Raw genomic sequence first — 56,231 nt, 5'->3', positions numbered from 1 at the left:
GGGCGAGGTTGACCCACCCGACCGTGTACGCCGCCAGCCGGGGGATGGTGCTCACCACGCCGGTGCTCGAGTTCGACACGATCCCCGATGCCGCCGAGTGGTTGCGCCGGCATGAGTTCGACGTCCACCTCGCCGATCCCAGCGCGACCGGGAGCTACCGCGCGACGGCGTACCGGGGGAGACCGACCGCGTTCGTGGTCGGCTCGGAAGGCGGCGGGCTGTCGAGGACCTGGCATCAGCAGGGGTTTCAGGCGGTGTCGATCCCGATGCTCGGGCAGGCCGACTCGCTCAACGTCGCGCTGTCCGCCGGGATCCTCCTCTTCGAGGCCCGCGCCCACAAGGAAGGTTGGTGATCAGGTCCGCCTCCAGGGCGGCAGCGCGGCGGCCGGCTTCAGTCCGGCAGAATGGGCGCGGTTGGCGTGGGTTCGAGTGAGGAGTGCAGGGTGGCGTTCGTGGCGGGCGAGGTTGTCGCACCGGGGGATCCGCGGATCGTGCTGGAGGGGCAGTGGGGTCACCAGCCGGGGCTCGCGATCACGGTGAACTCGGGCTCTCGGATCTCCTTCACGTTCAACGGCTCCGCCGTACAGGTGCTGTTCGACATCGACGGGCTGACCGTGCCGCCGCACCTGTGGATCACGCTCGACGAGGGTGATCCCGAACTGCACCTCATCGACCGGCCGGTGGTCGAACTGACCGCCGAACCCGGGCAGCACAAGGTCGAGATCGTGGTCAAGGACGTCAACGAGCACTCGAACCGGTGGAACCAGCCGTTCGAGTGCGCGGTCGTGTTCGCCGGACTCGTGCTCGACTCCTCTACGCGGCTGCGGTTGGCGGGACGGCCGGGCGGACCGCGGCTGGAGTTCTACGGCGACTCGATCACCCAGGGAGTCCGCGCTCTCAGTTCCGACCCGGAATCAGGCGGCGCCGACGGCACGAAGTCCTACGCCTATCTGACCGCCCGGGCCCTCGGCGCCTCGTCGTACCAGGTGGGCTTCGGCCGGCAGGGGATCACCCGCACCGGCAACGGCGACGTACCGCCCGGCCTGGACTCCTTCGGCTGGAACTTCGCCGGCTCCCGCGCCGAACGCGTCGAGGACCCCGACCTGGTGGTGATCAACCTCGGCGTCAACGACGAGACCCTGACGCCGGCCGAGTACGGCGACTACCTGGCGCGCGTGCGCTCGGCGTACCAGCGCTCCACCATCGTTGCCCTCAGCCCCTTCAGCGGGAAGTGGGCCGTCGAGATCGAGGCCGCGGTCAAGGCGGCCGATGACCCGGCGATCTACTACGTCAGCACGGACGGCTGGATCACCGAGGCAGACTGCACCGACAACGTCCACCCCTCCGTCGCCGGCCACACCAAGATCGCCACCCGCCTGACCACCGCCCTCCTCCCACACCTCGCCGGCTAGCTCCCACCCCACGCCGGCCAAGTCCGACGCCAAGCCGCCAGGTCCCGACGCGACGCCGCCAGGTCCCGTGCCTCGGCGGCCGGGGCAATTGCCGGACGCCGGTCTCGCCGTGACGATGGTGGGATGGCGACCACGAACTTCATCTCCGTCGACGAGTACATCGCGTCTTTCCCCGACGACGTCCAGGCGATCCTGCAGAAGGTCCGCCAGACCATCCGCGCCGCCGTCCCGGACCCCGGCGAGAAGATCAGCTACCAAATCCCGACGATCACGCTCGACGGCAAGTCCCTGCTGTACTTCAGCGGCTGGAAGGCGCACATCTCCGTCTACCCCATCCCACCGCTCGACGACGCCCTCGCGCAGGAGATCTCCCCCTACCGCTCCGGCAAAGGCACCCTGAAGTTCCCGCTGAACCGCCCGATCCCGTACGACCTGATCACCCGCCTGACCCAAGCCTTCGTAACCGCCCGAGCCACCAGCACGTGACCAGTCACCCTGGCCGGAGCAGTTGCGAGGGGGTCGGACACCATCTCGGGTCCTCGAACTCCACCTGAGTTGTCCGAAGTCACCGCAAGGTGTCCGAGGTCCCCATTGCCATCCCACGCCGCTCCTTCCCGGAGCCCGACGCCATCCCGCGCGACGTCGAGTCGGCTCCGCATCGTCGCCGGTACGCCGGTACGCCGGTGCGCCGGGCGACTGGCGTGGGGTCGGCCTGGGTGGGTCCCGGGAGAAGGCGGCGTCGCCAAACGGGCGGAGGACGGAGGGGCGTGGCCAGGCGGGCGGAGGTGGGCCTGCAGGTCCTCGCCTCGAACCAACTTGCGGCCCGGGAGGGGCAGGCGGTGGGCTGTTGGGTGCGGTGCAGCGGGGCGGTCAGGGGGTGATGAGGTCGGTGGGGTCGGGGGAGGGTGGTTTGGTGAGGACCCAGTCGTTGAAGTGGTTGGTGAAGAGGTACCAGAGGCCGTCGGCGCCTAGGCGTAGTTGTTGGCGGTCGCCGGTGATTCGGTTGCCTTCGATGTCGCCGTCGAGGGCTTCGAGTCCTTCGGTCAGTGCGGCGGGATCCACATCGACAGGCTCTGAGGACGCGACGGCGAACCCACCCGCGCCGCCTTCGCGCCAGGCGACGGCCCAGTTCGTCAACAGCCGGGCCGATACTCCGGCGCGGTGGGCGAGGTCCGCGAGCCCCGACGTACCGAGCAGGCCAGCCGCCCGCCGGGCCAGATCCTCGTCTCGGGTCAGACCGAGCCCTCCATCGCCGTCACCCGACGCCAACTCCCAAGCCCGCTGGGCCGCGTCCGTCGCCAGCGCCACCAAGTCGCGCCCCTCAACACCCGACTGCCGAGGTGGTTCCAACACCAACACGGCAGTCGGCGCGCCAGCCTGCCCCAACGGCCTCGGCAGCGACGGCACCGCGGCAGGCGCTCTCGCAAAGGCAGCCTTCGTGAGTACTCCGACCGGCTTGGCCTTGAGCGCGGGCGCCTCGGCGCCACTCGAGCGCCGGGCGCGGAGGGCGGCCAGCAACTCGTCCTTCTGCCGCCCGCGCAACAACAGCAACTCGAACGGGTCATCGTCCAACGCATCCGCGATCAAGTAGCAGACGGCGGCCGAGTGCTTGCAAGGCACGGCGAAGTCCGGGCAGTTGCAGTCGGTCTTCACCTCACCCGCATCCGGCAACAGCTCCAGCCCCGCGGCCTGCGCGTCGTCCACGAGCTCCGGCGGCAACTCACCGTCAAGCAACGCCGCAACCCGACCGATCTGCGCCGACACCACATCAAGCACCGAGTCCCACTCGTCGTCGTTGAAAGGGCGGATCCGCACGGTCACCCCGTACGGCGTCACCCGGCTCCCTTGCACCGAAGCTCGCACGACGCCGGGATCCACCGTCAGCTCCAGAACGCTTCCACGACGGGCATACGACCGACCACGCCCGAGCCGATTCGGATCCAGCCGAGCCCGGTGCTCCAACGCATCCAGCCAAGCCTTGCCCCACCACGTCGCCCCGAACGGCCGCCTGCTCCCCGGCCCCTTGGCCGCCGGCAACCCCGCGTTGTCCCCATATCCGCGCCACCCCTGCCACGGCGTACGTTCATTCATCCAGCTCACCGCCATCGTCCACAGCAGCCGGCTGGCCAACCACACCCGCAGCAGCTGACTGACCAGCGACGCCAGTGGACTTGCCTACAGACGAAGGGTTGTAGGCGCTCGCAGCTCCAGACTTTGCCGGTGTCGTGGAGAGCTCGACGAGTTCGGTCAGGTCGGCATCGGAGAGCTCACTCAGCCACGCTTCGCCAGAACCGACAACAGCATCGGCCAGTTCTCGCTTGGCGGCGATGACCGTGGAGATCCGGTCTTCCAAGGTGTTCTCGGTGACCAGTCGGTGCACCTGGACCGGCTTGTCCTGGCCGATCCGGTATGCGCGGTCGGTCGCCTGGTCCTCGACGGCCGGGTTCCACCAGCGGTCGTAGTGCACGACGTGGGTCGCTTTCGTCAGCGTCAAGCCGACACCGCCGGCCTTCAGCGACAGCAGGAACACCTGCGCCTCGCCCGCCTGGAACTGCTCGACCAGTTGCTCCCGCTTGCGCACCCCGATCCCACCGTGCAGGAACAACGTTCGCACCTGCCGAGCCGCCAAATGAGACTCGATCAGCCGGCACATCTCGACGTACTGGCTGAAGATCAGCACCGACTCGCCCTCGGCCAGGATCACGTCCAGCAACTCGTCCAGGGCGGCGAGTTTCCCCGAGCGCCGTGGCAGCGGCCCGGGCTCGTGGAGGAACTGCGCCGGGTGGTTGCACACCTGCTTCAACTGCGTCAGCAGACTCAGCACCAGCCCGCGCCGCGCGATCCCCTCCGCCGACTCGATCTTCGCGAGCGTCTCCCGCGCGACCGCCTGGTACAGCGTGGCCTGCTCGGCGGTCAGCGGTACGACGACGTCGTGCTCCGACTTCTGCGGCAACTCCGGCGCGATCCCCGGGTCGCTCTTGCGCCGCCGCAACAGGAACGGCCGGGTCACCCGTGCGAGCCGCGCGGTCGCCTCCTCGTCGTGATACCGCTCGACCGGTACTGCGACGTCGTGGCGGAACCGATCCAACGTGCCGAGCAGTCCCGGGGCGGCCCAGTCGAGGATCGACCACAGCTCGGACAACCGGTTCTCCACCGGCGTCCCCGTCAACGCGAGCCTGGTTGCCGCAGGCAACGTCCGCAGCGCACGAGCCGTTCGGGACAAGGGATTCTTCGCATGCTGTGCCTCGTCAGCGACCGCCAGACCCCAGAAGATCTCGCCGAGCACCCGGTGGTCCTGACGCACCACCCCATAGGTCGTCAGCACCACCTCGTCCGCGGCGAGATCGCTCAGCGAACGCCCGGCGCCGTGATATCGCCGAGTCGGCACGTCCGGCGCGAACTTCTCCAGCTCGCGCTCCCAGGTCCCGAGCAGCGTCGACGGGCACACCACCAATGTCGGCCCGCGACCACGCCGAGACAGGTGGAGATGCAGCGCGATCACCTGGATCGTCTTGCCCAGCCCCATGTCGTCCGCGAGGCACCCACCGAACCCGAGCTCCGCGAGCTGCGCCATCCACGCCACCCCCCGCCGCTGGTAGTCCCGCAACGTCGCCCGCAAACCCACCGGCTGCTCCGCGAAGGGCTCAGGCTCGGAAGCGGCCCGCAATCGATCCACCATCGTCAGCAGCGAGCCGTCCGCGTCGAAGGCGACCAGTTCGCCGTCGACCTCCAGCGAACCGGTCAACGCGGCACCCAGCGCCTCCGCGCCCGTCAGCTTCCGCGATCCACCACGCCGCAACTTCCGCACCAGGTCCTGGTCGATCCGCACCCATCGACCGCGCATCCGGATCATCGGCCGCTTCGCCTCCGCCAGCGCGGAAATCTCCGCCTCCGTCAACTCCTGGCCGTCGAGTGTCGGCCGCCACTTGAAGGCCAGCAGATCCGTCAGGTTGAAGTCCGGCCCGGTCACCGCGCCAGGCGTCGGCGTCGCCTGAACCGCACCCCGCAGCGCCAACTCACCGGCGAACAACTCAGCCGGCCACAACACCTCGATCCCGGCACCTTCCAGCGCATCGCTGTCCCCGGCGAGCTCGTCCAGCGCCACATCATCCACCGGTACCTCGGCCGGCGCCGCATCCCGAAGCGCCGCACCAAGCGGCGGCCAGACCCGCGCCCCACGCCGCAAGGCGAGCAGCAGATCCGTCTCCGCCCGCTCCCCAAGTGCAGCCAGTACTGCGGCCGGCGCGTTCCACACGTCCGCGACATCCACCAGCAGGCTCGGGTCCACCCCGCTCCGCAACTGCAGGACCGCCTTGAACTCCGAGTCATCCTCAGGCGGCTCGATCCGCAGTACCAACCGCGCCCCGGCCTCCTCGCTCAAAGCAGTCTCGTCCAACCAGGCGGTGGACCCGGTGAGCTCCCGTGGCTCCACCTCGGCAAACGCCGCCGCACCACCCCGTACCGCGACGCCTGCCGCCGGTGTCCGGACCAAAGTGTCCGCGAGCGCATCCCAGAACGCACGGACGAGTTGTTCCGGACCAGCCAGCCTCAGCGGCCGCGACCCCTCGACCGGTACGGCGTGACCGTGCGCGGGCATCGCCGCCCCGAGGTTCTTCAGCCAGCCGTGATCCGTCGGGTCCAGCGGCGCCACCCGCCAGGCGCCGTACCCGCTGGGGGTTCGATCCGGCACGAGTCGCCCACGGGCGATCAACCCGACCCCGGCAAGTGCCGCGGCTGCCCAGGCCCGGTGACTCGCCGAGTCGTCCGGGGACGGCGGCCGGGTCAAGAGCGCGAGCGCCTCATCGACCGGCAACAACCGGGCCGCCACCTTCGTCCGCCGCACCTGGTCGCCGCGGGGGAGGACCAGTTCCACCTTGCCGTCCGGGACCACCCCAGCCGTCGCCAGGTCGCCGTACAGGGCCAGCCGACCCGCACGCGGCGGGTCGGCTGGCAGGAAGACGGCGTCGAACATGCACGGCAGATTACGCCGAAGCACCGACAGCTTTCCGCGCCCCCGCGCTCTCCTGTGGACAACCCCGCGGGCTTGACCTGAACGCAAGTTGAGGTTGCAGGCTCTTGTCCACAGAACAGCAACGGATGGAGTGGTCCACATGCGGGCAGCAGTAGTGACGGAGTTCGGAGGCCTGGAGGTGGTTCGCACGATGGACTGGCCGGAGCCGGTGGCCGGACCAGGGGAGGTCGTCGTGGACGTCCAGGTGACCGACCTGATCTTCGTGGAGACCGCGATCCGGCAGGGGCAGCACGGCGGCTTCTTCGACGTGACGCCGCCCTATGTCCCCGGGAACTCCCTCGGCGGGCAGGTCCGCGCAGTCGGCGACGGCGTGGATGACAGCTGGATCGGCAAGACAGTGATCGGCCGGACCGTCGGTTTCGGTGCGCACGCCGAGCAGGCCGTCGTTCCCGTCGAATCGCTGCTCATCGTGCCTGACGAGCTCAACCTGGAGACGGCGGTCGCCGCCTTCGGCGACGGCTTCACCGCGTTGTTGCTCGAGCAGTTGGCTCCGGACCTGCAAGGCAAGGAGGTGCTGATCACCGCGGCAGCCGGCGGCATGGGTGTACTGCTCGTGCAGTTGGCGCACAAGGCCGGTGCACACGTGATCGGAGCCGCCCGCGGCCGCGCCAAGCTGGATCTGGTCAAGGCTCAGGGCGCCGATGTGGTGATCGACTACTCCGAGCCCGGCTGGGAGAAATCGGTGCTCGAGGCAATCAACGGTGACGGTGCCGACGTCGTCTTCGAGGGCGCGGGCGGCGAGCTCGGCGCGGCCGCGTTCAGCACGGTGAAGGACGGCGGCTGGTTCTCCGCGCACGGTGCCCCCAGCGGCGGCTTCGCGGAGTACGACGAAGCCGAGGCTGAGCGCCGGCGCATCACGGTGAAGGGCATCAGGGACCTCCGCGCGGACACGACGAAGGTGGTCATCAGCGGAGCGGACGTGCTCGACCGGGTGCAGCGCGGCGACCTGGTGCCGGTGATCGACCGGACCTTCTCGCTCGACGAACTCGGCCAGGCACACGCGGCGATCGAGAACCGCTCGCTGCTCGGCAAGGCTCTGATCAGGGTTAGCTGACCGCGCCCCGGGGGCACCGGTGACGACTTCCGTCAGGTGCATCGCTGCGGCGTGATCAGCGCGGAGTCACGGGCGGCCCAGCAGGACTACGACGACATCAAGAACGCCGTCGTCGAGCTCCACGAACTCCTCGACGGCGACCACGCCTGACTGGCGCTCAGGCGGCGTCGGTTGTCGGGCTTTCCGAGTGCTCGGCGACGATCGGCGGGTTCGGGCGGGCGGAGACGATCTTGTTCCGTCCGGCCCGCTTAGCCGTCAGCAGGGCGTTGTCCGCGGCGAGCACCAACTGATCCATCGTTCCGGCGACCGCCGGGTAGACCGCCGCCCCAAACGAGGCCGGTACGCCGGTAATCACCGCGCTCGCGTTCGACGCGGTGTCGACCGAGACGGTCAACGTGGTGAGCCGCTCGCGGATCCGCTCGGCGATCTCGAGCACCTCGGTCTCGGAGGCGCCGGGCAGCAGCACAGCGAGCTCGTCGCCGCCGACCCGGGCGACGATGTCACCCTGCCGCACCTCGGCCCGCACGCTCTCGCCGACCGCCCGCAGCGCGCGGTCGCCGGCCGGGTGGCCGTAGGTGTCGTTGATCTCCTTGAAGCGGTCCAGGTCGAGCATCAGCAGCCCGACCGTACTGCGCAGCGTTTCGGCCCGGGCGAGCTCCACCGGCACCGCGCTGGCCCAGTACGACGGGGTCGAGAGGCCGGTCTTCACATCGGTCCCGGCGGCGCGCTGGAACTGCGGCAGCAGCAGGTCGCGGTGCAGCGTCAGCACCGTCACCATCAGGATCGGCACGATCCAGGGGTACGACGCCTGCAGACCGGCGACGGCAACGCCGAGACCGAGCCCGGCCACCACCACGAGCTGCTCGGAGAGGTTCCCGAGCGCCCCGCGGCCCGAGGCGTCCGGGGAGGAGAGCAGGATCGCGCCGATCACCAGCGCGAAGTTCAGCAGCCACCAGGTGGTCGCCGCGGCGACCACGATCAGCAGGGTCCAGGCGCTCGTCGGAACGCGTGGTTCGGTGAGCAGACCACCGCCCCGCAGGACGGCGGCCGCGCCGGCGCTGGCGAGGATGAAGGTGCTCGCGGAGAAGATCTTGCGGTGCGCGATGGTCCGCCCGTAGACGCGAATCCAGGAGTAGCTGTACGAGACGACCACCAGCGCGATCACCAGCGACAGCGGGAGCAGCAGCAGCCCGGCGAAGACCCAGAGGCTCTTCAGGTTCGTGTACGGCGAAGTGTTCGCCGCCATCTCGCGTCGCCGCTCGATTCCGCGGGCAGACTCCAGATGGAGGACAGAAGCGACCGCCAGCACGGCGAAGGCAGCCCACTCGGACGGCCTGACACCGGGGCGATCGCCGGAGATCGTCGACGCCACAGCGAGGGCGGTGATCGTGACAGCGACCGCTTCCACACCGAGCACGTAGCTCAGCGCGGGACGCGGCAACGACCAGAGCTTCCATCGGCGGGGTGGCACCCACCTGCTCCGACCGATCAGAATCATGGTGGCCTCACACAGATAGACCTGAACGGTTATTGCTGAATAGTAACTGCCTGTTCACGTGAGGTCATCCCCGAGGCGCAGGTATTCCATCAGACGGTTGGCAACGAGAGGATCCAAGACCATGACCAAGAAGAGCAACGGCAACGAGTGGTTCCGCGGCGGCAACGAGTGGTTCACCGGCGGGAACGAGTGGTTCCGAGGCGGGAACGAGTGGTTCACCGGCGGCGGCAACGAGTGGTTCCGGCTGGCCGGCGGACCCGGTAACGAGTGGTGAACCGGTGGTAACGAGTGGTGAACCGTCGCTGATTCCGAAAAATTCTTTACTCACATTTTACGGACGGCGTCCGGCGATATTTCCCTGAGTCTCCGGCCGCTCATTCCGTAACTGTTTCCGCGGTGCTGATCGAGCCCTGGCGGGCACGTGCCCAGGCTGTGCCCGCCACCAGGGCCGCGAGCACTCCCGCGGCGCCCACCACAGCCAGTGCCAGCGATGGCGAGGTCCTGTCGGCGATCAGTCCGGCCAGCAGGATCCCGAGGCCCTGGCTGCCCTTCAGAGCCGTACTGGCGACTCCGAACGCCTGACCCCGCTGGTGGTCAGGCACTGCTTGGACGAAGGCGGCGCTGGTCGGCAGATGGTAGGCCGAAGCCATCCCTGAGAGCGCCCAGAGCACGAGCGTCGGCACCAGTCCGGGTCTGAACGCACAGAACACGAGTGGGACGCAGGCGGCGACCGCGAGCGGCCCGAGCAGGCGCATCCGCCGCTCAGGAGGCCACAGCGTGATCAGCCACATGCCGACGACCGCCCCAGCCGGGCTCGCGGCCAGCAGGAGTCCCGCTGCTTTCGGACCGCCGCCGATCTCGTTCGCGTAGGGGACTGCCAGGCCTTCCACCGTGACGTAGAACCCGGCGATGGTCGCCAGGGCGATCAGCGCGCGCAGGCTCGGAGTACGGATGACTAGCGAGGCGCCTGCGGCCATGTCTGCGAAGTAGCTGCGTCGCGGCTCGTCGACCTGCTTGGCAGGAGCCGGGCGACCGTGCACGCCGAACGCGATGAGCAGTGCGGACAGGAGGAAGGTCCCGGAGTCGAGCAGTAGGCCTCCTGAAGTCCCCACAGCGACCACTGCGAGGCCGCCGGTGCCGAAGCCCAGCACCTGGCTGAACTGCACGACCATGTCGTTCGCGGCCTTGCCCAGCACGTAGTGGTCGCCTGGCAGTACCACGGGCAGGGTCGCGGCACGTGCCGCGTTGAACGGCGAGCCGAAGGCCTGCAGCGCGATCAGCAGAAGGATCACGACGATCAGCGGCAGCGCCTCGATCGCCATCGCCGCCACCAGTACTGCGCGCGCCAGGTCGGTGATGATCATCACACGGCGCCGCGGATACCGGTCGGCGATCCCTGCCAGCAAAGGGCCGAAGAGCAGATCCGGCACGTAGGTCAGCGCATAGGTGAGCGCGGTGAGCCCGGCGGATTCGGTGCGTTCGAACACCAACACGGAGAGTGCGACCCGGGCCAGCTGATCGCCTGCGACGGACAGGATGCCGGCCAGGAACAACGCCCTGAACTCGGCATGTCCGAACACGTCACGCCAGCGCGCCCGTTCCACCACCCCACCAACCATGTCGGAGACCTTAACCACAATCCGTGGCCTGACACCTGCCGCGCGTGACAATGAGGGTTTCCCTGCGGCTTGCCCCGGCAGCCGATGTGATGGAACCCACGCCACTGGTCTGGTCCAGCGTGCTCAGTGGTCCACTCATTCAAGGGTTTGTTGGCGGCAAATCAGTGCCAACTGAGGTGGCCCGATGGCGCAGGACTTGTCCGGCGGCTCTACTCTGGAGTCGTCTGGTACCGGGGTCTGGGCGGGGCGGCCCCGACCCTGGTACCGGACCTCTTCTTTGTCCGGTCCCTTCCGCGGACCCGCGGGCCGTCGCGCCGCTTCAGGACAGCCTCCAGCACAGACCTCGGGGCAGCTTCGAAACTGTCGGTGGAGCCCAGTAGCGTTCTTCTTGCCAGGGGCGGCTCATGGACGTGCTTCCTTCTCCTTCACCAGGCATGTAGCGCGTTCGCTCTCCGCCCCTGGCACCTGTGTCCCTGCTGTGGTTCCCACTGCTGTTCCTGCTGCCGATGTTCACGGGGAGGGTCGATGCCTGACGCACTAGCGGTGGTCCTACTGCGCCGCCGTCGACTGGTCGATGCCGTCCGTCTCACCCCACCCGTACGCCGGTCCGCGTGGCAGTGGCTGCGGCATCCACTCACGACGCAGGCAGGGCTGGCCGCGTTGCAGGCCGAGCTGATCCAGCGTGGCTTCCTGCTCTCGGCCAATCTCTACCGGCACTGCGCCGGGCTGAACTCTTTCGCGTTGACCGGATTCGGTCGTGAACTGCTGGACGTGCTCGACGCCGAGTCAGGCGCAGCGGCCGATCACGTGCCGCTGTTCCGGGGCTTCCCCGAGAGCGTGCCGGGCAACACAGAGACCTTCTACATCGACAGGGTCTTCGTGCGGCTGCTGCAGGAGCCCGAGCAGCCCTGTGTGCTGTGTGGTGAGGTGGAGGCGGTCCAGCCGGTATCGCCCTGCGCACACCTGGTCTGTCGCTCGTGCTGGGACGGAGCCGACTTCAGCGCGTGCCCGATCTGTCTGCGACACCTCGATCCGGACGATCCGTTCCTCGAGCCGTCCTTCGACGAGGTGACCACTCCGGGTCGTGCCGATCGTCTCCGACTGCTGACCCTGGCGCCGGCCGATGCCGTTCGGGCGACAGCCGCTGACCTTCTGACTCGCCGTACGCCGCTGTCGGCAGGCGACCGTGCCGACCTCCGGGTGCTCTTGTCCGAAGCTGACCCGTCCTGGCTGCCCGACACGATCCCGGTCCGGGAGACTCGTGCGCTGGTGCTCGCGCTGCTGATGCCGCGGTTTCCTTCGTTGGTCGACGAACTCGTCGAGACCGCGACCGATGCGTTGCGCGTTCTCTATGCGCTGATGGGCGCCGATCCCGGCCTCCGCACCCCACCCGTACGCCGCCAGTCGCTGGCGCGGGGGATTCGCCGGACCGTGCTTGCGCGGCTCGACCGACTGCCGGTGGAGCAACTCGTCGAGGACATGCTGCGGCATCACCGCGCCTGGAAGCGCGTCGGAGAGAACCTGCATCCCTTCGAGTTCGCCGATCGCTATCCGGTCGCCGCTCTCGCTTTCGCCGTGCTGCGGGGGACCACCTTGGATGCCACGAGCCCGGCTGGTCGTGCGGTACTGAGCGAGGCAGCGCGGCATCCCGTCGTCCTGCTCGAGGGTGGACGGCTGAGGATGAACACCTTCGCCAGTCGGGTCGAGGGAGCGTTCGCGGCCGGGCGGCCCGATCTCGCGTTGAACCTGTTGCGGACGCGGCCGGGGGAGATGGTCCGCCGACTGGTTCAGCTGGCTCATGCACTGCCGGTGGACTCGCACGGCTCACTGGTGGAGGCGGTCGCGACGGCTGTCTCTGACGTATCGCCTTTCGTGTTGACCGCAGCACTCGGCCAGGTCCGGACACCGCCCGGTGACCTGAGGCTGTTCTTCCCCCGCGGCGGAACGACCCGGATCTGGACCTCCGTGGATGATCGCGAACCGCTGCCCGCGGAGCTCGCCGCCACGCTGGCCGCGGTACTGGTGGGTGAGTTGTTGCGGCGGGCAACTTCTTTGCCGCGGGTGCGGCGGGCGTTCCTGGACGAGGAGCTGGCGCGGTTGGCCGCCCCTGGTTCGGGGCGGAGCACCTCGTCGACGTTGCTGCGGATGACGCGGGGGAGTGCGGTGCCGATTCCGCAGGACGAGTTGCTGCGGCTGTTCGTGCATTGGGTGGAGCCGGCCGGTCGACGGGTCGACCTGGACCTCTCGGTCGCGGTGTTCGACGAGGAGTGGGCGTTTCTCGGGCTGTGCGACTACACGCGGCTCAGGTTCGACCAGGACGCGTTGGTGCACTCGGGCAATCTCACGTCGGCGCCCGGGCCGGGATCGACGGAGTTCGTCGACCTCGACCTGGTGGCGTTGCGCCGACTGGGCGGGCGCCATGTGCTGCCTGTGGTCTTCAGCTACAACGACGTCCCGTTCAACGGGCTCGAGCGTGGCTTCATCGGGGTCATGCGGCAGCCGTCCGGGCTGTTCGACCCGGCCGCGGTGGAGGAGCGGTTCGACCTGACCGGGCCGGCCAAGATCCTGCTGCCGTTCGGCGTCGACCTGCACACCAAGGAACTCCGGTGGTACGACGTGAACCTCAGCGCCGCCGGGTACGGGCACGGCATCGCGCGGTACGCGCCGCAGGTCGCGCTGATGGCGGCGACGATCGAGGAGGTCCACGGCGCCGGCGATCGGGTGAGCCTGTGGGAGGTGTGCTGCTGGCACGCAGCGGCCCGGACGAACGAGGTGGTCGTCCGCTGCGCCGACGGCTCGGTCGTCGGGTACCTCCGCGGCGATTCCGAAGAGCTACCCGACTTCGCCCGCCGCCTCACGGCGCGCCTCGAACCCGACCGCTACTGGGACCTCGACGCCGCCAACCGCGCCGACTTCATCGCCGTCATCACCGGCGACATCGACCCGAAGGCAGGTGCCGAGGTCTACGCCCTGCACCCCCACCTCCTGGACCCCACCAACCTCACCCTCACAGCCGCCCCCGACCTCCTGACCCCGCTCACCCCAGACACCCGAGCCAACCTCCCCACCCACTAACCCGCACCGAAGCCCCCGCACCGAAGCTCCCGTCCCGACCCGTGGCCGGCTGTATCGCGGTCAGCTCCGGCAGGTCGGTCCGCCGACAGCCTCAGTGCCGTGGGTGGGGAGTTAACTTTGCTGCGACATCAGCGAAATGTGGGGACATACATGTCGTGACATAACAGGTCTGCAGTCTTTCCGCCGCAGACCTCGAGGAGCACGAGTGAGCCTCACCCCACCCACGGACGCCGAGCTGGACGTGATGATTCGCGCCCGGCTCGCAGCGATCGGCATCGATCTCGACCAACTCCCTGCCGGTACCGAGCCCGACCCCGAAACCGGCAGCCCCGGACGCGACACCGCGCTGGCCGGTCTCCGTAGTTTCGTCCGTACCACGATCGTCCCGCTGGCCGCCTACCAGTTCGCGGCCCCCGGCCCGGAGAGCGACCATGCCGCTCTGGCGCAGCAGATCTCTCCGCCCGCCCTCTTCCCGTCCATCGACATCGAGAGGCAGTCCCGGTGACCGCGCCGCTGAACCACGAGGTCGTCACCACGACCGACGAGCCGATGGACACCCGAGTCGACCGCCGATCCTTCATCCATCGCGTCGGCGCCCTGGCCGCAGCCGCGACAGTCGGAACGGTCGCCCTACCCGCCGTCGCCTACGCAGGACCGCAGGGCAACCTCCAATCGACCACCACCCCCGCCGTCCCGGTCCGCCCCGAGGCGATCGCCGACGTCACCGAACTCACGATCGCCGAGGCCGCCACGCTGATCCGCAGCGGCAAACTCCGTCCCGAGCGCCTTCTGGAGGCCCACCTCGACCGGATCGGCGCCTTCGACGCGACGTACCAGGCGTTCAATCTGGTCCTGGCCGACGAGGCCCTCGCCCGGGCTCGTTCGCTCGGCCGTACCCGAGGCGGCGCGCTGCACGGCATCCCGCTCGCGATCAAGGACAACTACTACACCCGCGGCATCCCCACCACGGCGAACTCCTACCTCTTCGAGAAGTTCGAGCCACCCTTCGACGCGACCGCGGTACAGCGCCTGACGAGTGCGGGCGGCATCGTCCTCGGCAAGACGCAGATGGGCCCCCTGGCCACGACCCGAGCGACGACGCCGGACGGCAGGATCACCACCGTCAACGCCTGGACGCCAGCAGACCCGTCCACCGACCCGGGCGGTTCCTCGTCCGGCTCGGCCACCGCGGTCGCGTCCCGGATGGCGACCTCCGCCGTCGGAACGCAGACGGGCGGCTCGATCATCGCGCCGTCCAACGCGCAGAACCTGACCGGCCTCAAGCCCACCATGGGCCGCGTATCCCTCTATGGCATCGTGCCGCTCAGCTACACGCGCGACCACCCGGGACCGCTCGCCCGCGATGCCAAGGACGCGGCGATCATGCTCACCGCGATGGCCGGCGAGGACCCGAACGACCCGCGCACGCAGGGCCTCCCTCCCGTGCCCGACCTGATCACCGCTGCCACACCCGTACTGCGGGGTCGCAAGGTGCGGGTGCGCTGGCGTACCAGGGTCGGCGTGATCCCAGGCTTCACCACGGGTACTTCGGAGACGGCCGCCGCGCGCCGGGCCGCGCTGAACAAGCTCGCTGAGGTGCAAGACCTCCAGGTGGTCGACGTGACCATGCCCGACGAGTGGGACGTTCTGACCAACGCAGCGTTCAACAACGTCCGGTTGCCCGAGCGGAGCGAACCCTTCCTGCCGATGCTGCGCTCGGATCTCCGTGGATTCGGGGTGTCGGTGACCGGTTGGCTGCAGGGCGCGTTGCTCGGCGCCGACGAGTACCTGATCGGTCAGCGAGCAAAGGTGCTTCTGTTGCAGCGCGTACTGGACGACCTGTTCGAGCAGTGCGACGTCGTGGTCCAGACCAGTCCCAACCCGTTCGACGCGATCGGTCTGCCCGAGCTCGCGCTGCCGATCGGTTTCACCGCCAAGGGTGTGCCGATCGGGACGATTCTCGGCGGGAAGCCCTTTGGTGAGGATCGCCTGCTCGCCGTCGCCGCGGCGTACCAGGCGCTGACCGACTGGCATCTCCGCCGCCCCGCGGACCCGCAGTCCGCAGTACCGCTGGCGGCGACCGGTACAGAATCGGCCGGCAAGGCTGACGCGCGGCGGGCCACTGGCCGGGTGCAGGCGCAGGCCGCCGGGGACCGCGGTCGGCTCCTCGCCCACGAGATCCCGGACCTGATGCAGTGAGCCGGAGGCAGGGAGTTTGACAATTCGATGAAGTTGCCGGGGCTTTGACGGGATTCGCCGGCCCTTTGGGGTTACAAAGGAAGGGTCGGCGAAGGGAGCCACGAATGACGTACGACGTGGTGGTACTCATCGAGCGGGAGATGAGCGAGGGCGACGCACGACGCGTGGCCGCCCTGCACGCAAGGCGGGAAGATCCGGTGGACTACCACCTACTCGTCTCCAGTCATCCGACCGAGGGAATCGGTGGACCGATGGCGCTGCTCGGGTCGAGCTTCGCGGATGTCACAGGTGTCTCAGCGGTGGCCCGCGCGGCGGCTGTGTCGACCGCGACGGCGCTTGCGGATCCGGACACCGACCTGGCCTCGGTGATCGAACACAGTTCGCGCCGGTTGCGCGGCCTGAACGACTGCCGGGTCAACGTCTCGATCACCCACGGCGAGATCCTGCTGGCCCTGAAGACCCTGGTGAACAGCACGAAGAGCCAGGAGGTCGTCGTGGTCGCCTGGCCCGAGACCGCCGCAAGCTTCGTCTGCTCCGACTGGGCCCACCGCGCCCGACGCGAACTCAAAGTCCCCCGAGTCCGAGTCCTGGAACACGACACCTGAGCCGATGACGGGTTGTTCGACCGCTGGCACCTTGTGGAGCCGCCAGCGGTCGAACAAGCAGTGATCGGTACCGCCGTCCACAGGCGGCAACACGAAGACGCGGGCCTGCTCCGAACGCGGCATGTTCTCTGGCATGAACATGAAGCTGGCTGCGACGGCAGCGAAGCGAGGCGGCTGGTTCGATCGCCGGGACGCGCTCGCGGCTGGATACACCGATGACCAAGTCCATGCGCGGGTCAGGGACGGGCGTTGGCTGCGATTGTGTCGTGGCGCCTACGCGATACCTGGACCTGATGACGACTCTCTGGCCGCCTGGGACAAGACCAGCTGGCAACACCGGATGGCAGCAAAAGCGATCTATCACCGGCTCGGAGGCCGAGCGATCGTCAGCCATCAATCGGCCCTGCTCCTTCATGGTGTGGAGGTGTCGGATCTCGACCTGAGTCGGGTCCACCTCACCAGGGCCGACGGCTTCGGCAGATCCAGCGCATCGGTTTGCCAGCATGCGGCCCGTCCGGCAGTACTGGACGCCGTCGAGGTCGATCGGGAGCGGTTGACGCCTGGAGCACGGTCGGTGGTCGAGACGATCCGCGCCACGCCGTACCCGGTAGCTGTGTCTGTGGTCGATGCGGCGCTGCGGCAGGGGGTCGCAACGGCTGAGCAGCTCGCGGATGCGCTGGATCTGTTCGCCGGCAGGACTGGCATCGGGACGGCAGAGCGGGCGGTGCGGTTCGGCGATGCTCGGTCGGAGTCGGTCGGCGAGTCACGGCTGCGCGTTCTCCTGGCGGACCTCGGGCTGCCGGAGCCGTCGTTGCAAGCCGAGATCCGGGACGTCGGCGGAAGGCTGGTGGCGAGGGTCGACTTCTTGCTCGAACGGTGGGGGGTGATCGTCGAGTTCGACGGTGCGCTCAAGTACGCCGGCGTCGGCGCCGAGGCGCTGATTGCCGAGAAGACGCGCGAGGACAGGCTCCGAGACCTCGGCTATGAGGTGGTGCGAGCTGTTTGGGCCGACCTCACACACCCGGTCGAGTTGGTCGCCCGAATCCGGCGCGCCATCGCGCGCTCGTCCCAGCGTCGAGGTCCACTGGCGGGTTATGTGGCGACTGGCGCCTTCTAAGCCGCCAGCGGCCGAACAACCGGGCAGCGGCCGTCGCGAAGCGGCCGGGCCCGCGACCGCCCGCCCGGCCGTGGCACCGGCCGGGCGGTCAGTCGTCGATCAGGGCTCGGAGGGGTTCTCGCTCAGGGGCGGGGACGTAGCTGGCGTAGTAGTCGTAGAGGTTCTGGCGGGCGATCCGGGCGGCGGCGTGACCGTCGCCGGCGCGGATCGCCTCGACCACCTCGGCGTGGTGCTGCAGTGACTCGAGCATCAGCGCGCGGCTGTTCGCGGCGTGCGTGACCTTGTCCGCGATCAACCCCAGTACGACGCCGCGCACCACCTCGTTGCAGGTCTGGATCAGCGAGTTGCGGCTGACCCGGGCGACGGCGTCGTGGAACGCCACGTCCGCCTCGCTGAACGCCTCGAAGTCCTCCTCGATCGCCTCACGCATCGCGACCAGGGTCTGCTCCATCTCGACCAGTTGCTCCGGCGTACGCAACCGCGACGCGAGCTGGATCGCCGCGCCGTCCATGATCATCCGGAACGCGATCAACTCACTCAGGGTCAGCTCGTCCACGCGCGCCAGCCGGGTCATCTGCTTGCGCAGGGGGCCGGCGGAGAACGGCAGGATCTCCGGACCGTTCGGATCGCCCGGCCGGGAACGGACGACACCGTTGCTCTCCAGCACCCGGAGCGCCTCCCGCACGGTCGACCGGCTGACCGCGAACTGGGTGACGAGTTCTCGCTCGCTGGGCAGTCGCTGGCCGGGGGCGAGATCGCCGCGGACGAGCGCTTCCTCGATCTGCTCGACGATCCGCTGGTAGGCGCGGACGGGCTGCACCGGCTGGAACCGCAGTCCCTTCGCCATCTCGGCCCCCATCGCTTGACAGTCCGTACGGTAGCGACAAACCTAGTGGCCTATTGAGACCTAGTCCACTGGTCTGACCAGCTGACTCTGGCACGGTCATCGGCGATCCGATGGCGTGGCCGCACCGGTGGACAGGCAAAATGCGGCGCATGAGGGCAACAGCCGGCGGCACCAGAGGAGTTCGTGTGAAGTCGTATCCCACCCGGGCGGTCGCGCTGCTGGCAACCGCCGGACTCCTGGTCATCACGGCCTGCTCAGCCGGCTCCAGTACGTCGTCGGGCTCGTCCCCAGGCGCCGACCAGTTGCTCTCAATCGGCCTCGTCGCCGAGCCGGCCAGCCTCGACTTCACCACCACGGACGGCGCCGCGATCCCGCAGGCGCTGCTCGGCAATGTCTACAACGGTCTCGTCAAGCAGGACGAGACCGGCAAGATCGTGCCGGACCTGGCGAAGTCGTGGACCGTGTCGCCGGACCGCAAGACCTACACCTTCACCCTGGTCGACAACGCGAAGTTCACCAACGGCGCCGCGTTCACCGCCGCCGACGCGGTCTTCAGCATCAACCAGGTGAAGACGAAGTGGACGATCTCGCTGAAGGCCGCGATGGACGTCGTCCAGAACGCGAAGGCCGACTCGCCCACCAAGCTGACGGTGACCCTGGCCAAGCCGAGCAACGACTGGCTGTTCCGGATGACCACCCGGATCGGCGCGATGTTCTCCCAGACCGGCGTCGACAAGCTCGCGACGGATCCGGTCGGCACCGGCCCGTACAAGCTCGGCTCGTGGAAGCGCGGCGACTCGATCGTGCTGCAGCGCAACGACGCCTACTGGGGAACGAAGCCGTTCTTCAACCAGGTCACGCTGAAGTACTTCAAGGACCCGACCGCGCTGAACAACGCGTTGCTGACCGGCACGATCAACGTGGTCGGCACGGTGCAGGCGCCGGAGGCCCTCAGCCAGTTCACCAGCAACGACAAGTACCAGGTGATCGAGGGCACCACGAACGGCGAGGTACTGCTCTCGTTCAACAACTCGCGCCCGGTCTTCAAGGATGTCCGGGTCCGCCAGGCGATCCGGCAGGCCATCGACCACAAGGCCTTGCTGGACACGTGTTTCGCCGGCCGCGGCAAGCTGATCGGTTCGATGGTGCCGCCGACCGACCCGTGGTACGAGGACCTGACCGGCATCGCGCCGTACGACGTCGCCAAGGCGAAGTCGTTGCTGCAGGCGGCGGGTGCCACCGGCGCCTCGCTCCGGCTCCGGCTGCCCACGTTGCCCTACGCAACCTCTTGCGGCCAGGTGGTGAAGAGCCAGCTGGAGCAGGCCGGGCTGAAGGTGACCATCGACCAGCTGGAGTTCCCGGCCGCCTGGCTGACCACCGTCTTCAAGAACGCGGACTACGACATGTCGATCATCGCGCACGTCGAACCCCGCGATCTCGGTGCCGTGTTCAACGCGAAGTACTACACCCGGTACGACGACCCCACGCTGCAGGCGCTGCTCGCCTCCGCGGACGCGGGAGACGAGGCCACCCAGGTCGCGGACATGAAGAAGGCCGCGCGGCGGTTGTCCGAGCAGGCGGCCGGCGACTGGCTCTTCCTGCTGCCGAACCTGATGGTCGCGGAGAAGGACATCACCGGGCTGCCGCAGAACGCCATCACGGAGTCCTTCGATCTGTCCCACCTCGCGCGTTCCTGACCTGCCCACCGAGAGGACCCGATGATCATCCGCCTGATCGAGCGCACCGCGGTGCTCCTGGTCAGCCTTGTGGTCAGCTCGGTGCTGGTGTTCGGGTTCATGGCGGTGCTCCCGGGTGATCCGGCGCGGGTCGCACTCGGGGTCAACGCGTCCGAGGAGGCCGTCGCCCAACTTCGCGAGCAGTTCGGGTTGGACCGGCCGCTGCCCACGCAGTACTTCGACTGGCTCGGCGGACTCCTGCGGGGCGACTTCGGGATCTCGTACGTGTCGAAGGCTGCTATCGGGCCGCAGATCTACGACCGGTTCCAGGTGACACTGTGGCTGGTGGTGGCGGGCATGATCATCGCGCTGCTGATCGCGGTTCCGGCCGGCACGGTGATGGCCGCGCGCCATCGGCACGTCTCCGGGCTGCTGTTGTCCGCCCTGTCTCAGGTCGGTGTGGCCGTGCCTGCGTTTCTGGCGGGCATCCTGCTGATCACGCTTTTCGCCGTGAAGCTGGGCTGGTTGCCCGCGAACGGGTGGACCCCACCGGCTGAGGATCCCGGGATGTTCTTGCAGCAGCTGATCCTTCCGGCGTTGGCGCTCGGCCTGGTGCAGGGCGCGGTACTGACTCGGTACGTCCGCAGTGCTGTGCTCGAGGTACTGCGGGAGGACTACTTGCGGACCGCGCGAGCGAAGGGATTGCGGCCGTTTCCTGCGCTGTGGCGACACGGCCTGCGCAACGCCGCGGTGCCGGTGGTGACCGTGCTCGGGCTGCAGCTCGCGACGCTGTTGATCGGCGCTGTTGTGGTCGAGCGGGTGTTTGTCATCCCCGGGCTCGGCAGCCTCTTGCTGGACGCTGTCTCGAACCGGGACCTGCTACTGGTGCAAGACGTCGTGATGGTGCTGGTGGTCGCGGTCCTGGTCGTCAACTTCCTCGTCGATCTCCTGTACGTCGCGCTGGATCCCCGGTTGCGGGTGAGTTCGCGATGAGGAGGCTGAACCCGAGCCTGGTGGCCGGCGGCGTGATCGTCTTGTTGATCGTGGTCACCGCCTTGGTCTCGTTCGTCTGGACCCCGTACGACGCGACGCTCGTGGATCCGGCCAGTCGGCTTCTCAAGCCGTCGTGGTCCCACTGGTTCGGGACCGACAAGTTCGGCCGGGACGTGCTGAGCCAGATCATGGTCGGCTCCCGGACGACGTTGTTCGTCGGCATCGTGGCGGTCGGGGTGGCGGCGGTGATCGGCGTACCGCTCGGGATTCTCGCGGCGATGTCGCGGAGGTGGTCCAGCGAGGTGATCATGCGGGGCAACGATCTGTTGCTGGCGTTCCCCGCGTTGCTGCTGGCAATCATGTTCGGGGCTGTCTTCGGGGCGAGCACGCTGACGGCGATGATCGCCATCGGCATCGCTTCTGTACCGAGCTTCGCGCGGGTGATTCGAAGTGGTGCGTTGCAGGTGATGCGGACGGAGTATGTGCTCGCCGCGCGGGCTGCTGGACGGCAGCCGTTTCCCATCGCGGTGCGGCATGTGCTGCCGAACGTGGCCAGCTTGATCACCGTGCAGGCTTCGGTTTCCTTTGCGATCGCAGTACTGGCGGAGGCGGCGCTGTCGTTCCTTGGGTATGGGACTCCGCCGCCGACGCCTTCGTGGGGACGGATGCTGCAGGAGAGTCAGGAGTTCCTCTTCAGCGCGCCGCGGCTGGCTGTGTTCCCGGGGCTGGCGATTGCGTTGGCCGTGCTGGGTTTCAACTTGCTGGGTGATGGATTGCGGGATCGCTTCGATCCGAAACTGGAGGATCGGCGATGAGCGTCCTGGCTGTTGAAGACCTGACGGTGACTGTGCGGGACAAGACGCTCGTGCAGGACGTGTCGCTGACGGTGGATCCGGGGGAGCGGGTCGGGTTGATCGGCGAATCCGGGTCTGGGAAGTCGCTGACTGCTCTCAGCGTGATGGGGCTGTTGCCCGAGGATGTGCACGCTTCTGGCTCCGTGCGGTTGGCCGGGGTCGAGCACGACCTGATCGGTGCTGACGAGCGGCGGTTGTCGCGTGTTCGCGGGCGGCACCTGGCGATGGTCTTCCAGGAGCCGATGACCGCTCTGAACCCGACGATGCGGGTGGGGGATCAGGTTGCCGAGGCGATGCTGATCCATGACACGGTTCCCGGTCGGCGTGCGGCCCACGCTGCGGCTGCTGAGCTGCTGGGGCGGGTGCAGTTGCCGGATGTCCTGCGTGCCTACCCGCACCAGCTTTCTGGTGGCCAGCGGCAACGAATCGTGCTGGCGCTTGCCCTGGCCAACGATCCTTCGTTGCTGATCTGCGACGAGCCCACCACGGCGCTTGACGTGACCGTGCAGGCGATGGTGCTCGACCTGATCGTGCGTGGGGTCACCGCTCGCTCGTCGGCGCTGTTGTTCATCACCCACGATCTGGCCGTGGTGGCGACCGTTTGCCAGCGCGTGCTGGTGATGTATGGCGGGCGGATCGTGGAATCGGGTCCGGTGAACGAGGTGTTCACTTCTCCGCGCCACCGGTACACGCAAGGCCTCATCGCAGCCTCCGACCTCGAATCAGCCGACCGTCGCCTGCCTACGATTCCCGGCAACGTACCGGCCGCCGGCCAGTTCCCGGACGGCTGCGTGTTCCGCACTCGTTGCGCCCACGCGACCGACATCTGCGCAACGGCCCCTCCGTGGAGTGGCACGGCTGCTCGCGGTTTCGCCTGCCACCACCCCGCCCCAGCCCTGGAGCCAGCCGATGCCTGACCCCACGGCCAACCACCGACCCAGCGACAACGCGCGACCGTCGGACAACGCGCGACCGTCGGACAACGCGCGACCGTCGGACAACCGCCAGCCGTCGGGTGCTGGGCCTTTGGCTGCCGATCCCGCGATCCGGGTGGTCGACGTCGTGCGCGACTACCCGCGACCTCGTACGTCGCTGCTGCGGTCGGCTCCCGTCGTACATGCATTGCGCGGGGTGAGCCTCGAAGTACAGGCGGGTGAACGCTTCGGCATCGTCGGAGAATCCGGCTGCGGCAAGTCCACCCTGCTCCGCATCATCGCCGCCCTGGACCGCGCGACCTCCGGCCAAGTCGTTGTCGAAGGCACCGACATCACCCACCTCCCGGAACGTCGGCTCCGCTTCCTTCGCGAGAACCTGCAACTCGTCTTCCAGGACCCGATGAGCTCGCTCGACCCGCGCATGCGAGTCCGCGACATCATCGCCGAACCCCTTGTGGTGCAAGGACATCCGGCCTCGGGAGAGCGCGTTCGCGAGTTGCTGGAAGCCGTTGGCCTGTCCTCCGATGCCGGCGACCGCTACCCGCACCAGTTCTCCGGCGGCCAACGTCAACGCATCTCCATCGCCCGCGCCCTGGCTCCGCGTCCACGCATCCTCATCGCCGACGAACCGGTGAGCGCTCTCGACGTCTCCGTCCGCGCGCAGGTCCTCAACCTGATCTCGGACCTGGTCGACGAACTCAACCTCACCCTGATCTTCGTCTCCCACGACCTCTCCGTGATCAAGCACGTCTGCGACCGAGTAGCCGTCATGAACGCCGGCGAGATCGTCGAAACCGGCCCGACCGGCGACGTCTATGCCGCGCCGGCCCACCCGTACACGCGGCGCCTCGTCTCGTCCATCCCAACCCTGCCCCGTGCCCTCGCCGGCGCCACCACCGCGGACCTGCTGTCAGGCGCCCCGTCCGACCCGCCGAAGGGAGCCCTCGCATGACGGACCAGCAACCCTCGACGACACCCGGACCCACCGATCAGTCCAAGCTCCCGTTTCCCACCGGTCTTCCGATCGGCTCCGAGTGGGTAGCGGCACCGTCAACAGCTCCCGTGCACTTCCCGTACGACGGGTCTGTAGTTGCTGAGGCACCTGTCGGGGACGTCGACCTGGCCCGGGAGGCCCTCGAGAGCGCGCTCTCTGTGCGTTCCGAGGTCGGGCGCCTGCCTTCGCATGTCCGCAGGTCAGCCCTCCAGGGAGCGCTCTCCACTCTCCGCGACCAGCGCGACGCGTTCGTCGATCTCTTGGTACTGGAGACTGGCAAGCCGCTCGTCGATTGCCGCGTCGAGGTCGAACGGACTCTTCTCACGCTGGAGACCGCAGCGGAAGAAGTCGCCCGCCTCCACGGCGAGACAGTCCCGCTGGATCTACTCCCGAGCGGCGACGGCCTGATGGGCTTCTGGGTCCGCAAACCGATCGGGGTAGCCGTCGGCATCGCCGGCTTCAACTACCCGCTCCTGCTCGCATCCCACAAGATCGCCCCGGCCCTCGCCGCCGGCTGCCCCATCATCGTCAAGCCCGCCCCGCAAACTCCACTCGCGACGCTCTGGCTCGTCCACCTGGTCCGCGAGGCACTTGCTGCCGCCGGCGGGCCAGCATCGGCCGTGCAACTGGTCACCGGGGGAGTAGGCGTCGGCTCCACCCTCACCACCGACCCACGAATCGGCGCAGTCTCCTTCACCGGATCAGCCGCCGTCGGCCACCAGATCGCCCGCGATGCCGCGCCCACGAAGGTGCTCCTGGAGCTCGGCTCAAACTCAGCACTAGTCGTCGCCGCCGACGCAGACATCCCAGCCGCCGCGGACGCCGTAGTACGAGGCGGCTACTACGCCTCCGGCCAAGCCTGCATCAGCGTCCAGCGAGTAATAGTCGTCGAATCCGTCCGCGCAGCCTTCGTCGCCGAACTAACCCCGCGCCTGGATCAGGTAGTCGTCGGCGACCCCCGCGATCCGGCAACCCGAGTCTCAGCTCTCATCGACGACCGCTCCACCCACCGCGTCCACACCTGGATAGACGAAGCCATAACCGCAGGCGCTACCCTCGCCCACCCGACCACCCCCTCACCCGACGCCACGCCTGCCGACGTCTCACCCGCTGACGCCTCGACCAGGCCAACGATCGTCGGGCCGACGGTGTTGTTGGACCTTCCCTATGGGCAGTTGGCGTGGGACGAGGAGATCTTCGGGCCGGTGATCGCGATCCGCTCCGTGCCCGACATCGCCACCGCATTCCGCACGGTGAACGCCTCCCGCTACGGCCTCCACGCCAGCGTCTTCACGTCCTCTCTCGAGACCGCCTTCGACGCGATCGACCAGCTCGATGTCGGGGGAGTGGTGATCAACGAGGTACCCGGGTTCCGCTCGGACGTGATGCCGTACGGCGGCGTGAAGGACTCGGGCACGGGTCGCGAAGGACCCCGCTTCGCCATCGAGGAACTCACCACCACCCGGATGGCGATCATCCGCCCGACACCCAAGCGCCCGTGATCATGCGCCCCTCGAACACATCGACGTCAGCCGCGCGGGCACGGGGAACGAGGAGGCACTGATGGAGCGGGATTACTCGAAGTTGTTCCGGCTCGACGGCAAGCACGCGGTCGTCGTCGGCGCCGGCAGCGGGATCGGACGCGAGTCAGCCCTGGCCTTGGCGGCACAGGGAGCCCGCGTGACCTGCGCGGACCTGGATCTCGCCGCGGCCGAGGAAACTGTCTCGCGTGGCGAACACCTTACGGCGTACAGAGTTGATGTTCTCGATGGAGACGCGATCGTACGGGCGGCCACCGAGCTGCAGGATGTCGACGTCCTGGTGTTCACGGCAGCGACCAACGTACGGAAGCGGATCCTCGACTACACCGGCGAGGAGTTCGATCGGGTTGTCGCGCTCAACCTGAGGGCGTCGTTCGACCTGATCCGCGCGTTCGGGGGACCGATGGCGGAGCGGAGGAGCGGCAGCATCATGGGCTTCAGCTCGATCCGCGCCACCACCGTCGAGCCCGGCCAATCGGTGTACGCGGCAACCAAAGCCGGCCTCGTCCAGCTCCTGCGAACTGCCGCCGCCGAGCTCGGCCCCAGCGGAGTACGGGTCAATGCCATCGCTCCCGGTGTTGTCGAGACCCCGCTCACCGCGCAGATCAAGGCGAACCAGGCCTGGTACGACGCCTACGCGCAGAAGGGGGCTCTCGGCCGTTGGGCAACGCCCGACGAACTGGCCGGCGCAGTGGTCTACCTCGCGTCGGACGCCTCCTCGTTCGTCACCGGAAGTGTCCTGCACGTCGACGGAGGCTGGACCGCCGTAGACGGCCGCTTCGACCCCCCGAACTAATCGACCGTCTGGAGCCGCGGATGACTGAGAACCTCGCCGATCTGACTGCCACGGATCTGCTGGCCCATTACCGGGACGGCTCGCTCTCGCCGGTCGAGGTGACCGAGGCCGTGCTCGCCCGAGTGGAGTCGCTCGAGCCTAAACTCTGTGCGCTCTACGCCCTCGATCCCATGGCAGCTCGCGAGGCCGCTCGCGAATCCGAGCGCCGCTGGCTCCGCAACGACCCGGCCGGCCCGCTGGACGGCGTACCGATCACTATCAAGGAAAACATCGCGACCCGCGGCACCCCAGTACCGCAAGGCACCGCCGCGACCGAGCTCATCCCAGCAGCCGAAGACGCTCCCGCAGCAGCCCGCCTCCGCGCGGCCGGCGCCGTCATCTTCAGCAAGACCACGATGCCCGAGTACGGCATGCTCTCGTCGGGCGTCTCCACCTTCCACCACCTGTCGCGCAACCCTTGGGACACGACCCGTACGCCAGGCGGCTCAAGCGCAGGCGCTGCCGCAGCCGCCGCAGCGGGGTACGGGCCCATCCACATCGGCACCGACATCGGCGGCTCCATCCGTCTCCCCGCCGGCTGGTGCGGCGTAGTCGGCCTCAAACCAACCCACGGCCGAGTAGCAGTCGGCAACCCCTACCCAGGCAGAGCAATCGGCCCCCTCGCCCGTACCGCGGCCGACGCCGCGCTCGCCTTGACCGTCATGACCGGCCCCGACCGCCGTGACCCCACCTCGCTCCCGCGCATCGCAGACACCTACACAGAGCCTGGCCCGGTCGAAGGCATCCGCATCGGCCTGCTTCTGGACGCAGGCCTCGGCCTACCAGTGGACCCCGAAGTCACCGCCGCCGTCTCCTCCGCGGCCGCCCTCCTGGAAAAGGCCGGCGCAATCGTCGAACCGATCGCCCCGATCATCACCCGCGAGATGCTGGACGGCCTCGATCGCTTCTGGCGGGTCCGGTCGGCGTACGACATCAACGCCCTCCCCGAAGACCGCCGAGCCAAGGTCCTCCCCGAGATCCGCCGCTGGGTCTCCACCGCCACCGACCTGACCGCGTTCGACGTCTTCCACGGCCACACCCAGATGACCGCCATGGCCACCGCGGTCAACGCCGCCTTCGCGTCCTACGACTTCCTGATCTCCCCAGTCGCCCCCATCAACGCCTTCCCCGCAGAACTCGCCTACCCCACAGACGACCCCCTGAGGCCCTTCGAACACATCGCCTTCACTGTCCCGTACAACATGTCCACCCACCCCGCCGCCACCGTCAACTGCGGCTGGTTCTCCGACGGCCTCCCCATCGGCCTCCAAATAGCCGCCCCCCGCTTCGAGGACATGGCGACCCTCCGCCTCGCAACCACCATCGACTCCCTGCAACGGGACCACCGCGACTGGCCTACCGGCTGAGGCAGTCGCACCACGTCGTCGTACTGTCGTAGATTCGGACCAGGCTCTGAATCGAGGAATCAGCAGAAGCAGTAGCCATGGCAGACCACGGCAGTGACGACCTCCGCGCCGATTCGCTCCGGCGGGACTTGCTCGCGCACTGTTACCGCATGCTCGGTTCGGTGCGCAACGCCGAGACGGTGTCCAGGGACGTCTTCCGACGCGCAGACTTCCACGGTCTGATCGGACCAACCTCTCCGCAGACGTCGCTGTATCGGCTCGCGACCCAGGCCTGTTTCGCTGAAGTCGCCCGCGTCGGCCGGCGCCCACTGCCGACGGGTCTCGCCGGACCGAGCGGTGACCCGGAGGGCAGGCTCGCCCAGCGGCCCGAGGTGCTGTGGCTCGAGCCCGTGCCCGATGCGCTGGTCGGCGGCGGCCGCGAGACCGTCGGGCTGGAAGTCATCGCCGCCTTGCAGTACCTGCCGCCGCAGCATCGGGCCGCGCTGATCCTGCGCGACCTCGAGGGATGGCCGGCGGCCGAGGTCGCCGAAGTACTCGAAGCCCGCCCACTAGCGGTCGATGAACTCCTGGCAGAAGCGAGGGTGCTCTTCGATCCCGGACCGGCCGGCGTCGTCGATCACACCCAACCTGATCAGCTTGTGCTGCTCGACCGCTACGCCCAGGCGTTCGAGCAGTACGACGTACCGGCGATCGTCGAGTTCTTCGCGGATGATGCTGTCTGGGAGATGCCGCCGTTCACCTCGTGGTTCCGGGGCGCCAAGAACATCGGCCGGCTGATCTCCACGCACTGCCCGGCGAAGGGCCCGGGCGACCAAGTCCTCGTGCCGATCAAGGCGAACGGCCAGCCAGCCTTCGCGGTCTACATGCGCGACCCGGTCGACAACACGCACCGCGCATTCCAGATCCAGGTCCTGACACTCACCGCGGCAGGCATCATCCACGCCGTCGCCTTCTTCGACCTGAGCCTGTTCGACGCCTTCGCCCTCCCAGACCTCCTGGCCGGTCTACCGGAATCCGTCGGCGGTCAGCGCCCGCGTTTCCACATCGAGCGCAGCCGGCACAACCACAACGACTGACCAGCCGGACGCATGCGCAGTTGCGCCTTGTACTCCGTGGGTAGTACGGCTAGCTGGCGGCCGCGTCGAGACGGGCGACGGCCTTCCTCGCCAACTTCTCGAGCGTGGCACCGTCCAGTGGCTGCAAGCCGGTCACCATCAGAGCGATCCCGTTGTTGCCCTTCGCGATGTAGATGACGTCCACCACGAGGTTGATGCCGTCGCTCTTCGCCTTGAGCCGCAGAGCGAGCGTGCGGTCACCGACGTTCGGGAACGACAGCCCGCTGGCCTGGAAGGTAGCCGAGCTCCCGTCGGCCGACGTACTGGTGAACTTCGGGCACTGCCGGAACGCGGCGGTGAGCTTGCTCAGTACGGGCACCTGCGACCGCGGCCACGAGCTGACCGTGTGGTCCAGTTGCGGGCCGAGGTCGCTGGGGCTGAACGTGGCCTCGGCTTCAGCGAGCGGCTTGCCCTGCTGGTCCACGGCGTCGAGAACGGCCGAGCAACGCTTCGGCGTCACCGTGGGGTCCTCGTCGTCGTCGGCCTCCGGCTTGCTCTGCGTCCAGCCTGTCGGCATGTCGTCCAGGGTCAGCAGCGCGCTCTTCGCCTGCGCTGCCGTCAGGGTGGAGCTCTTCTCAGCCGGCGGAGCAACCGGAGTCTCGACAGGCGCCTTCGCCACGGTCGAGGTACTGGCTTCATCAGCCACGGGCAAGGTGTCCGCCCGCTCGGGTTGACCCCCACAGCCGATCAGAGTCAGTGAACAGACGACAGCCAGCGACACCCAACGCATGAATTTCCCCCCGGCGGAACCCAGTCCGCAACGACACTCAGTGATCACCACATCGTTCAGCGGGCCCTCGGCGTTACAACAAGTAACCGACGTCACTGTGCGCGCAGCCCTCGACAGAGCCGTCCAGAAGGTCGACCAGCTCGCTTCGGGTCTTGCCTGTCGGCGGCCTCAGTTCTGTGATGAGAGGTGACGGATCGGGAATGGGGGAGTGACCATGCGAACAGGGGTCTGTGAGCTGTTGGGGATCGAGGTGCCGATCGTGCTGGCGCCGTTCGGGCCATGGGACCAGGTCGAGCTTGCGGCCGCGGTCTGCGAGGCGGGCGGACTGGGAAGCGTCGGGACCGCCGTGCTGCCGTTGGCGCAACTGGAGGCTCAGTGGCAGCGGTTGCGATCGCTGACCGATGCGCCGTTCGCGATCAACCACACCGGTCGGCCCTTCAACGAGGAGACATTCGCAGCGACCCTTGAGGCCGCTCCCAAGGCGATCTCCTTCCACATGGGGGTGCCGGCGGAGTTGATCAAGCGTGCTCATGATCGCGGGATCCTGTGGCTCCAGACCGTCGGTGATCTCGTCTCGGCGGAGGCTGCTCTTGCCGCAGGCGCCGACGTACTGGTTGCGCAAGGCACAGAAGCCGGCGGGAATTCGGGCTGGATCTCCACGCTGGTGTTGGTTCCGGCGATCGTAGACCTGGCCGGCGAAGTACCGGTGCTCGCAGCTGGTGGTATCGCCGATGGCCGGGGACTCGCTGCCGCTCTGGCACTCGGCGCGCAAGGCGCCTGGATCGGTACTCGGTTCCTCGCCACCACCGAGATGGCCGCCTCCGCTGGGTGGAAGGACCGGCTCGTGTCGTCCCACGCGCTCGATGCCGTGAAGGTCCCGCACAGTGAGGTGGCGATGCCGCCGTTCACTCTGCCGCAGCTCGGCGTACCGATGGCGCCTCGCGCGCTGCGCACCGACTTCATCGACCGGCTCGAGCACGATCCAGCCTCGGTGGACGACGCCGAGCGATCACGCTTGCTCGAGTTGATCCGGAGCGGTCGTGGTGAGGAGGCCCTACCGTTTGCGGGTCAGTCGGTGGAACTGATCCACGACATCGTCCCGGCTGGTGTCCTGGTCGACCGGATCGTGGCCGAGGCGGATCGGATCCTGGCGAGCCTGGCTCCGTGATCAGTACTCGCCGTAGACGCTGACCTTGGTGCCGATGGGGGTTTCGGCGAAGATGTGGTGGATCTGAGGGCGCATGACCCGTACGCAGCGGTGGCTGGCGGGGTACGTCTTGATCAGGGTGTTGACGCGGGAGCCGTGCAGGGCGATGCCCGGGCGGTCCTTGAGGAAGTAGATCGAGTCGTACATGTACGCGTCGTCGTACAGGCTGCTCTCGTGCGCGCCGGCCCACTTGCGCCAGACCTTGCCGGTGCGGTTCGGGGTGTCGTACCCGGGGCCGCCGGTGGAGACCCAGACGATCCGGCGGTACGTCTTGCCGACCACCTGGTACAGCACCTGGCAGGTCTTGTTGACGTAGATGCCGGGCTCCTTGTTCGCGGCCGGGCGCCTTGTTGCCTTGAGCACCGATCGGACGTCGGCCGAGGTGAGACCGCCGCGGCTGATCGGGAGACCGTTGGTCTCGCGCCAGGCGCAGAGGGCCTGCTTCGCGCGCTTGGTGATCTCGCCGTCGACGTCGCCGACCGGGTAGCCGAGGGCATCGAGCTTGGCTTCAACCTGCTTCGCGTACGCCGCGGGCGGTCTGGGCTTGGGCTTCACGGTCGGCTTGGGGGTCGGCTTGGGGGTCGGCTTGACCGTCGGGGTGCTGCTCGGAGTGGTGCTGGGTGACGTGCTTGTTTGCGTAGCGGATGGCGTCGAAGAACTGGAGGGGGATGTCGTCCCGGGATCGGCCGCGACGTCAGTGCAACCGGCGAGGACCAGGGCAAGCAGAAGTGCACCAGCAACGAGACCACGTCGTCTGGACATAGTTTCCCCTCCCTCTTCACTTCAGCGTCGCAGAATGGTGGCCTGACGCCCGGAAGACCCGCCGTACGCCGCTGCCGCCCGCCGAGGCTATTACTCCACAGGGTTCTCCGAGCCCGGCTTCTCCACTCCCGACACCGAACCGTTGTCATCCGTTGCGTACAGCCCCTTCGACAAGTCGAGCAGCACCAGCTTGTTGCCGAACGCATCGGCCACCACCGTGCAACGCCCGACCGGGATATCGAACGGCTCGGTGATGACACGCCCACCCGCCTCGACGAACGCACGGGCAGCCCCGTCGGCAGCTTCGACAAGCCAGCTGGGCGCATAGTCGAGTCCGGTCGCCAGCACGATCTCGGTATCAGCATCAGGCACCTTGAGCCCCGCTTGTCCGATCTCGTCATTCCGCCAGAGGAGCTGATGGCCGAGCTGGTCCCGATAGAACGCGAGACCGCTCTCCAGGTCCGGCACGCGAACCGTCACCGCATCGACCTTCCGCAGCAGGGGTCTCAGGCCCGGCGGGGAAGTGGGCTCGTTTGCCTGGTCGGTCATACCGGCGGATCCGTCCGCAGCCGGCTGTACAGATACCCATCCCGATACTCACCGGCCCTGAACTCGCACGCGCGAATCACGCCTTCAAGCTGGAACCCAGCCTTCTCCAACGACCTCTGCTCAGCCTTGTTCTCCGGATGCCTAGCCGCCTGGATCCGTTGCACCGGCGTATGGAGGAACAAATACTCGGTCAGCATCTTCTGCGCCCGCCACCCGATCCCACGCCCCCGGAACTCGGGCAACAAGGAGATCCCGATCTCCCAGTACGTCGTGATCTCGTCGAACGACCCCGCCGTCCACATGACAAACCCAGCAGCCTTCCCACCCTCGTCGACCATCAACTTCCCGTGGTCGTCCGCCAGGAACCCGTCCTCCTCAAAGTCCCGCGCCGCCTTCTGCGCATCCCTGAACCCACCCCAGTCCAGCCCGATCAACCCCGGCTCAACAGCCAACCGCCTGAACATCCCCAAGTCGTCCTCAACCACCGGCCGCAACCTCAACTCGTCCACCACCACATCCCTTCCGCCAATCCCCAGACCCGTCCGACAGTACGACGCCCCACCCCCAACCCCGGTTCATCCAAGGGGCGAGTCATTGGCGGCGGTGAGGGCAGGCCGCTTCGCCCGCTCCGCGGTCCGGAGCGGCGGGCGAGTAGCCGGTCAACTGAAACGAGCCGGTACGCCGAGCCGCGTTGGCTCGGCGTACCGGCTCGTTCGTCCTGTCCGGGCGGCTGCGTCAGAGACCGAGGTCGCGGAGGAACTCGGGCTTGTAGGCCTGCATCACCACATAGTTCCTGTCCGGGGTCTCGACGCCTTCATAGCTGGGCTCGGGAGCGTCCTCGTCCTCGGGAACGCTCGGGTCCGTCCACTCCTGCTTCGCGTGGCTCCACCGTGACAGTTTGTAATCGGCGGTCAGGTGATCGTCCGTGACGACCTCACGCACCGTCTTCTCGGCCTCGCGAGCGTCTTCCTCGGTGTTCGCGTAGATCAGCAACCGCGAACCGTCCCGAGTCACCGTCACCTGGCCCCCGAGCCGCTTCTTCGCGTCCTCATCCACACCCAGCGCCCGCAACCGCTCCCAAAACGACAACCCGTGCTCAGAGTCGTTCAGCTCAACCTCAACGCGGTACTCGTCAGCCATAAATCACACCTTACCGACCCGCTGCTCCTTTACCCGCGCAACCCTCGACTGGATGAGGGTGATGGTGGCGGCCCGTTTGCCCCGCAGCACTTCTTGTACTTGGTCTGCGAACCGCACCAGCACGGCTGGTTCCGCCCTGGTGGCCACTCGACGGCCGTGCCTTGGTCGTACCGGCTGACGATGGTCCGAAGATCGTCGATGTGCTTGGCGTTGTCAGCCAGCTCCACGAGGCACGTCCACTCAGCACCTTCCAGCCGAGTCGCAACGACTCGGCCTCCCTCATAGGCTCGAAGTACATGTTCGACCTTCGGGTAGTAGGCGGCTGGTCGCTCCAGCGGGACATCGGTTCCCAAAGGCCTGCCCGGCGATTCGAGCAGCTCGCGATCCCAGAAATGAAGTTGCCCGTCAACAACCTTGGGTTCATTGATGAGCGTGAGTAGCCTCAACTGCTTCTGCCGCGTTTCAACGTAACCGGACTTGGCCAGCAGATCTGTATCGGTGAGGCGGATCCCGGCTTCCCATCTCAGCCTGCGACAGGTTGCGGCCAGATGTAGGAGACGGGACGCCCTTGCAGGGATGCCGGCATCCTCGCGTGTAACGCATTCGATGGCCAGCATGCACAAGTAGAGAGCAACTTCCGGGTCGTGCTGCTCGACCATCTCGACTGCGCGCAGCCACGACTTGCTGAAGATTCGCCACGGCTCCAACACCGCATCCAGTTGGGCATAGGCGTCGTCATCCTCGTATTCGTCGAACAGATGCTCGGCGTAGTCGAGGCGGGCCGAGTCGGCGTACTCGCCACCCTTGAACACAAGCTCCTTCCAAATCGCCACCGCCCGGTCCAAGTCGCCGTTCCGGAGATGGTCCTGGGCGGCGTCCAACAAGACCGCACATCGATCGAGCGGCGCCTTGGTCCGGTAAGTGCGGATCTCATCCGCGATCGGGCGTTCCATGCCAGAGAAAGTAAGCAGTCCAGGCGCCACCGAGCGGCCCTTCTTGCATCCTGTGGATAACCCCGGCCGAACACCCTCGCTCATCGCTAACAGTGACATCTGGGACCGAAGAATCGTCAGAGTTCGATCACCTATACTTCTGAGTCATGGAACTGAGGCATCTTGAGCACTTCGTCGCCGTCGCAGAGCAGAAGCACTTCACACGAGCGGCAGAGGCGATGTCGATCTCGCAGTCCGGCCTCTCCGCCTCGATCCGCGCGCTCGAACGTGAGCTCCACGCATCCCTCTTCGTACGCAACACCCGCAGCGTCGAACTCACCGAGGCCGGCCGCGCCCTCCTCTGCGAAGGCCGCCGTACACTCGCGGCCGCCGAGGCCGCGAAGGATGCCGTCGCCGCAGTACAGGGCTTGCTACGCGGCCACCTGACCGTTGGTTTGGAGCAGTGCCTGGGGGTTGTGGATGTACCCGCACTCCTGGCGAAGTTCCGTTCGGCGTACCCGGGAGTCGAAATCGAGGTACGCCAAGGCGGCTCAACCCCCATGCTCGACGAACTGGCCTCCGGCCGCCTGGACATCGCCTTCGTGGCAACCGCCGGTCACCCGATCGAGGGCCTGGACCTCCGCCCGCTGTCGACCGAGTCCATGGTCATGGTCTGTTCCGCCGAACACCGCCTGGCCAACGCGCCCGAGGTCACCCTGCAGAACCTGGCGGGGGAGGCCTTCGTCGACTTCGACCCGACCTGGGGCGCCCGCGCCATCTCCGACCACGCCTTCGCCACCGCCGGCGTCGCTCACCCCGTCACCATCGAGGTCAACGACGTCCACACTCTCCTCGCCCTCGTGAGCCACAACCTAGGCGTCGCCCTGGTCCCCGAACGCATCGCCGCCAAACGAGGCGACCACATCACCGTTCCCCTCGTCCCCAACTCCGCCGACTCGTGGCAGGTATCGGTAGCCATCCCCACCGGCTCCGCCGCGTCCCTAGCCGCCGACGCCCTAATCGGCATGCTCCCGACGACACTGTCCGTCAGCTAGCCAACCGCGCTCTGGTCGCCGCGGTCGGCTAGTCGGGCCAGGCGCCGAAGCGCGCGCTTGGTTCGCCGCGGTCGGTGAGGAGCCAGGCTTCGATGCGGGCGCCGCGAAGGCTATGGTCGATCTCGCTCAGGAGGGCGCCATATCGGGTAGCGTCCGGGAGCGCGATGACGATGCGCGAATCCTGATCGGCGCCTCTCATCCGCATCGCCCTGAGCAACGCAGTTGCCAGCCAATGTGATGCCTGCAGCGTCGATGGCGTGGGCTTGGGCTCGCCGGCTTTGGGGCCGCGGCCGTATGTCGAACCTGGGTACCCCTTCACCTCGACCATGAGCCGCACACCGTCGCGATCGGCGATGACATCGGTTCCTTGTTCCTGTGCCTCGGTGTCCGCGACTCGAAGGATCCGCCAGTTGTCCCGGACGAGCCAGCCCACGAGGGCGCCCTGAACCGCAACTTCGTGAGGCCAAGGATGAGCGGTCGGATTGCTCCGTACGGTGGTCGGCGGGGGAGCTGACTGGCTGGACACGGCACCACCGGACCGCACCAGACGGTTGACGATCGTGCCGCTCGCTGAGTCCCTGACGAGCAGCCCTTCGGTCGCCAACTGCCGACAACGCTGGTTGACCTGCTGGTGCAGCTTGCCGAGTCTCTCGGCCAGCTCGGCGTCCGTCATGCCTTCGGTGTGGCCCTCCAGGACCTGAATAACCTCGTCACGGAGCCTCATCTGACCGCCACCTTGCACTAGCCGCGTCTATCCGTACTCCGATTATGCGTCGCTGGTGGATCGCCGACGATCAGTCGGTATCACCACGAATCGCCCGTACGCCGATCGATCGGCGTACGGGCGATTTGCTGAAATACTCACACCATCGGCGTCACCAGGCGTAGTCCTCAGGGGCCGTCTTGTAGCCCGGGAAGATCTCGTCGAGGCGGGCGAGCGCCTTGTCGTCGAGCTTGACGTCGACGGCGCGTACTGCGGACTCGAGCTGCTCCATCGTGCGGGGGCCGACGATCGGGCCGGTCACCGCGGGCTGGTGCAGCAACCACGCGAGCGCGACATCGCCCGGCGCGTGCCCGAGATCGTCCGCGAACGCCTCGTACTGCTCGATCTGCGGCCGCAGCTTCTCCACAGTCTCCTTGGCGCGACCCTCGAGCCGGCGAACGCCCTCGTTCTCCTTGCGGAGCACACCGCCAAGCAGACCACCCTGGAGCGGCGACCAGGGGATGACGCCGAGGCCGTACTCCTGGGCTGCCGGCAGTACCTCGCGCTCGACGTCGCGGACGATCAGGTTGTAGATCGACTGCTCGCTGACGAGCCCGGTGTAGTTGCGCTTCTCCGCAGTCGCCTGGGCCTGGGCGATGTGCCACCCGGCGAAGTTGCTGCTCCCGGCGTACAGGATCTTGCCCTGCTGTACGGCGACCTCCATCGCCTGCCAGATCTCGTCCCACGGGGTGGCCCGGTCGACGTGGTGGAACTGGTACAGATCGATGTAGTCCGTCTGCAACCGCTTCAGACTCGCGTCAAGTGCCCGGCGGATAGTCCAAACCTCCCAACCTCCCTCTCGCACCCTGAGATGTCCAACAGGAGAATCCACTCAGTTCGATCACACGTACTTCTGAGTCCAGAATCCAGAGCGCGCTTGCAGCGATGGCCGAATGAGAGGACGGCGGGAGATAGACGATCCGGACATCGTGATCGAACGCCTCCACCATCAGCGGAAACCCGGCCGTGTCAGTCAACAGGCCCAAGGTGACCTGCTTCCAGCTCGGCCGCTATGCCGAGGAAGAGGCTCGGAGACGACGCGACGACCTGCTAGGCGCTACGACGGCCGGACCAGCGGTAAATGTCGGCGTTCGGCAGCAGGTAGCCGCTACCGTGCCTCCATGTTGGATGCTCACGAGCGATTTGTGGCCTCCGGGCCGCTGCGGATTTGGACTGACCGGGTCGGGGATCCTGGGCTTCCCGCTGTTTTGATGGTTATGGGGTCGGCTGCTCAGGGGGTCCTTTGCCCTGATGCGCTGGTTGGCCGGCTTGTGGAGCGTGGGGTTCAGGTGATCCGGTTCGATCATCGAGATACCGGTCGGTCCAGCGTTGTCGACTTCGATGCTCACCCGTACACGATCGGGGACATGGCTCGCGACTGCCTGGCCGTGCTGGACGGTTATGGATTGGGATCCGCCCATGTGGCTGGGACTTCCCTGGGCGGCATGATCGCGCAGTGGCTGGGTGTGCACGCGCCGGACCGGGTCCGGTCTTTGACGCTGATGTCCAGCTCGCCGATGGGTCATGATCCGAGTCCGGCGTGGGCACGGGCGCGGGCGGGGGAGCCGGCCGACCCGGATGATCTGCCGCCACCGTCGCCGGCGTTTCTCGCGCACCTGGCCGCCGGGCTGCCGCCGGGCGTGGAGTCCGACGTGGCCTTGTTCCGGGTCTTCAACGGGCCGGTTCGGCCGTTCGACGAGCCGGCCACCCGGGCGATGCTGGAGCTGGCGCTGTCGCGGGCTACCGACCCGGCGGCCGCGGCCAACCACGGCCGGGCCGTGTGGATGGACGCCCCTGACCTGCTCGCCCCGCTGTCGTCGATCACCGCGCCGACCTCGATCGTGCACGGCGATCAGGATCCGGTCTATCCGCTCGGTCACGGGGAGGCCCTGGCGGCCGCGATTCCGGGCGCGGTACTGCACGTCGTGCCCGGGATGGGCCATGTCATGACGTCACCCGGCCTGCCCGAGGAGGTCGCCGACCTGATCCGGCTGTGACCCTCCTTGCGGGGCGGCGCCGCGCCGATGAAACAGCCGATCTGCGCGATGTGACGGTGGTCGCGGATGCCGGGATGGCTCGCCGGCAACGAATCCATCCGGCATCGTTTCGAGTGCCCTCCAGCCGGACGTTGGCCAGAGGTTCAGAGGCTCTTGATCCTCAGTCCCGCCGCCGCACACGCACGCTGGAGATGACCGACCGCGCAGAACGGCCGTCCGGCCAGTTCCCACGCCGCGATCTGAGGTGGCTCACCGGGTAGCGAGAGCACGCCGACATAGCCGCCCGAGTTGTCCACTAGTTCAGGCCACGGCCGCCCGTGCTCGCCCATGACGTCATCCTGCATTTGATAGGCCGCGTACCAACACGCTTGTTCCGTCCCACCCTCCAGGTGCAGCGGAAACTCGTGCCCACCGCGAACGGCGACCACGCTCTCCGGGCCGCGCGAAACATCGACGCCAGACCATTGCGTATCGATCCGGAACTCGATCGTCAGGCCCGTCTCGGCGAAGTCAGCTGAGATGCGCTCGGCAACAAACTGGGTTGCCAAAGCGATCCTCTCCTCTGTCCACGTCTCCACGAGCATGATCACACCAGTCTGCACTTGATGAAGAACTTCTGAACAACGCCGCCGTTGGCATCATACGAGGTCGTCGCTGTGTTCGCGCACGACCGCGACGCTGGGAAGTCCGGCGCCCATGGCAAGCGAAGGAAGACCGTCATCGTCGATCCAGTTCGCCGGCCGGTTCTCGATGGTCAATCCGTTGCTCCACTGCCGGGTGATCCAGCAACCGATGAGTTGCTTCTCCAGGGTGGTGGTGCCGCGATCCCGCCGTGGGGTTGCACCATTGTGTACCAGAGATACGGCCTTGGACCGTGGGATCCCCAGCGTGCGGGCGATCTGTTTGGGTGTGCTGCCGGCGGCCCGCAGTGCCTGCACGCGCGATTTCAGATCGTCACTGTTCACCACGACATCCTCATGCGGGATCCGAAGTAGGTCAAAGAGCCTGGCCGTGGACTCGCGGCAGAAGTTATGGTGATGCTCGCGTCGCCTCCGGGGCATGATAGTGGCTGGCCCGGGACTATCGAGTCTGGCGAGCGGTCGTCCCCGCCGTGCCGGCAAGCTTCTCCAGCAGGTACCGCGTTGCCGGCTTTCCGGCATTGTGACTCAGTGGGTCGGAGCGCCGCAGCATTTCTTGTACTTCGTACCCGAGCCGCACCAACAGGGCTTGTTCCGCGGTGGCGGCCACTGGAGGTAATGACCCTCGCTGTAGCGGGCGTCGAGATAGTCCCGCCGTGCGGCCGACGAGTCCAACGGACGGTCGCCGCCTGCGTCGAGGTACACGGCGAAGCTTTCGACGCTGCAGGGCACGGCATCGATCCGGCGGGCTCCCTCGCTCGCCATGGCGTCCAGCTTGACCTCGAGGTCTCGGTAGTACTGCGACTGGCTCACATCCTGGTCGATCGCGTCGGGCCAACGCTCGCGCGCCTGGTCGAACTCAGACCGTGGCCAGAACAAGAGCCGGACCTCGGTCGGCGCCCCGCGGCGGGCATGCATCGTGTCCACGGCGTCCTCGGTGGACAAGAACCGCCGACGGACGAGTTCCAGGAGCCCCTCCTCAGCTGGCACCAGTTGATCGGTCTCGTCGGGGGGCAAGCCCATCGCCGTCCGCACTTCACGGCGGCGTCGCACCAACATGCCTGGCACTGACACCCAGCCGGCGTCGTCGCCGAGGGTTGCCATCTCGTCGGTCGTGAATCGCTCGGTCGCCATCGTGTACCAGACCAGCGCTTCGGCCAGCTCGCCACGTTCTTCGAGCAATTCCGCCGCGAGCTGCCATCCGCCGCCGGCCGTCCGACGTGTCGCCATCAGAGCCGCCAATTCGGCGCGGGCACTCTCGTCCTCACCTATGCCGAACAGGTACTCCGCAAGCTCGACTCGCGCGTAATCCTCGTCCTCGCCACCTTCGGCGATCAGGTCGCGCCAGATGACGACCGCCCGGTCCGGCTCGCCTGCCTCGAGGCAAGCGGCGGCGATCTCGAGCAGGATCTCGCCGCGCTGATCGGGGTACTCGTCGAGTTCAGCCTCCAACTCCCGGAGATGCGCCCGTGTGTCGTCAGTAGCCATTGCAAGTTGGTCCGCCACAGGACGACAGTAGTCAGCCATCCGAGCGAATCGAGTGAGCAGTACGGGCGTTTCGGCTTCTGGCTCAGCGTCAAAGTGAGCACGCTGTCCTAGCCGCCCGCTGGGTCCGTTGGCTGGGACTGTGCCGTGGCCGACCCACGTCCCAAGTTCGACGCTGACGGATCGCCTCCGACTGCCCCCCAGGAAGACGATCCGGTTGTTCAGCATCGCGTGCTAATCCGTAGTGTTGCCACGGCCCAACGGTTCTTATTCGCAAGTGAAGGTGTCTCGGGACACCACGACGACACCGTTGGCGTTCATGGTGAACTTGCCGGATAGCCGGAGGCTGAGGGTCGAACCGTCGGTACCTCCGAGGGTGCTGCGCAGCCGGTACTGCGACACGCGCGAGGTGTCGCCCTCCTCGGTAAAGGAGGTCACTACCGCGTTCACCTTCTCGCGGTATGTGCCCGAGTACGTCGGTAGTCCGGCGGCGTCCGGGATCAGTTCGACCAGGCCGTTGATGACGCCGTTGACGTGGAACTCTCCCTCGGCCTGGCCACCGGGCGCGGTGACCAATCGGTACCCGCCGGACCGGACCTCGTGGAACGTCCCCGCCCAGGAGACGCATGGACCGTCGCCAGGCGCGAAGTGTTCGTATGCGTTGTAGTCCTCGATGAGGAACGCGTGTTCGGCCCCGCCCGCCGCGGACGCGGGGCCGGCAGCGACCCCGACGAGGGCGAAGGCGCCGAGCATGGTGGCCAGCTTGTGCTTCATGACATGACTCCTCTGATGACGATCTGTTCAGCCGAGTACGCAGGTGACGGCGGCCGCGATGAAGGCGATCGCGCCGAGGATGAGTGCGGTCAGGGTTGCGGCGGAGAACGAGCCGACCCGGCGGCGGTGCTCGACGGCGAGTACGACAGCGACCGCACCGAACACCTGCGGCCAGCCCGACCAGAAGGCGACGAACGTGGCCGCCGATGCGATGGCGAGGCCGAGTGCCGTCGAGGACAGCCGCCTTGGCGAGCCCGCACGGGCACGGAGTCCGAGCCAGATGGCAATGAGGCTCGCCGCGAGCACCAACCCGACGTACAGGGCGATTTCCCACACGCTGGTTGCCGGTCCTGTGTCCGAGTCGGTGTTGAGGTCGAATACGTCTCCGGCAATCATCGTGAGGCCGAAGGTGACTGCGCCGGTCGCCGCGGCGATCACCGGGTTGAGCACATCGAATCGGTTCGACGTTGTGGTGGCGGTGCTCATGGTTGCCCCCTCTGGGTTGGAATTGAGGCTTCGAGAGCACCACGGTTTGCCGCCAGGACGGATCCGTCACGGGACGGGGTCCGACCGGGAGGCCCTCCCGTACACCCCGGGACTTCTGTCCCGGGACAGCCGGCCCGATCGGGCGCACACTTTGGGCATGGGAGCGGTGCGTGACGACGACCGAGTACGCCGGATCGGCGGCTGGTCGCTCGCTGCGCTCACCCTGGGCCTCTTCGCGACGATCCCGTTCTCACTAGCGGGCGGTGTCATGTCCCGTCCCGGGATTGTCTCCTCGGGCCCTTCATGGTGGAACGGTCTGATCGTCGCCGGCTTCGCTCTCTCGGGTGCCGCACTGATCCAGTTGCGGCCACGGAACTGGATTGGCTGGCTCCTGGTCGCCTCAGGTTTGCTCCAGGTGACCAACGTGGCGGTCGACGCGTACGCCACACGCGCGCTCACCGACCCCGACCACTCCCTGCCGCTCGGCCTTGCGGCGGCGTGGCTCGCATCGTGGACCTGGATCCCGTCGCTGCTCTTGCCGGTGATCGTGCTCCCGCCGCTGTACCCAACCGGCCGACCGGCGTCCGCCTTCTGGTCGTGGCACGTGCGGGTGGCGCTCCTTGGCATCGGGCTGATCGTGCTGGCGGCCGCGACCAGCCCCGGTGGCGTTGACGACACCGTGCGCGGAACCCGGCTGCCGTGGGACGCCCCGACCTGGTGGGTGTGGGTAGTCGGGCTGTCGGCGGCCGCCCTCCTGATTTCCACCGCGGCAGTCACCGTGATCGGGACCCTGCTCCGAGCGATCCGGGCTAAGACCCCGGAGCGGCAGCAGTTGTTGTGGCTGCTCAGCGTGGTCGCGGCGATGTTGGCCACGGTGTTCACGGAGTACGGCGCACTGTTCGCAATCGCCTACGGACTGGTTCCCGTCGCGGTGGCGATCGGTGTACTGCGCTATCGGTTGCTTGGCATCGAGGTAGTGCTTCGTCGCACCCTGCTGTACGTCCCCATGACGCTGCTGGTCGCTCTCGTCATCGGCGGGCTCACGACTGCGTTCGCCCGGCTCGTACCCGAGGGCCCGTTGCCGCTGCTGGCCGCGTCAGCAGTGGTGGCGGTGCTGGTGGTGCCCGTCGCCGGGCGGTTGCGGACGCTCGTCGATCGGCTGGTCCTTGGGGAGCGTGCCGATCCACTCGCCCTGGTGGACCGGGTCGGTGCCGGGCTCGAGGTCGAGCACGATGACCCGGTCGCCTCGATGCTTGAGGCAGTCGCTTCAGCCGCCGGTACGTCGTACGCCATCGTCCGGGACATCCACGGTGGGGTGGTCGCCAAGGTGGGTGAGGCGGCAGGCGCAACGCTCGATCTCCCGCTGCGCCACAGGGGAGTGCAGCTCGGCACGTTGACGATCGGGCCGCGCCGCGGTGCAACTGGGGTCACCGAGCAGGATGCGCGGCTCGTGACGGCTCTCGCGCCGCACCTGGCTGTCGTCGTTGGGGCGGCACGGCTCGCCGAGGAGCTCGCACGCGAACGAACGCGGGTCACCACAGCCACCCTCGTGGAACGGGACCGTCTCCGCAGGGACCTGCACGACGGGCTCGGTCCCTCGCTCGCCGGCATCGCGCTGGGTCTGCAGGCCGCAAGCGCCGCACATCGCATCGATCCCGATGCTGTACCCGCGCTGCTCGAGCGAACACATGCCGAGGCCGAGGTGGCGGTCCGCGAGATCCGCCGGGTCCTCGACGGGCTGCGGCCGACATCGCTCGACCTGCACGGGCTCGAAGGTGCAGTGCGAGACACCGCGTCGTCGCTCGGCATGGGTCATCCCGGCGGCCCGGCGTTCGATCTCACCACGGATGCGTTGCCTTTGTTGCGGCCTCAGGTCGAGGAGGCGGCGTTCCGGATCGTGGCGGAGTCCCTGACGAATGTCGCGCGACACTCGGCTGCGGTCCACTGCGCCGTACGGCTCAATCAAGCGAACGGAGATCTTCGTGTCCGGGTGTTGGATGACGGTAGAGGACTGAGTCCTGGCGCCGGTTCGGGACATGGCCTCGACTCGATGCGCCGGCGTGCCGCCGATGTCGGAGGCAGCCTCCTCGTGGAGGCCGCGAACCCGCACGGGACGCTTGTGACCGCAGTACTGCCGCTGGAGCTGTCATGACGATCCGCGTGGTGCTGGCCGACGACCACCCGATGTACCGCTATGGGCTGACCGCGATCCTCGAGCAGGCCGAGGCGATCGACGTGATCGCCAGCGTGGGGGACGGGGCGGCGTTGGTGAGTGCGGTGGGGGAGTTCTCGCCGGACGTCGTGCTCACCGACCTGTCCATGCCTCGCTTCGACGGTGTCGCGGCGATCACGCAACTGCTCGAGACGCAGCCCGAGCTGCCGATTCTCGTGCTCACCATGCACGAAGACGACGAGCACGTCTTCGCGGCGCTCCGCGCGGGCGCCCGCGGCTACCTCGTCAAGGGCTCCGATGGGGAGGAGATCGTCCGCGCTGTCCATTCGGTCGCCTCGGGTGAGGCGGTGTACGGCGGTGCCGTCGCCCGGCGGATCGTCGCGTTCTACTCCGGCCATCAGATCGAGTCGCCCACGGCTCGGGCCTTCCCGGACCTGACTCCTCGCGAGCGCGAGGTGCTGGAGTTGTTGGCCGCCGGCTGCCGCAACCACGAAATCGCCCGCCGCCTGGGCATGTCCGAGAAGACCGTCCGCAACCACGTCTCCCAGGTCCTCACCAAACTCCAGGTCCCCGACCGCACGGCCGCCGCCCTCAAGGCAAAGGAATCCGGCATCGGCAATCCTCCAGCCGGCTTTCGCTAACGCGCACCGCCCGTTCTACGTGACGTCGTACAGGCTGCGCGATGTCTCACGGTCGGCGGCGGTAGCGTTGCCCGTATGGCGCGCAACGACGATCCTCATCTGTCCCCGGCCGGCCAGGCTGAGCTGTTGGAGCAGTTCAGAGCGAGTCTTACCGGCCTGGGATCCGACGAGCTACGCAAACTGCTTCCGCAGGTTCTCGCCGCTGCGATGCCAGGGGTGGATCCGTTCGAACTGCCACCACCGCCGTCGAGGCGGCGAGCTCGTCGTAACGACGTGTCGACCTACCAGGTGCGCGTCGATCTCACAGGGACCAAGCCGCCGGTTTGGCGGCGACTGGAGCTCGCCTCCGACCTGTTCTTGAACGAGGTCCACGAAGTCCTCCAGATCGCGTTCGGCTGGACCGACAGCCACTTGCACGAGTTCGCCTCGGGCAAGGACTACTACCACTCCTTGACTGAGCATTACCTTTGTCCGTTCGAAGCCGACGAGGGCAAGACTGGCGTGCCGGAAGGGGATGTACGCCTCGACGAGGTCCTTGCGAAGCCTGGCGACAAGCTCCTCTACCTGTACGACTTCGGCGACGACTGGATGCACGTCATCAAGCTCGAAGCCGAGCGGCCGCGGGACGATTCCGCTCCCAGGGCCGTCTGCATCGACGGCCGCCGCCCTGGCCCGAGCGAGGACTGCGGCGGGGTCTATGGCTACGGGGTGATTGCCGCTGCCCTCGATCCCGGCCACCCCGAGCATGCCGAGGCGGTCGCCGAGTATGCCGACATGTACGGAGACGACGCCAACCCGGACCATTACGCCCCCACCCCGTTCGACCTCGAGTCGATCAACAAGACCCTGGCCGATCCCAGTGACGGCCGACCGGGTCTTCTCGGACCGCTCGGCGAACTCGCGGACGCAATCCGCCCTATAGCCCAGAGGTACCTGTTCCAGCAGCTAATTGAAGACGCGGACCTCGACGCCTCTGTTGATATCGACGCCGATACCGCGGCCCGGATGGTCTCGCCGTACAGCTGGCTGCTGGATCGCGTCGGGGCTGACGGCATCAAGTTGACCGGGGCCGGCTACTTGCCGCCTGTCCACGTGGAAGCCGCGATGGCCGATCTCGGACTGGGCGAAGAATGGATCGGCAAGGGCAACCGTGAGATCCAGACCCTGCCCGTACTGCACCTGCGAGAATCGGCACAGGCTATGGGCCTGCTCCGCAAGTACCGTGGAACACTCGTGCTCACAAAGCGCGGACGTGCCGTCCGCAGTGACCCGCTCGCACTGTGGTGGCATCTCGCCGAGCAGATGCCACCAGCCTCCAGAGACGCCTGCGAAACCCAAGCCGGGATCTTCCTCCTTGCCACTCTCGCCGCACGATCCGCCGATGACCCCTACAGGACGATCGCGGAGCTTCTCGCCGCGATCGGCTGGATGGGCATCGATGGAACACCGATGACGCCGTCGATGGCCGGCCAGGCGGCCTGGGACACCGATGCCGTACTGCGCCGCCTCGGCGCCCTCATCGACGAGCGAGGCATCCACCGCCGATCCGCGAAGTCCACACCGGAAGGCGTGGTGTTCGCCAGGGCCGCACTGCGCACCTGGCCCGGCACGACGTACCACGAGGCGTAGTCCTCGGGGGAGGTGTCCGCAGCGGGTCACTCGTCGTCGCCCCACAGAGGCAGGGATGGTCCGCCGGGTCGGCAAGGGTGCCAAAGGGGCAGCATCGCCGGATCGCGTGGGTAAAGGCGCTGGTCCTCGATCAGGAAGCTAGCGTCGACGTCGCCGCGGAACGGCGGGTTGTCGTAGTCGTAGACGGCATCGAGCCGCGCGAGCTTGTCGAACGTCAGGTGCGCGTTGTACCAGCTGCCCTGGCCTGGTTGGTGCATCGCTCTGCGAAGCATAAGGGCAGCGAGGTGACCGTCGTGGTCGAGCGTGACGCCCCGGTGCAGGGCTCCGCTGCCCCGAGTCGCGGTCAGGCCGGTCTGGGTCATACCACCCGCGCAGGAGATCCGTAGCGTCAAATAGCGCCAGTCCTCCGGAGCGGAGCGAGCCAGTGCCTGAGCGATCTTGGCCAGCAGGTCCTCTGCTTCGGCGTTCATGTTGGCAGCTCCTCGCCTCCAGCTACTCCATCCCCACGACGCTAACCAACCCCGCCGACATTTGCCCGACGGACGAAGGATGCAGGCGGACTGAGGACCGTTCTAAAGACAACCAACCGCCCGTACGCCGATCGATCGGCGTACGGGCGATTTGCTGAAATACTCACACCATCGGCGTCACCAGGCGTAGTCCTCAGGGGCCGTCTTGTAGCCCGGGAAGATCTCGTCGAGGCGGGCGAGCGCCTTGTCGTCGAGCTTGACGTCGACGGCGCGTACTGCGGACTCGAGCTGCTCCATCGTGCGGGGGCCGACGATCGGGCCGGTCACCGCGGGCTGGTGCAGCAACCACGCGAGCGCGACATCGCCCGGCGCGTGTCCGAGATCGTCCGCGAACGCCTCGTACTGCTCGATCTGCGGCCGCAGCTTCTCCACCGTCTCCTTGGCGCGACCCTCGAGCCGGCGAACGCCCTCGTTCTCCTTGCGGAGCACACCGCCAAGCAGACCACCCTGCAGCGGCGACCACGGGATGACGCCGAGCCCGTACTCCTGCGCGGCCGGCAACACCTCGCGCTCCACATCCCGCACGATCAGGTTGTAGATCGACTGCTCGCTGACGAGCCCGGTGTAGTTCCGCTTCTCCGCAGCCGCCTGGGCCTGAGCGATGTGCCACCCCGCGAAGTTGCTGGATCCGGCGTACAGAATCTTCCCCTGCTGTACGGCGACCTCCATCGCCTGCCAGATCTCATCCCACGGCGTGGCCCGGTCGACGTGGTGGAACTGGTACAGATCGATGTAATCCGTCTGCAACCGCTTCAGACTCGCGTCGAGCGCGCGGCGGATGTTGAGCGCAGAGAGCTTGCCCTCGTTCGGCCAGCCATCACCCATGTCGCCGTAGACCTTGGTCGCCAGCACGGTCTTCTCGCGGTTCTTGGGATCCTTGGCGAACCACTCGCCGACGATCTCCTCGGTGCGGCCGGGGTAGATCGAGCGGCCGTATCCGTTGGCGGTGTCGAAGAAGTTGATCCCCTTGTCATGGGCTGCATCCATGATCGCGTGGGAGTCCTCCACGCTGGTGTGCGGCCCGAAGTTCATCGTGCCCAGGCAAATACGGCTGACAGTAAGGCCGGTCCGGCCAAGATGAGTGAATTCCATACCTCCCAACCTCCCTCTCGCACCCTGAGATGTCCAACAGGAGAATCCACTCAGTTCAATCACCTGTCTTTCTGAGTCCGAGCAGACCCGGTACGACGTGCCGCGGGTGCAGGTCGCGGTCACGCTGAGGTCCTAGGCTCGTCGCCATGACGGCTACCACGTTCGATGTCGGCGGCTACAAGCTTGCGGCTGAGATTTCGGGGGAGGGGTCGCCAACGGTCGTCTTCATCTCCGGTAGCGGCGACGCCGGCGAATCCTGGGACGCCGCCATATCGGCCCTGCGGTCGTCGACAACCCTCCTGACCTACGCCCGCGCCGGAATCGGCAACAGCGAGACCCCGGCCGACTCGGCGGCGCGCTCACTTGGCGCCGCCGCGGAGGAGTTGCACCGGCTACTTGCGGCGACCGACCTCGCGGGACCGTTCGTCCTGGTCGGCCACTCGATCGGAGGCCTGATCGCCCTGATCTTCGCCGCGCGATGGCCAGAGAATCTCGCAGGCCTAGTCCTTGTCGATACCACGGACATCCACCTGAACCTGGATATCGACGAACCTATTCTCGTCGTTGCCGATGGCGACAGGGAGGACCACCTGTCGTACGACGTGGTTGCCAGCGTGGACGAGGTCGCGCGCAGCATCCGCACCCTCGACGTACCGAGTGTTGTCATCGCCAGCCGCGTCCGCCGCTGGCTCGAGCTTACAGACCTTGAGCCCTGGCGACCCTTCAGTCTCGCCGAACTCGATGAACGATGGCAGCGCCACCAGAAAGCGTTGGCTGCTGACCTAGGCGCCACACACAAAGTCGCCCGCTTCGGCGGCCACAACATCCAGAAAGACGACCCAACCATCGTCGCCGAATCAATCGACAACCTCATCGACTCAGCTCGCCAGCGATGAGGGCCTTAGGCATCGGTAACACCTGCCACGGTCAGGCGAGGGCAACTCGGTGATCGAGAAGACAACTGTTACCTCTGGGAGTCTGCCGACCGGCGAGTTGATGGCCGATGCTCAACTGATCTGGGACTACCACCAGATGAACCACGTACTCCAGCCGACCGACATAGGTGTCGGTCTCGGCAGTCACGATCTCGGCGTCGCGACCTTCGCAGCCCAACTCTTCCACCAAGGGCTGTTCCCGACGCTCGTCTTCACGGGAGCGAACAGCCCGACCACTGCCGCCCGATTTCCTCGCGGCGAGGCAGTCCACTATCGCGACCACGCCATCGAGCTCGGGGTGCCCGCCAAAGCGATCCTGGTTGAACCTCTAGCCACGAACACTGGACAGAACATCGCGTTCACACGCGACCTTCTCGCAGCCCGCGGCGAACCTGTCGAATCGGTATTGCTCATGTCCAAGCCCTACATGGAACGCAGAGCCTTCGCCACATGCCAGAAGCTGTGGCCAGACGTACAGATCGTGTGTGCTTCTGAGCCGATCGAAATGGCCAAGTACATCGACGGTATCGGCGACGCTGGACTTGTCCTCGACATGCTGGTCGGTGACCTACAACGCATCATCGAGTACCCTGCGCTTGGCTTCGCCGTCGAGCAGGAAGTGGCAGACGAGGTCTACGCGGCCTTTGAGCGCCTGATCGATGCCGGACACACCAGTCGGCTGCTGAACTGACATGGGCCCGCAGGCGAGTCCTCTTTCGAGCAGGCATTTTGTCAGCCAGGGAAGCTAGCCAGATCGCGACAGATGCCAATCAGGAAGCTTTGCCTGGTCGTGGTGACGCGTACGGAGTCGTTGTCTCGGTGTGCGGGAGTTCGACCATCTTCGATAGCTCGCTGACCCGGGTCAGTCCCCAGGGCGTCGCTGCGGCCTTGGCTGTCATCTGCCCCTCTTCGTCAGTGTGGTGATCAGTTGGAGCGGCGGACGAGCGCAGATGACAGGGCATCGGTACGCCCGCCCGCCGGTCGGTGGGTGTTTGCTTCGGAGCCGCCGTGAGCTGGTCCGGTGTGCGGAGCGCCCCCAGTGATCAATCCGGAGCTCGTCGCCGAGAGCGCCGTGCTTGAGGTGACGCGGCGGCGACCAGGACTCGGGCGCCAGTGATGTGTTCGAACCGATCCTTGATAGCCGCCGGCGCGCTCAGGAGGGCGAAGTGCAGCATGCTGGGAACGACCACAGCGGTCACCTCGTACCGATTGACCGCCTCAACCAACGCTTCAAAGGCCGCCGGGATTGTTTCGAGATGCTCGACATAGACAGAGCCGAGGGTGAAGCCCTCAATCTCGGCGAAGAGCCCCAATCGCTCCTCGGCGTCGTCTAGTTCGGCGTCGGTCATCAGTAGATGCCGACGGATGTATCCGAGCAGCAACGGCCGCGTGTGGTCGACGTTGGTCACCACTGCCTCACGCAGGCCGAGCATCTAGCGTTCCGAGGTTTTCGTTGGTCACCCGAAGACCGGCGAACCGGCGACGCATTGCAGCCTCGTACTGAGCGGCTAGTGCTGGCTCGGCCGTGTACTCCGCGATCTTGTGCGGACCGAACCAAACCCGCACCCGGTGGCGCGGTGGATCAATCCCGAGTGCCGCACCGGGGCGGCGCTGAATCGCTGGTCTTGCGATATCTGGACTGTCGTTGCCGGGTCGCACTATTCCCCCTGGGCGAGTCGATCGTGGTGCGCTCTGGATGGCGGCTCGGTCGCGGCCACTTGTGAGATCAGCACCGCCTGTCCGTGCACAACAAGTTCATCGTTTACGGTTGGAAGGAGCCAGAGCAGAACTGATGCATAAGTGGCGCGTTGTTGACGCGCCGACGATGACGCAGTAGGCCGCCCGGACGGGGATGATCGAGTAATGGCAAGCAGGCGGGTGCGACTCGCGCAGCGGCGCAAAGCAGCCGGTCATAGCCAGGAGAACCTGGCTGCCCTGCTCGGTGTCGATCGCTCAACAGTCGTGCGGTGGGAAGCTGCTGACACCGCGCCGCAACCGTGGCTGCGCCCCAAACTAGCTGCGGCGCTACGTATTTCGGTCCACGAGCTTGATGGATTACTCGACGACATCAGTGAGCCAACCGAGCGACGCGATGCTATCTCGGACGCACGGCCCAGCATGCCAATCAGGCTGAGCGATGGACCACGCTTGGACGCTGTCGTCGAGCACCTCCGCGAGCAGTGGCATCTCCTCGTCAAGACAGACAACTTGCTCGGCCCTCGGCATGCGCTTAGCGGAGTGCTCGGCCAGCTCGAGACCATCAACGAGCTGCTCGCCACAGCTGACATCGCCGGTCGACCGCAGGTGGTGCGCCTCGCCGCGCAGTACGCCGAATCCGCCTCGTGGCTCTATGAGGACAGCGGCGGGACGGCTGAGGCGCGCCATTGGAGCGGCCGCGCTTTGGAATGGGCCATCGAGGCAAACGATCCGCTGATGACCTCCTGGGTCTTGTTCCGTCGTAGTCAGCAGGCCGTGCCGAGTGGCAACGCTGCCCAGGTGCTAGGGCTGGCTGGCGCGGCCCGTCGCGCAGCCACCGATCTACTCCCGCCTATGCGTGCCGCGCTGGATCAACAAGAGGCACAAGGGTTCGCCTTGGACGGCGACGAATCTGCTGCTCATCGGAAGCTGGATGCCGCTCACACCTGGGCTGCCACTGACGCGGCCGGCGATGCACGGACCGGGCATGGCTCCTTCTGTACGGCGAGCTACATCGAAGTACAGCGCGCTGGATGTTGGTTGACGCTCGGCAAGCCTGAACGGGCAATCTCTCTGTACGAAGCGACGCTGCCGGGACTGCCTGACGTCTACCGTCGTGACCGTGGAGTTGCGCTTGGGCGGCTGGCGAGCGCGTATGCCGTCTCCGGAGAACCTGAGCCGGCGGCCATGAAGGCAACCGAGGCTTTGAGCATCGGCCAGGAGGTCGGCTCGGAGCGAACACTTCGCCTGGTACGAGCAGTTAGCAAGACCTTGTCTGGGTATCGACAGTTGCCGGCCGTGTCACAGTTCATGCGCGAGCTAGCCGCGGAGCCTCGCTAGACATGGCGAGCACTCACGAGGAGCGGGCAATGCGTCGTGCCATTGCCTTGTCGGCCCTGGGGCTCGGGTCGACGAGTCCCAATCCGCCGGTCGGCTGCGTCGTACTTGATGCCGACGGCAACGTGATTGGTGAGGGGTACCACCGCCGCAAAGGCGAAGCCCACGCAGAGGTCAATGCGCTTGCTGCGGCGGGGGAGCGGGCCCGCGGTGGCACCGCGGTCGTCACGTTGGAGCCATGCAATCACCAGGGAAGAACTCCACCCTGCCGGCAGGCGCTCATCGACGCAGGTATCGCCCGGGTGGTCATCGCCCTGATTGACCCGACATCGCGTGAAGAGGGTGGAGCAGCGCGCCTCAAGGCGGCAGGGGTAGATGTCGAGCTTGACGTCCTAAGCGACGAGGCTCGCCTGGTCATAGGGCCATGGCTCGAAGCATTTGCATCAGGACTCCCGCACGTGCACTGGGCTTATGTGGTGGACAGCGACGCACGCCCTGTCCTCGATCCTGTTCCAGATGGGGTGATCTCACGGACCGAGTTCGACGCGATTCTGACCTCCGACGGTCGGCTTGAGGAGGGAGTTCCAGGCGCGCACTCACCGGACGAGTTCTCATTGCCGCGGATGGTTGGAGCCGAGTCCGCCGCGATTTTGGCGGATCTGTTCAGTCGAGGCGTACGGTCGCTGCTGATATCTGGACGGACGAAGCTCGCGGCCGCAATCGCGGATTCGGACCTGGTGAACCGCATCACCTTGTATTTCCCTCGACAGCCGGCGTCGAGTCGTCCGGCGGCGATGGCCGGGCAGCCTCTCGGCGTGCCAGCTGGGTACGAAGTCCATGCTGTTGCGGCGGCTGGCCCTTACGTCAGGCTGGATCTCGTCAGGATTGACAGGGACGCATCTAGCGCCACTCGGGCGGATCAGACCGCTGGATAGAATGCAGCCATCGTCGAGGACGGGTGGGAGGCGGGTATGGCGACCAAGCGACACCGTCTCGCACAGCGGCGCAAGGCTCTCGGCTACAGCCAGGAGAGGTTTGCCGAGCAGCTGGGCGTAGACCGCTCGACCGTCGTTCGATGGGAGAGCGGCAGCGTCGAACCGCAGCCGTCGCTCAGACCTCAACTCGCGCGGTGGCTGCAGGTCTCATTGAGCCAGCTGGCGGACCTGCTGTGCGGGTCAGAGGCAGCAGCGCCTGAGTTGGGGTCTGAGGACCACGAGCAAGCGGGCGTTCTGCAAGACCCCACGGAGACTGACGACATGAACCGTCGCGAGATGCTGCGTCTGATGAGCATGGCCAGCACGCTCATAGCAACGTCAGGTGCTCACGGGCCGTTGGACTTGGACCGACTGGATCACGTCGCCAGTAACCCTGGCCTGCTGGATCCGGCCACACTTGATGAGTACGCGGCACTCAACGCACATTTGTGGCGAGCATTCACGTTGTCGCGCAACAAGCGCGCAGCCTTCCCGTTGGTGCAGGGTCAGCTGGATGTCCTCGTCGCGGCCCTGCACGAGGCACGCGGTTCAGCAACTCATCATCGCGTGTGTGAACTCGCCAGCGATCTCTTCCAACTCGCTGGAGAGATTCTCTTCGATGGGAACCAGTACACGTCAGCGGCGCATTGTTATGCCCTTGCCGCGCAGGCCGCGAAGGAAGCCGGCGCCCTTGACCTCTGGGCGTGTGCCCTCACCCGCCACGCCTTCATCAGTGTCTACGACCTGAAGTTCGATCGAGCTGCGCCGATGCTTCAGCTTGCCGCGGGCCTCGCCCAAGGTGGTGACTACGCGCTCTCAACGCGGCACTGGGTCAGCGCAGTCCAAGCTGAGGTTTTCGCAGGCCTTGGCGATCTGACCGCCTGCCAACGGGCGCTCGACCAAGCTGATGAGGTTCACGCCCTGACCGGCTCTTCTCAGAATGGTGGCTGGCTCAGATTCGACGGTTCAAGGCTGCCTGAAGAGCGGGGTACCTGCTACGTAGCGCTCAGGCGCCCGGAACTGGCTGAAGCGGCGCTCAACGATGCTCTGGGTCAGAATCTGTCTTCCCGCCGTCGGGGCGGCGTACTCGTCGACCTCGCCGCGCTCGGTCTGCAGCGTCGAGACCTCGACCAACTCCTTGTCCACAGCAATGCCGCACTGAACTCGGCACGGCAGACAGACTCGGGAGTAATCGCGCGAAGGCTACAAGGGTTGCAGCCGTACCTGGTGCCGCACCTCAAGAACCCTCGCGTCCATCAGCTCAACACAGAGATCATCGCTGTGAGCCGGAAAGTCCGCTCATGACCACAAGGAGCATCACGTTGCCGAATGAACAGGGCCGGGTCTTCCGGGAAGCATGGATCGCTGGCGTCAAGAAGTACTACCCCGGCGAACCGAAGCCCAGCTACATCACCCCATGGGACGAAACTCCAGACTGGGAACGCGCCAGCGCCGCCGCCGTCTACGACCAGGTCCGCGCCTTCATCACCGCCACAGACGGCCACACCAGCAAGCTCACCCGAACCCAGAAGGGCCGCTTCGTCGCCCTCTGCTGGATCGGCCAAATCTACAAACACATCCCAGACCCCAAACCGGCCTACGTCGCCGACTGGGACGACCTCCCCGACTGGCAACAACAAACCGACGCCGACATCTTCGACCACATCGAGCGGACGGGGTAGACATTCGGGATTGCCCCGAGTTTGGCTGACTCGCGGGGGGTGGTGGTTCAGGCAGCGAGTGCGGCGGGTTGAAGTGTCTCAAACTCGATGGGTGTGAGACTGCCGATCGGTCGTTGGCGGCGTCGGCGGTGGTAGGTGTTGCCCTCGTGACGCAGTGAATTGCGACCAAGAAAGGCTTTCGTTGCGCCATGGTGTGCTGGAAGGCCCCACAGCTGAGCGATGGCGAATATCCGTTGCGGTCCAGCGAGCAGCCTGGCCGCGACGGCACTGATCAGTTGACTTCCTCGCGGCGTGCCCTCGCCCATCCACGATCAGTCGGGTGCGACTCGCCCGGCTCCTCGGGTTGCTCGCCCAACGAACTGCTTTATTGTCTATCCTGCAACACTCAATGACTTTCGACTTTGGGAGACTGGTTTGGCCTACCTGCTGCTGCCCACGAATAGACAGGTCTCGGCTCTGGTTTCGCTTGCTTCGCGTTCGGAGCCGATTACATTGGCTGTGGATCGTTCAGCAGACTCGGCGGGCAACGGTGAGGTTTGCCTCGGTCTCGCCGATGGTCCAACCGGGCGAGCGTTAACCTTCGCCGGGTGGGTGCGGTCCGCCGGAGGAGCATCAGATCTCGACAGGCGGCTGTCAATTGACCGTGTGCACATTCTACACGATCCAATTCCGACGCAGCTGCTACGGCAGCGGCTGTCGAGAGCTCATCAGCGATCGGTCGATCTGGACATAAGCCAAGGGGTAGGCCTACGTTTGACAAAGGCCGGCTCGAAGGCGTTGCTGGATGCTATTGTGACACTTCAGCCGCAGCTCGAGCCTGTGCTCAATGCGCTCGTCGGCGTCGATCGCACCCTAAATAGCCCGGCCGCGAACAGGTGGTGCGATGAACGAGATGCAGTTCGGGTTGCTCTTCGGATTGCGGGCCTGGACGATAAGCTGCTCCTGCAGCCGTGGATGGAGCCATCGAGCCCCTCTATGCCATTCTTGGCAGGCTTGTCAGAATCGACGCCGGAAGCGGCGCTACTAGACCATGATGCACGCTCTGTACCGGGGTTGACGCTGCTGCCCGGGTTCAGAGCCGACATACATGTGTTCCAGGATTCCCATCGGACACTTGAGGTCACAAATGTCAACGCGACTAACGTTGAGGCTGCACTCGGTACGGACCTTATCTATTACACTCATCGAACGCGTAGTCTAGTCCTGGTTCAATATAAGAAGCTGAAGGATGGTGAGTACCGTGTTGACGCTCGCTTCCGAAGTCAGCTCGGTAGGATGTTGAAGGTAGACGCGCTTGGCGTCTCCAGTCTGCGGTCAGCTGATTGGCGGCTTGGAGCCCGTGCAGCGTGGTTCAAGCTGGCCGAAGCGGAGCCGTTTGTAATGGGATCAAATGAGATGGTTCAAGGGCAGTATCTCCACGCTGAATACGTCACACAACTCCTCGAGGATGATTGCACGCGTGGTCCACGCAAAGGCCGGATACTTGGCTATGAGACTGTAGATCGACATCTGACCAACACTCTGTTCATATCGCTAGTTAAAGACGGCTGGATTGGCACTAGCGGCGTGGCGCTGGATGACCTCCGTCGCATGGTCAGGCAGTCGCTTCGCGATGATAACTCGGTGGTTCTGGCAGAAGAAAAGAGTGCGACCAGATATCGCAATGAGCGCCGACGAAGACGAGTTCCGCGATAGGCTCCCGACAAAACATGATGCCTATCGGAGCCCCGAAGCACTGTTCAGTTTGCGACGAGACTTCGACATTTTGCTCCAATCAACTTGTCAATCGTTCGAAGCGGAGATGTGGTCGACACCAAGGTTGCCGTCGTAGGTGGCTCGTAGCGTCGAGGCAGCTGGCTGTAACGTCCGACCTCATGGGATCGATAGGACCCAGGTGGGCAGTTGCCGCTCGGCGATGTCGGCTGTCCTCTACGGGCGCCCGAGAGCCCGCCGGGGTCGTCTCGGGGTCTCCTGGGATGATGTGCAGACGCTGGGCATGAGTGGGGGGTGTAGGAGTGATGCGCGTTGACAGTCCGCGCTGGGTCGAGGTGAGCCAGTCCGAGTTTGCGCATGAGCGCGAAGGGCTGGCGCAGATTCGCGACCTGCTGCCCGATCGCGGGCCGTTCCGCGCCTGGACCAATTTCGAGTTCCGCGACGGCCAGGGCCGCTGGCATGAGGTTGATGCGCTCGTGCTTGGCGAGCGACGTCTTCACCTAGTGGAGCTGAAGCACTACCGCGGCCGGATCACCGGCAACT

At 66.8% G+C, this 56,231-nt stretch carries 54 protein-coding genes (2 of these 54 running past the window's edge); 33 read left to right on the top strand and 21 right to left on the bottom strand.

All coding sequences use genetic code 11. From position 1 onward, the window contains the following. From ACFPJ1_RS02555 to ACFPJ1_RS02545, 3 genes are all read left to right on the top strand, one after another. A protein-coding gene (locus ACFPJ1_RS02555; RefSeq protein ID WP_380101138.1) for a TrmH family RNA methyltransferase crosses the window boundary here: on the top strand, nucleotides 1-353 show its end. It extends 460 nt beyond the left edge of the window; the window shows 353 of its 813 coding nt (coding positions 461-813); the start codon falls outside the window, past its left edge; the stop codon is at nucleotides 351-353. 90 nt (nucleotides 354-443) lie between these two features. Beyond that, nucleotides 444-1,412 carry a GDSL-type esterase/lipase family protein gene (locus ACFPJ1_RS02550; RefSeq protein WP_380101137.1) on the top strand — a complete coding sequence of 323 codons (969 nt, stop codon included), beginning with the start codon at nucleotides 444-446 and terminating at the stop codon, nucleotides 1,410-1,412. Nucleotides 1,413-1,535: 123 nt separating this feature from the next. Then, a complete protein-coding gene (locus tag ACFPJ1_RS02545; protein WP_380101136.1) occupies nucleotides 1,536-1,898 on the top strand; it encodes an iron chaperone in 363 nt (120 codons plus the stop codon). Between the two features lie 384 nt (nucleotides 1,899-2,282). On the opposite strand, the gene ACFPJ1_RS02540 is transcribed toward ACFPJ1_RS02545, so the two are convergent. Then, complete coding sequence (locus ACFPJ1_RS02540) at nucleotides 2,283-3,503, bottom strand: SWIM zinc finger family protein (RefSeq protein ID WP_380101135.1); 1,221 nt, start codon at nucleotides 3,501-3,503, stop codon at nucleotides 2,283-2,285. Beyond that, nucleotides 3,496-6,384, bottom strand: coding sequence for a DEAD/DEAH box helicase (locus tag ACFPJ1_RS02535; RefSeq protein ID WP_380101134.1), 2,889 nt, complete (start codon nucleotides 6,382-6,384; stop codon nucleotides 3,496-3,498). Before ACFPJ1_RS02535 ends, ACFPJ1_RS02540 begins: the two co-directional genes overlap by 8 nt. 139 nt (nucleotides 6,385-6,523) lie before the next feature. Here ACFPJ1_RS02535 and ACFPJ1_RS02530 point away from each other — a divergent pair, with 139 nt between their 5' ends. Further along, nucleotides 6,524-7,498 (top strand): zinc-binding dehydrogenase, encoded by a 975-nt coding sequence (locus ACFPJ1_RS02530; RefSeq protein ID WP_380101133.1) that lies wholly within the window; start codon nucleotides 6,524-6,526, stop codon nucleotides 7,496-7,498. A 157-nt stretch (nucleotides 7,499-7,655) separates the two neighbouring features. Here ACFPJ1_RS02530 and ACFPJ1_RS02525 read toward each other — a convergent pair whose 3' ends face one another. Then, entirely contained in the window at nucleotides 7,656-8,996 is a 1,341-nt protein-coding gene (locus tag ACFPJ1_RS02525) for a GGDEF domain-containing protein (protein WP_380101132.1), read from the bottom strand. Nucleotides 8,997-9,117: 121 nt separating this feature from the next. On the opposite strand from ACFPJ1_RS02525, the gene ACFPJ1_RS02520 reads away from it, so the two are divergent. Next, nucleotides 9,118-9,270 carry a hypothetical protein gene (locus ACFPJ1_RS02520; RefSeq protein ID WP_380101131.1) on the top strand — a complete coding sequence of 51 codons (153 nt, stop codon included), beginning with the start codon at nucleotides 9,118-9,120 and terminating at the stop codon, nucleotides 9,268-9,270. 100 nt (nucleotides 9,271-9,370) lie between these two features. Here the strand turns inward: ACFPJ1_RS02520 and ACFPJ1_RS02515 are convergent, their stop codons facing one another. Next, nucleotides 9,371-10,615: an MFS transporter gene (locus ACFPJ1_RS02515; protein ID WP_380101130.1), complete on the bottom strand. Its 1,245-nt coding sequence runs from the start codon at nucleotides 10,613-10,615 to the stop codon at nucleotides 9,371-9,373. 525 nt (nucleotides 10,616-11,140) lie between these two features. Between ACFPJ1_RS02515 and ACFPJ1_RS02510 the strand changes: the two genes are divergently transcribed. The 5 genes from ACFPJ1_RS02510 to ACFPJ1_RS02490 all read left to right on the top strand — a co-directional run bounded on the left by ACFPJ1_RS02510 (nucleotide 11,141) and on the right by ACFPJ1_RS02490 (nucleotide 17,611). Beyond that, nucleotides 11,141-13,690, top strand: coding sequence for an MXAN_6230/SCO0854 family RING domain-containing protein (locus tag ACFPJ1_RS02510; RefSeq protein WP_380101129.1), 2,550 nt, complete (start codon nucleotides 11,141-11,143; stop codon nucleotides 13,688-13,690). 205 nt (nucleotides 13,691-13,895) lie between these two features. Continuing rightward, nucleotides 13,896-14,195 (top strand): hypothetical protein, encoded by a 300-nt coding sequence (locus ACFPJ1_RS02505; protein ID WP_380101128.1) that lies wholly within the window; start codon nucleotides 13,896-13,898, stop codon nucleotides 14,193-14,195. Next, nucleotides 14,192-15,889, top strand: coding sequence for an amidase (locus ACFPJ1_RS02500; RefSeq protein ID WP_380101127.1), 1,698 nt, complete (start codon nucleotides 14,192-14,194; stop codon nucleotides 15,887-15,889). Before ACFPJ1_RS02505 ends, ACFPJ1_RS02500 begins: the two co-directional genes overlap by 4 nt. Before the next feature lie 104 nt (nucleotides 15,890-15,993). Continuing rightward, on the top strand, nucleotides 15,994-16,494 hold the full coding sequence (locus ACFPJ1_RS02495; protein ID WP_380101126.1) for a hypothetical protein: 501 nt from the start codon (nucleotides 15,994-15,996) through the stop codon (nucleotides 16,492-16,494). A 133-nt stretch (nucleotides 16,495-16,627) separates the two neighbouring features. Next, nucleotides 16,628-17,611, top strand: coding sequence for a type IV toxin-antitoxin system AbiEi family antitoxin domain-containing protein (locus ACFPJ1_RS02490; protein ID WP_380101124.1), 984 nt, complete (start codon nucleotides 16,628-16,630; stop codon nucleotides 17,609-17,611). 88 nt (nucleotides 17,612-17,699) lie between these two features. On the opposite strand, the gene ACFPJ1_RS02485 is transcribed toward ACFPJ1_RS02490, so the two are convergent. Next, a complete protein-coding gene (locus tag ACFPJ1_RS02485; RefSeq protein ID WP_380101123.1) occupies nucleotides 17,700-18,470 on the bottom strand; it encodes a FadR/GntR family transcriptional regulator in 771 nt (256 codons plus the stop codon). 173 nt (nucleotides 18,471-18,643) lie between these two features. On the opposite strand from ACFPJ1_RS02485, the gene ACFPJ1_RS02480 reads away from it, so the two are divergent. From ACFPJ1_RS02480 to ACFPJ1_RS02440, 9 genes are all read left to right on the top strand, one after another. Next, nucleotides 18,644-20,155, top strand: a complete 1,512-nt coding sequence (locus ACFPJ1_RS02480; RefSeq protein WP_380101122.1) for an ABC transporter substrate-binding protein — start codon at nucleotides 18,644-18,646, stop codon at nucleotides 20,153-20,155. 27 nt (nucleotides 20,156-20,182) lie between these two features. Further along, complete coding sequence (locus tag ACFPJ1_RS02475) at nucleotides 20,183-21,127, top strand: ABC transporter permease (RefSeq protein WP_380101153.1); 945 nt, start codon at nucleotides 20,183-20,185, stop codon at nucleotides 21,125-21,127. Continuing rightward, nucleotides 21,124-21,942 (top strand): ABC transporter permease, encoded by an 819-nt coding sequence (locus ACFPJ1_RS02470; RefSeq protein WP_380101121.1) that lies wholly within the window; start codon nucleotides 21,124-21,126, stop codon nucleotides 21,940-21,942. Before ACFPJ1_RS02475 ends, ACFPJ1_RS02470 begins: the two co-directional genes overlap by 4 nt. After that, on the top strand, nucleotides 21,939-22,898 hold the full coding sequence (locus ACFPJ1_RS02465; protein ID WP_380101120.1) for an ABC transporter ATP-binding protein: 960 nt from the start codon (nucleotides 21,939-21,941) through the stop codon (nucleotides 22,896-22,898). The genes ACFPJ1_RS02470 and ACFPJ1_RS02465 overlap by 4 nt, the downstream gene beginning before the upstream one ends. Continuing rightward, complete coding sequence (locus ACFPJ1_RS02460) at nucleotides 22,891-23,868, top strand: ATP-binding cassette domain-containing protein (protein WP_380101119.1); 978 nt, start codon at nucleotides 22,891-22,893, stop codon at nucleotides 23,866-23,868. Before ACFPJ1_RS02465 ends, ACFPJ1_RS02460 begins: the two co-directional genes overlap by 8 nt. After that, nucleotides 23,865-25,412, top strand: a complete 1,548-nt coding sequence (locus tag ACFPJ1_RS02455) for an aldehyde dehydrogenase family protein (RefSeq protein ID WP_380101118.1) — start codon at nucleotides 23,865-23,867, stop codon at nucleotides 25,410-25,412. Before ACFPJ1_RS02460 ends, ACFPJ1_RS02455 begins: the two co-directional genes overlap by 4 nt. A 61-nt stretch (nucleotides 25,413-25,473) precedes the next feature. Continuing rightward, the gene (locus ACFPJ1_RS02450) at nucleotides 25,474-26,247 is read left to right on the top strand and encodes an SDR family NAD(P)-dependent oxidoreductase (protein WP_380101117.1); all 774 of its coding nucleotides are present in this window, start codon (nucleotides 25,474-25,476) and stop codon (nucleotides 26,245-26,247) included. Between the two features lie 20 nt (nucleotides 26,248-26,267). Beyond that, entirely contained in the window at nucleotides 26,268-27,653 is a 1,386-nt protein-coding gene (locus ACFPJ1_RS02445) for an amidase (RefSeq protein ID WP_380101115.1), read from the top strand. A 77-nt stretch (nucleotides 27,654-27,730) separates the two neighbouring features. After that, the gene (locus ACFPJ1_RS02440; RefSeq protein ID WP_380101114.1) at nucleotides 27,731-28,729 is read left to right on the top strand and encodes an RNA polymerase subunit sigma-70; all 999 of its coding nucleotides are present in this window, start codon (nucleotides 27,731-27,733) and stop codon (nucleotides 28,727-28,729) included. Nucleotides 28,730-28,778: 49 nt separating this feature from the next. Here the strand turns inward: ACFPJ1_RS02440 and ACFPJ1_RS02435 are convergent, their stop codons facing one another. Further along, nucleotides 28,779-29,414: a hypothetical protein gene (locus ACFPJ1_RS02435; RefSeq protein ID WP_380101113.1), complete on the bottom strand. Its 636-nt coding sequence runs from the start codon at nucleotides 29,412-29,414 to the stop codon at nucleotides 28,779-28,781. 298 nt (nucleotides 29,415-29,712) lie between these two features. Between ACFPJ1_RS02435 and ACFPJ1_RS02430 the strand changes: the two genes are divergently transcribed. Then, entirely contained in the window at nucleotides 29,713-30,666 is a 954-nt protein-coding gene (locus ACFPJ1_RS02430; RefSeq protein WP_380101112.1) for an NAD(P)H-dependent flavin oxidoreductase, read from the top strand. Here the strand turns inward: ACFPJ1_RS02430 and ACFPJ1_RS02425 are convergent, their stop codons facing one another. From ACFPJ1_RS02425 to ACFPJ1_RS02405, 5 genes are all read right to left on the bottom strand, one after another. Continuing rightward, entirely contained in the window at nucleotides 30,667-31,260 is a 594-nt protein-coding gene (locus tag ACFPJ1_RS02425) for a L,D-transpeptidase family protein (protein ID WP_380101111.1), read from the bottom strand. It lies immediately after the preceding gene. Nucleotides 31,261-31,557: 297 nt separating this feature from the next. After that, nucleotides 31,558-32,016, bottom strand: coding sequence for a VOC family protein (locus ACFPJ1_RS02420; RefSeq protein ID WP_380101110.1), 459 nt, complete (start codon nucleotides 32,014-32,016; stop codon nucleotides 31,558-31,560). Then, complete coding sequence (locus ACFPJ1_RS02415; protein WP_380101109.1) at nucleotides 32,013-32,525, bottom strand: GNAT family N-acetyltransferase; 513 nt, start codon at nucleotides 32,523-32,525, stop codon at nucleotides 32,013-32,015. The genes ACFPJ1_RS02420 and ACFPJ1_RS02415 overlap by 4 nt, the downstream gene beginning before the upstream one ends. 226 nt (nucleotides 32,526-32,751) lie before the next feature. Then, nucleotides 32,752-33,156, bottom strand: coding sequence for a hypothetical protein (locus ACFPJ1_RS02410; protein WP_132197404.1), 405 nt, complete (start codon nucleotides 33,154-33,156; stop codon nucleotides 32,752-32,754). A gap of 29 nt (nucleotides 33,157-33,185) precedes the next feature. Then, on the bottom strand, nucleotides 33,186-34,109 hold the full coding sequence (locus ACFPJ1_RS02405; protein WP_380101108.1) for an SEC-C metal-binding domain-containing protein: 924 nt from the start codon (nucleotides 34,107-34,109) through the stop codon (nucleotides 33,186-33,188). Nucleotides 34,110-34,255: 146 nt separating this feature from the next. Here ACFPJ1_RS02405 and ACFPJ1_RS02400 point away from each other — a divergent pair, with 146 nt between their 5' ends. Continuing rightward, entirely contained in the window at nucleotides 34,256-35,143 is an 888-nt protein-coding gene (locus ACFPJ1_RS02400; protein WP_380101107.1) for a LysR family transcriptional regulator, read from the top strand. A 28-nt stretch (nucleotides 35,144-35,171) separates the two neighbouring features. On the opposite strand, the gene ACFPJ1_RS02395 is transcribed toward ACFPJ1_RS02400, so the two are convergent. Continuing rightward, entirely contained in the window at nucleotides 35,172-35,867 is a 696-nt protein-coding gene (locus tag ACFPJ1_RS02395; protein ID WP_380101106.1) for a hypothetical protein, read from the bottom strand. Nucleotides 35,868-36,018: 151 nt separating this feature from the next. Beyond that, the gene (locus tag ACFPJ1_RS02390; protein ID WP_380101105.1) at nucleotides 36,019-36,711 is read right to left on the bottom strand and encodes an aldo/keto reductase; all 693 of its coding nucleotides are present in this window, start codon (nucleotides 36,709-36,711) and stop codon (nucleotides 36,019-36,021) included. 88 nt (nucleotides 36,712-36,799) lie between these two features. Between ACFPJ1_RS02390 and ACFPJ1_RS02385 the strand changes: the two genes are divergently transcribed. Beyond that, nucleotides 36,800-37,903 (top strand): alpha/beta fold hydrolase, encoded by a 1,104-nt coding sequence (locus tag ACFPJ1_RS02385; protein ID WP_380101104.1) that lies wholly within the window; start codon nucleotides 36,800-36,802, stop codon nucleotides 37,901-37,903. Between the two features lie 143 nt (nucleotides 37,904-38,046). Here ACFPJ1_RS02385 and ACFPJ1_RS02380 read toward each other — a convergent pair whose 3' ends face one another. From ACFPJ1_RS02380 to ACFPJ1_RS02360, 5 genes are all read right to left on the bottom strand, one after another. Beyond that, complete coding sequence (locus ACFPJ1_RS02380) at nucleotides 38,047-38,493, bottom strand: hypothetical protein (RefSeq protein ID WP_380101103.1); 447 nt, start codon at nucleotides 38,491-38,493, stop codon at nucleotides 38,047-38,049. A 48-nt stretch (nucleotides 38,494-38,541) separates the two neighbouring features. Then, entirely contained in the window at nucleotides 38,542-38,868 is a 327-nt protein-coding gene (locus tag ACFPJ1_RS02375; RefSeq protein WP_380101102.1) for a hypothetical protein, read from the bottom strand. A 201-nt stretch (nucleotides 38,869-39,069) separates the two neighbouring features. Beyond that, a complete protein-coding gene (locus tag ACFPJ1_RS02370; RefSeq protein ID WP_380101101.1) occupies nucleotides 39,070-40,029 on the bottom strand; it encodes an SEC-C metal-binding domain-containing protein in 960 nt (319 codons plus the stop codon). Between the two features lie 264 nt (nucleotides 40,030-40,293). Continuing rightward, the gene (locus ACFPJ1_RS02365) at nucleotides 40,294-40,800 is read right to left on the bottom strand and encodes a hypothetical protein (protein ID WP_380101100.1); all 507 of its coding nucleotides are present in this window, start codon (nucleotides 40,798-40,800) and stop codon (nucleotides 40,294-40,296) included. Between the two features lie 27 nt (nucleotides 40,801-40,827). Next, nucleotides 40,828-41,286, bottom strand: coding sequence for a hypothetical protein (locus tag ACFPJ1_RS02360; RefSeq protein ID WP_380101099.1), 459 nt, complete (start codon nucleotides 41,284-41,286; stop codon nucleotides 40,828-40,830). Nucleotides 41,287-41,443: 157 nt separating this feature from the next. On the opposite strand from ACFPJ1_RS02360, the gene ACFPJ1_RS02355 reads away from it, so the two are divergent. From ACFPJ1_RS02355 to ACFPJ1_RS02345, 3 genes are all read left to right on the top strand, one after another. After that, nucleotides 41,444-43,438 (top strand): sensor histidine kinase, encoded by a 1,995-nt coding sequence (locus ACFPJ1_RS02355; protein ID WP_380101098.1) that lies wholly within the window; start codon nucleotides 41,444-41,446, stop codon nucleotides 43,436-43,438. Further along, nucleotides 43,435-44,100, top strand: coding sequence for a response regulator (locus ACFPJ1_RS02350; protein ID WP_380101097.1), 666 nt, complete (start codon nucleotides 43,435-43,437; stop codon nucleotides 44,098-44,100). The genes ACFPJ1_RS02355 and ACFPJ1_RS02350 overlap by 4 nt, the downstream gene beginning before the upstream one ends. 75 nt (nucleotides 44,101-44,175) lie before the next feature. Continuing rightward, nucleotides 44,176-45,729, top strand: coding sequence for a plasmid pRiA4b ORF-3 family protein (locus ACFPJ1_RS02345; protein ID WP_380101096.1), 1,554 nt, complete (start codon nucleotides 44,176-44,178; stop codon nucleotides 45,727-45,729). Nucleotides 45,730-45,755: 26 nt separating this feature from the next. On the opposite strand, the gene ACFPJ1_RS02340 is transcribed toward ACFPJ1_RS02345, so the two are convergent. Together ACFPJ1_RS02340 and ACFPJ1_RS02335 are read right to left on the bottom strand one after the other, a co-directional pair. Further along, entirely contained in the window at nucleotides 45,756-46,199 is a 444-nt protein-coding gene (locus ACFPJ1_RS02340) for a hypothetical protein (RefSeq protein ID WP_380101095.1), read from the bottom strand. A 177-nt stretch (nucleotides 46,200-46,376) separates the two neighbouring features. After that, entirely contained in the window at nucleotides 46,377-47,351 is a 975-nt protein-coding gene (locus ACFPJ1_RS02335) for an aldo/keto reductase (RefSeq protein ID WP_380101094.1), read from the bottom strand. A gap of 146 nt (nucleotides 47,352-47,497) precedes the next feature. On the opposite strand from ACFPJ1_RS02335, the gene ACFPJ1_RS02330 reads away from it, so the two are divergent. Next, nucleotides 47,498-48,247 carry an alpha/beta fold hydrolase gene (locus ACFPJ1_RS02330; protein ID WP_380101093.1) on the top strand — a complete coding sequence of 250 codons (750 nt, stop codon included), beginning with the start codon at nucleotides 47,498-47,500 and terminating at the stop codon, nucleotides 48,245-48,247. Between the two features lie 49 nt (nucleotides 48,248-48,296). Then, nucleotides 48,297-48,977, top strand: coding sequence for a YdcF family protein (locus tag ACFPJ1_RS02325; RefSeq protein ID WP_380101092.1), 681 nt, complete (start codon nucleotides 48,297-48,299; stop codon nucleotides 48,975-48,977). A 352-nt stretch (nucleotides 48,978-49,329) separates the two neighbouring features. Here the strand turns inward: ACFPJ1_RS02325 and ACFPJ1_RS02320 are convergent, their stop codons facing one another. Beyond that, entirely contained in the window at nucleotides 49,330-49,695 is a 366-nt protein-coding gene (locus tag ACFPJ1_RS02320) for a hypothetical protein (protein ID WP_380101091.1), read from the bottom strand. A 469-nt stretch (nucleotides 49,696-50,164) separates the two neighbouring features. Here ACFPJ1_RS02320 and ACFPJ1_RS02315 point away from each other — a divergent pair, with 469 nt between their 5' ends. The 6 genes from ACFPJ1_RS02315 to pglW form a co-directional block, all read left to right on the top strand. Further along, nucleotides 50,165-51,322 (top strand): helix-turn-helix transcriptional regulator, encoded by a 1,158-nt coding sequence (locus ACFPJ1_RS02315; protein WP_380101090.1) that lies wholly within the window; start codon nucleotides 50,165-50,167, stop codon nucleotides 51,320-51,322. Between the two features lie 2 nt (nucleotides 51,323-51,324). After that, nucleotides 51,325-52,254, top strand: coding sequence for a bifunctional diaminohydroxyphosphoribosylaminopyrimidine deaminase/5-amino-6-(5-phosphoribosylamino)uracil reductase RibD (gene ribD / locus ACFPJ1_RS02310; RefSeq protein WP_380101089.1), 930 nt, complete (start codon nucleotides 51,325-51,327; stop codon nucleotides 52,252-52,254). A gap of 36 nt (nucleotides 52,255-52,290) precedes the next feature. Continuing rightward, nucleotides 52,291-53,598, top strand: coding sequence for a helix-turn-helix domain-containing protein (locus ACFPJ1_RS02305; protein WP_380101088.1), 1,308 nt, complete (start codon nucleotides 52,291-52,293; stop codon nucleotides 53,596-53,598). Next, nucleotides 53,595-53,975, top strand: a complete 381-nt coding sequence (locus ACFPJ1_RS02300) for a hypothetical protein (protein ID WP_380101087.1) — start codon at nucleotides 53,595-53,597, stop codon at nucleotides 53,973-53,975. The genes ACFPJ1_RS02305 and ACFPJ1_RS02300 overlap by 4 nt, the downstream gene beginning before the upstream one ends. A gap of 414 nt (nucleotides 53,976-54,389) precedes the next feature. Next, the gene (locus ACFPJ1_RS02295; protein WP_380101086.1) at nucleotides 54,390-55,670 is read left to right on the top strand and encodes a hypothetical protein; all 1,281 of its coding nucleotides are present in this window, start codon (nucleotides 54,390-54,392) and stop codon (nucleotides 55,668-55,670) included. Nucleotides 55,671-55,993: 323 nt separating this feature from the next. Continuing rightward, on the top strand, nucleotides 55,994-56,231 hold the beginning of the coding sequence (gene pglW / locus ACFPJ1_RS02290) for a BREX system serine/threonine kinase PglW (RefSeq protein WP_380101085.1). The gene runs 3,998 nt beyond the window's last position; 238 of the gene's 4,236 nt are visible here — the first part of the coding sequence; the start codon lies at nucleotides 55,994-55,996; the stop codon falls past the right edge of the window.

This window comes from Kribbella qitaiheensis, from assembly GCF_042657745.1.
Taxonomy (GTDB): Bacteria; Actinomycetota; Actinomycetes; order Propionibacteriales; family Kribbellaceae; genus Kribbella; species Kribbella qitaiheensis.
Note: the sequence above shows the minus strand (reverse complement) of the source record. Positions and strands in the feature narration are given on the sequence as shown.

Bases quoted from the DNA above. Each gene is read 5' to 3' on its own strand.
- ACFPJ1_RS02365 (WP_380101100.1), bottom strand. From the start codon at position 40,800: ATGAAGCACAAGCTGGCCACCATGCTCGGCGCCTTCGCCCTCGTCGGG.
- ACFPJ1_RS02455 (WP_380101118.1), top strand. From the start codon at position 23,865: ATGACGGACCAGCAACCCTCGACGACACCCGGACCCACCGATCAGTCC.
- ACFPJ1_RS02420 (WP_380101110.1), bottom strand. From the start codon at position 32,016: ATGACCGACCAGGCAAACGAGCCCACTTCCCCGCCGGGCCTGAGACCC.
- ACFPJ1_RS02530 (WP_380101133.1), top strand. From the start codon at position 6,524: ATGCGGGCAGCAGTAGTGACGGAGTTCGGAGGCCTGGAGGTGGTTCGC.
- ACFPJ1_RS02445 (WP_380101115.1), top strand. From the start codon at position 26,268: ATGACTGAGAACCTCGCCGATCTGACTGCCACGGATCTGCTGGCCCAT.
- ACFPJ1_RS02450 (WP_380101117.1), top strand. From the start codon at position 25,474: ATGGAGCGGGATTACTCGAAGTTGTTCCGGCTCGACGGCAAGCACGCG.
- ACFPJ1_RS02400 (WP_380101107.1), top strand. From the start codon at position 34,256: ATGGAACTGAGGCATCTTGAGCACTTCGTCGCCGTCGCAGAGCAGAAG.
- ACFPJ1_RS02385 (WP_380101104.1), top strand. From the start codon at position 36,800: ATGAGAGGACGGCGGGAGATAGACGATCCGGACATCGTGATCGAACGC.
- ACFPJ1_RS02510 (WP_380101129.1), top strand. From the start codon at position 11,141: ATGCCTGACGCACTAGCGGTGGTCCTACTGCGCCGCCGTCGACTGGTC.
- ACFPJ1_RS02395 (WP_380101106.1), bottom strand. From the start codon at position 35,867: ATGAGGCTCCGTGACGAGGTTATTCAGGTCCTGGAGGGCCACACCGAA.
- ACFPJ1_RS02340 (WP_380101095.1), bottom strand. From the start codon at position 46,199: ATGAACGCCGAAGCAGAGGACCTGCTGGCCAAGATCGCTCAGGCACTG.
- ACFPJ1_RS02430 (WP_380101112.1), top strand. From the start codon at position 29,713: ATGCGAACAGGGGTCTGTGAGCTGTTGGGGATCGAGGTGCCGATCGTG.
- ACFPJ1_RS02460 (WP_380101119.1), top strand. From the start codon at position 22,891: ATGCCTGACCCCACGGCCAACCACCGACCCAGCGACAACGCGCGACCG.
- ACFPJ1_RS02350 (WP_380101097.1), top strand. From the start codon at position 43,435: ATGACGATCCGCGTGGTGCTGGCCGACGACCACCCGATGTACCGCTAT.
- ACFPJ1_RS02470 (WP_380101121.1), top strand. From the start codon at position 21,124: ATGAGGAGGCTGAACCCGAGCCTGGTGGCCGGCGGCGTGATCGTCTTG.
- ribD (WP_380101089.1), top strand. From the start codon at position 51,325: ATGGCGAGCACTCACGAGGAGCGGGCAATGCGTCGTGCCATTGCCTTG.
- ACFPJ1_RS02440 (WP_380101114.1), top strand. From the start codon at position 27,731: ATGGCAGACCACGGCAGTGACGACCTCCGCGCCGATTCGCTCCGGCGG.
- ACFPJ1_RS02305 (WP_380101088.1), top strand. From the start codon at position 52,291: ATGGCGACCAAGCGACACCGTCTCGCACAGCGGCGCAAGGCTCTCGGC.
- ACFPJ1_RS02405 (WP_380101108.1), bottom strand. From the start codon at position 34,109: ATGGAACGCCCGATCGCGGATGAGATCCGCACTTACCGGACCAAGGCG.
- ACFPJ1_RS02535 (WP_380101134.1), bottom strand. From the start codon at position 6,384: ATGTTCGACGCCGTCTTCCTGCCAGCCGACCCGCCGCGTGCGGGTCGG.
- ACFPJ1_RS02335 (WP_380101094.1), bottom strand. From the start codon at position 47,351: ATGGAATTCACTCATCTTGGCCGGACCGGCCTTACTGTCAGCCGTATT.
- ACFPJ1_RS02540 (WP_380101135.1), bottom strand. From the start codon at position 3,503: ATGAATGAACGTACGCCGTGGCAGGGGTGGCGCGGATATGGGGACAAC.
- ACFPJ1_RS02515 (WP_380101130.1), bottom strand. From the start codon at position 10,615: ATGGTTGGTGGGGTGGTGGAACGGGCGCGCTGGCGTGACGTGTTCGGA.
- ACFPJ1_RS02360 (WP_380101099.1), bottom strand. From the start codon at position 41,286: ATGAGCACCGCCACCACAACGTCGAACCGATTCGATGTGCTCAACCCG.
- ACFPJ1_RS02495 (WP_380101126.1), top strand. From the start codon at position 15,994: ATGACGTACGACGTGGTGGTACTCATCGAGCGGGAGATGAGCGAGGGC.
- ACFPJ1_RS02485 (WP_380101123.1), bottom strand. From the start codon at position 18,470: ATGGGGGCCGAGATGGCGAAGGGACTGCGGTTCCAGCCGGTGCAGCCC.
- ACFPJ1_RS02465 (WP_380101120.1), top strand. From the start codon at position 21,939: ATGAGCGTCCTGGCTGTTGAAGACCTGACGGTGACTGTGCGGGACAAG.
- ACFPJ1_RS02330 (WP_380101093.1), top strand. From the start codon at position 47,498: ATGACGGCTACCACGTTCGATGTCGGCGGCTACAAGCTTGCGGCTGAG.
- ACFPJ1_RS02300 (WP_380101087.1), top strand. From the start codon at position 53,595: ATGACCACAAGGAGCATCACGTTGCCGAATGAACAGGGCCGGGTCTTC.
- ACFPJ1_RS02345 (WP_380101096.1), top strand. From the start codon at position 44,176: ATGGCGCGCAACGACGATCCTCATCTGTCCCCGGCCGGCCAGGCTGAG.
- ACFPJ1_RS02410 (WP_132197404.1), bottom strand. From the start codon at position 33,156: ATGGCTGACGAGTACCGCGTTGAGGTTGAGCTGAACGACTCTGAGCAC.
- ACFPJ1_RS02520 (WP_380101131.1), top strand. From the start codon at position 9,118: ATGACCAAGAAGAGCAACGGCAACGAGTGGTTCCGCGGCGGCAACGAG.
- ACFPJ1_RS02490 (WP_380101124.1), top strand. From the start codon at position 16,628: ATGAACATGAAGCTGGCTGCGACGGCAGCGAAGCGAGGCGGCTGGTTC.
- ACFPJ1_RS02355 (WP_380101098.1), top strand. From the start codon at position 41,444: ATGGGAGCGGTGCGTGACGACGACCGAGTACGCCGGATCGGCGGCTGG.
- ACFPJ1_RS02545 (WP_380101136.1), top strand. From the start codon at position 1,536: ATGGCGACCACGAACTTCATCTCCGTCGACGAGTACATCGCGTCTTTC.
- ACFPJ1_RS02370 (WP_380101101.1), bottom strand. From the start codon at position 40,029: ATGGCTACTGACGACACACGGGCGCATCTCCGGGAGTTGGAGGCTGAA.
- ACFPJ1_RS02525 (WP_380101132.1), bottom strand. From the start codon at position 8,996: ATGATTCTGATCGGTCGGAGCAGGTGGGTGCCACCCCGCCGATGGAAG.